The sequence below is a fragment of the Streptomyces sp. NPDC031340 genome (assembly GCF_055569945.1).
In genome coordinates, this window is the sequence record NZ_JBVIIE010000028.1 from 1 (window position 1) to 55,235 (window position 55,235).

The 55,235-nt window shown below is 73.5% G+C and carries 50 protein-coding genes; 22 read left to right on the top strand and 28 right to left on the bottom strand.

Annotated elements, in window-relative coordinates; all coding sequences use genetic code 11:
- Positions 1-265 precede the first annotated feature (265 nt).
- Positions 266-487 carry a hypothetical protein gene (locus tag ACZ5GT_RS22235; protein ID WP_469027856.1) on the top strand — a complete coding sequence of 74 codons (222 nt, stop codon included), beginning with the start codon at positions 266-268 and terminating at the stop codon, positions 485-487.
- A 330-nt stretch (positions 488-817) separates the two neighbouring features.
- Entirely contained in the window at positions 818-1,270 is a 453-nt protein-coding gene (locus ACZ5GT_RS22240) for a cyclic nucleotide-binding domain-containing protein (protein ID WP_469027861.1), read from the top strand.
- Positions 1,271-1,303: 33 nt separating this feature from the next.
- On the opposite strand, the gene ACZ5GT_RS22245 is transcribed toward ACZ5GT_RS22240, so the two are convergent.
- Together ACZ5GT_RS22245 and ACZ5GT_RS22250 are read right to left on the bottom strand one after the other, a co-directional pair.
- Entirely contained in the window at positions 1,304-2,605 is a 1,302-nt protein-coding gene (locus tag ACZ5GT_RS22245) for an MFS transporter (RefSeq protein ID WP_469027867.1), read from the bottom strand.
- 578 nt (positions 2,606-3,183) lie between these two features.
- Positions 3,184-3,798 (bottom strand): LysE/ArgO family amino acid transporter, encoded by a 615-nt coding sequence (locus ACZ5GT_RS22250; RefSeq protein WP_469027871.1) that lies wholly within the window; start codon positions 3,796-3,798, stop codon positions 3,184-3,186.
- Between the two features lie 69 nt (positions 3,799-3,867).
- On the opposite strand from ACZ5GT_RS22250, the gene ACZ5GT_RS22255 reads away from it, so the two are divergent.
- Entirely contained in the window at positions 3,868-4,800 is a 933-nt protein-coding gene (locus ACZ5GT_RS22255; protein ID WP_469028349.1) for a LysR family transcriptional regulator ArgP, read from the top strand.
- A gap of 72 nt (positions 4,801-4,872) precedes the next feature.
- On the opposite strand, the gene ACZ5GT_RS22260 is transcribed toward ACZ5GT_RS22255, so the two are convergent.
- Entirely contained in the window at positions 4,873-5,604 is a 732-nt protein-coding gene (locus ACZ5GT_RS22260) for a TetR/AcrR family transcriptional regulator (RefSeq protein ID WP_469027874.1), read from the bottom strand.
- Positions 5,605-5,738: 134 nt separating this feature from the next.
- On the opposite strand from ACZ5GT_RS22260, the gene ACZ5GT_RS22265 reads away from it, so the two are divergent.
- Together ACZ5GT_RS22265 and ACZ5GT_RS22270 are read left to right on the top strand one after the other, a co-directional pair.
- Complete coding sequence (locus ACZ5GT_RS22265) at positions 5,739-6,953, top strand: saccharopine dehydrogenase family protein (RefSeq protein WP_469027877.1); 1,215 nt, start codon at positions 5,739-5,741, stop codon at positions 6,951-6,953.
- Positions 6,954-7,061: 108 nt separating this feature from the next.
- Positions 7,062-7,316, top strand: coding sequence for a WhiB family transcriptional regulator (locus ACZ5GT_RS22270; protein ID WP_469027880.1), 255 nt, complete (start codon positions 7,062-7,064; stop codon positions 7,314-7,316).
- Between the two features lie 238 nt (positions 7,317-7,554).
- On the opposite strand, the gene ACZ5GT_RS22275 is transcribed toward ACZ5GT_RS22270, so the two are convergent.
- The 3 genes from ACZ5GT_RS22275 to ACZ5GT_RS22285 all read right to left on the bottom strand — a co-directional run bounded on the left by ACZ5GT_RS22275 (position 7,555) and on the right by ACZ5GT_RS22285 (position 11,495).
- A complete protein-coding gene (locus tag ACZ5GT_RS22275; RefSeq protein ID WP_469027884.1) occupies positions 7,555-8,955 on the bottom strand; it encodes a M1 family metallopeptidase in 1,401 nt (466 codons plus the stop codon).
- Between the two features lie 157 nt (positions 8,956-9,112).
- Positions 9,113-10,786, bottom strand: coding sequence for an FAD-binding dehydrogenase (locus tag ACZ5GT_RS22280; RefSeq protein ID WP_469027887.1), 1,674 nt, complete (start codon positions 10,784-10,786; stop codon positions 9,113-9,115).
- A 52-nt stretch (positions 10,787-10,838) separates the two neighbouring features.
- Complete coding sequence (locus ACZ5GT_RS22285) at positions 10,839-11,495, bottom strand: TetR/AcrR family transcriptional regulator (protein ID WP_469027891.1); 657 nt, start codon at positions 11,493-11,495, stop codon at positions 10,839-10,841.
- 124 nt (positions 11,496-11,619) lie between these two features.
- On the opposite strand from ACZ5GT_RS22285, the gene ACZ5GT_RS22290 reads away from it, so the two are divergent.
- The 3 genes from ACZ5GT_RS22290 (at position 11,620) to ACZ5GT_RS22300 (ending at position 14,398) form a co-directional block, all read left to right on the top strand.
- Positions 11,620-12,246, top strand: a complete 627-nt coding sequence (locus ACZ5GT_RS22290) for an alpha-ketoglutarate-dependent dioxygenase AlkB (protein WP_469027894.1) — start codon at positions 11,620-11,622, stop codon at positions 12,244-12,246.
- A gap of 117 nt (positions 12,247-12,363) precedes the next feature.
- A complete protein-coding gene (locus ACZ5GT_RS22295; protein ID WP_469027897.1) occupies positions 12,364-13,116 on the top strand; it encodes an MBL fold metallo-hydrolase in 753 nt (250 codons plus the stop codon).
- Between the two features lie 46 nt (positions 13,117-13,162).
- The gene (locus ACZ5GT_RS22300; RefSeq protein WP_469027901.1) at positions 13,163-14,398 is read left to right on the top strand and encodes a DUF4032 domain-containing protein; all 1,236 of its coding nucleotides are present in this window, start codon (positions 13,163-13,165) and stop codon (positions 14,396-14,398) included.
- Position 14,399: 1 nt separating this feature from the next.
- Here ACZ5GT_RS22300 and ACZ5GT_RS22305 read toward each other — a convergent pair whose 3' ends face one another.
- Positions 14,400-15,272 (bottom strand): universal stress protein, encoded by an 873-nt coding sequence (locus ACZ5GT_RS22305; RefSeq protein WP_469027906.1) that lies wholly within the window; start codon positions 15,270-15,272, stop codon positions 14,400-14,402.
- A gap of 184 nt (positions 15,273-15,456) precedes the next feature.
- On the opposite strand from ACZ5GT_RS22305, the gene ACZ5GT_RS22310 reads away from it, so the two are divergent.
- Genes ACZ5GT_RS22310 through ACZ5GT_RS22325 form a run of 4 tightly spaced genes read left to right on the top strand, consistent with a single transcriptional unit; the run spans position 15,457 to position 22,030 of the window.
- Positions 15,457-17,133 (top strand): NAD(P)/FAD-dependent oxidoreductase, encoded by a 1,677-nt coding sequence (locus ACZ5GT_RS22310; RefSeq protein WP_469027913.1) that lies wholly within the window; start codon positions 15,457-15,459, stop codon positions 17,131-17,133.
- A complete protein-coding gene (locus ACZ5GT_RS22315) occupies positions 17,130-18,590 on the top strand; it encodes an ATP-binding protein (protein ID WP_469027921.1) in 1,461 nt (486 codons plus the stop codon). The genes ACZ5GT_RS22310 and ACZ5GT_RS22315 overlap by 4 nt, the downstream gene beginning before the upstream one ends.
- Complete coding sequence (locus tag ACZ5GT_RS22320) at positions 18,587-18,937, top strand: UBP-type zinc finger domain-containing protein (protein ID WP_469027927.1); 351 nt, start codon at positions 18,587-18,589, stop codon at positions 18,935-18,937. The genes ACZ5GT_RS22315 and ACZ5GT_RS22320 overlap by 4 nt, the downstream gene beginning before the upstream one ends.
- Before the next feature lie 57 nt (positions 18,938-18,994).
- Positions 18,995-22,030: a helix-turn-helix transcriptional regulator gene (locus tag ACZ5GT_RS22325; RefSeq protein WP_469027932.1), complete on the top strand. Its 3,036-nt coding sequence runs from the start codon at positions 18,995-18,997 to the stop codon at positions 22,028-22,030.
- Positions 22,031-22,201: 171 nt separating this feature from the next.
- Here the strand turns inward: ACZ5GT_RS22325 and ACZ5GT_RS22330 are convergent, their stop codons facing one another.
- Positions 22,202-24,001, bottom strand: coding sequence for a M4 family metallopeptidase (locus ACZ5GT_RS22330; RefSeq protein ID WP_469027935.1), 1,800 nt, complete (start codon positions 23,999-24,001; stop codon positions 22,202-22,204).
- Positions 24,002-24,384: 383 nt separating this feature from the next.
- Between ACZ5GT_RS22330 and ACZ5GT_RS22335 the strand changes: the two genes are divergently transcribed.
- The 5 genes from ACZ5GT_RS22335 to ACZ5GT_RS22355 all read left to right on the top strand — a co-directional run bounded on the left by ACZ5GT_RS22335 (position 24,385) and on the right by ACZ5GT_RS22355 (position 30,288).
- Complete coding sequence (locus tag ACZ5GT_RS22335; RefSeq protein WP_469027938.1) at positions 24,385-25,062, top strand: AIM24 family protein; 678 nt, start codon at positions 24,385-24,387, stop codon at positions 25,060-25,062.
- Positions 25,063-25,234: 172 nt separating this feature from the next.
- Positions 25,235-26,275: a tetratricopeptide repeat protein gene (locus tag ACZ5GT_RS22340; RefSeq protein ID WP_469028355.1), complete on the top strand. Its 1,041-nt coding sequence runs from the start codon at positions 25,235-25,237 to the stop codon at positions 26,273-26,275.
- The gene (locus ACZ5GT_RS22345) at positions 26,272-27,369 is read left to right on the top strand and encodes a polyprenyl synthetase family protein (protein WP_469027945.1); all 1,098 of its coding nucleotides are present in this window, start codon (positions 26,272-26,274) and stop codon (positions 27,367-27,369) included. The genes ACZ5GT_RS22340 and ACZ5GT_RS22345 overlap by 4 nt, the downstream gene beginning before the upstream one ends.
- 106 nt (positions 27,370-27,475) lie before the next feature.
- Positions 27,476-28,435 carry a threonine/serine dehydratase gene (locus ACZ5GT_RS22350; RefSeq protein WP_469027948.1) on the top strand — a complete coding sequence of 320 codons (960 nt, stop codon included), beginning with the start codon at positions 27,476-27,478 and terminating at the stop codon, positions 28,433-28,435.
- 173 nt (positions 28,436-28,608) lie between these two features.
- Positions 28,609-30,288, top strand: coding sequence for a serine/threonine protein kinase (locus ACZ5GT_RS22355; RefSeq protein ID WP_469027952.1), 1,680 nt, complete (start codon positions 28,609-28,611; stop codon positions 30,286-30,288).
- Here the strand turns inward: ACZ5GT_RS22355 and ACZ5GT_RS22360 are convergent.
- On the bottom strand, positions 30,280-31,734 hold the full coding sequence (locus ACZ5GT_RS22360; RefSeq protein ID WP_469027959.1) for a serine hydrolase domain-containing protein: 1,455 nt from the start codon (positions 31,732-31,734) through the stop codon (positions 30,280-30,282). The two genes, ACZ5GT_RS22355 and ACZ5GT_RS22360, sit on opposite strands and share 9 nt — an antisense overlap.
- A 134-nt stretch (positions 31,735-31,868) precedes the next feature.
- Here ACZ5GT_RS22360 and ACZ5GT_RS22365 point away from each other — a divergent pair, with 134 nt between their 5' ends.
- Positions 31,869-32,840 (top strand): LLM class F420-dependent oxidoreductase, encoded by a 972-nt coding sequence (locus tag ACZ5GT_RS22365; protein ID WP_469027965.1) that lies wholly within the window; start codon positions 31,869-31,871, stop codon positions 32,838-32,840.
- Positions 32,841-32,972: 132 nt separating this feature from the next.
- Entirely contained in the window at positions 32,973-33,680 is a 708-nt protein-coding gene (locus tag ACZ5GT_RS22370) for a DUF2238 domain-containing protein (RefSeq protein ID WP_469028359.1), read from the top strand.
- Here the strand turns inward: ACZ5GT_RS22370 and ACZ5GT_RS22375 are convergent.
- Positions 33,601-34,104 carry a DUF6328 family protein gene (locus ACZ5GT_RS22375; RefSeq protein WP_469027970.1) on the bottom strand — a complete coding sequence of 168 codons (504 nt, stop codon included), beginning with the start codon at positions 34,102-34,104 and terminating at the stop codon, positions 33,601-33,603. The genes ACZ5GT_RS22370 and ACZ5GT_RS22375 overlap by 80 nt on opposite strands.
- A gap of 157 nt (positions 34,105-34,261) precedes the next feature.
- Between ACZ5GT_RS22375 and ACZ5GT_RS22380 the strand changes: the two genes are divergently transcribed.
- Positions 34,262-34,612: a hypothetical protein gene (locus ACZ5GT_RS22380; protein WP_469027975.1), complete on the top strand. Its 351-nt coding sequence runs from the start codon at positions 34,262-34,264 to the stop codon at positions 34,610-34,612.
- Positions 34,613-34,628: 16 nt separating this feature from the next.
- Here the strand turns inward: ACZ5GT_RS22380 and ACZ5GT_RS22385 are convergent, their stop codons facing one another.
- The 7 genes from ACZ5GT_RS22385 to ACZ5GT_RS22415 all read right to left on the bottom strand — a co-directional run bounded on the left by ACZ5GT_RS22385 (position 34,629) and on the right by ACZ5GT_RS22415 (position 41,278).
- The gene (locus tag ACZ5GT_RS22385) at positions 34,629-35,612 is read right to left on the bottom strand and encodes an aldo/keto reductase (RefSeq protein ID WP_469027982.1); all 984 of its coding nucleotides are present in this window, start codon (positions 35,610-35,612) and stop codon (positions 34,629-34,631) included.
- A gap of 94 nt (positions 35,613-35,706) precedes the next feature.
- Positions 35,707-36,312, bottom strand: a complete 606-nt coding sequence (locus tag ACZ5GT_RS22390; RefSeq protein ID WP_469027989.1) for a TetR/AcrR family transcriptional regulator — start codon at positions 36,310-36,312, stop codon at positions 35,707-35,709.
- Entirely contained in the window at positions 36,309-37,781 is a 1,473-nt protein-coding gene (locus tag ACZ5GT_RS22395; protein WP_469027994.1) for an MFS transporter, read from the bottom strand. The genes ACZ5GT_RS22390 and ACZ5GT_RS22395 overlap by 4 nt, the downstream gene beginning before the upstream one ends.
- A gap of 79 nt (positions 37,782-37,860) precedes the next feature.
- Positions 37,861-39,078 carry an FAD-dependent monooxygenase gene (locus ACZ5GT_RS22400; RefSeq protein WP_469027997.1) on the bottom strand — a complete coding sequence of 406 codons (1,218 nt, stop codon included), beginning with the start codon at positions 39,076-39,078 and terminating at the stop codon, positions 37,861-37,863.
- Positions 39,079-39,315: 237 nt separating this feature from the next.
- On the bottom strand, positions 39,316-39,672 hold the full coding sequence (locus ACZ5GT_RS22405; RefSeq protein WP_469028000.1) for a LuxR C-terminal-related transcriptional regulator: 357 nt from the start codon (positions 39,670-39,672) through the stop codon (positions 39,316-39,318).
- 593 nt (positions 39,673-40,265) lie between these two features.
- A complete protein-coding gene (locus ACZ5GT_RS22410; protein ID WP_469028362.1) occupies positions 40,266-40,580 on the bottom strand; it encodes an AzlD domain-containing protein in 315 nt (104 codons plus the stop codon).
- A gap of 14 nt (positions 40,581-40,594) precedes the next feature.
- The gene (locus ACZ5GT_RS22415) at positions 40,595-41,278 is read right to left on the bottom strand and encodes an AzlC family ABC transporter permease (protein ID WP_469028003.1); all 684 of its coding nucleotides are present in this window, start codon (positions 41,276-41,278) and stop codon (positions 40,595-40,597) included.
- A gap of 46 nt (positions 41,279-41,324) precedes the next feature.
- Here ACZ5GT_RS22415 and ACZ5GT_RS22420 point away from each other — a divergent pair, with 46 nt between their 5' ends.
- Positions 41,325-41,915, top strand: a complete 591-nt coding sequence (locus ACZ5GT_RS22420; protein WP_469028010.1) for a helix-turn-helix domain-containing protein — start codon at positions 41,325-41,327, stop codon at positions 41,913-41,915.
- A gap of 105 nt (positions 41,916-42,020) precedes the next feature.
- Here ACZ5GT_RS22420 and ACZ5GT_RS22425 read toward each other — a convergent pair whose 3' ends face one another.
- The 9 genes from ACZ5GT_RS22425 to ACZ5GT_RS22465 form a co-directional block, all read right to left on the bottom strand.
- On the bottom strand, positions 42,021-42,740 hold the full coding sequence (locus tag ACZ5GT_RS22425; protein ID WP_469028016.1) for a beta-ketoacyl-ACP reductase: 720 nt from the start codon (positions 42,738-42,740) through the stop codon (positions 42,021-42,023).
- A 56-nt stretch (positions 42,741-42,796) separates the two neighbouring features.
- Positions 42,797-43,879: a branched-chain amino acid aminotransferase gene (locus ACZ5GT_RS22430; protein ID WP_469028021.1), complete on the bottom strand. Its 1,083-nt coding sequence runs from the start codon at positions 43,877-43,879 to the stop codon at positions 42,797-42,799.
- A gap of 39 nt (positions 43,880-43,918) precedes the next feature.
- On the bottom strand, positions 43,919-45,526 hold the full coding sequence (locus ACZ5GT_RS22435; protein WP_469028027.1) for an acyl-CoA carboxylase subunit beta: 1,608 nt from the start codon (positions 45,524-45,526) through the stop codon (positions 43,919-43,921).
- A gap of 91 nt (positions 45,527-45,617) precedes the next feature.
- Positions 45,618-46,496, bottom strand: coding sequence for a fumarylacetoacetate hydrolase family protein (locus tag ACZ5GT_RS22440; RefSeq protein ID WP_469028034.1), 879 nt, complete (start codon positions 46,494-46,496; stop codon positions 45,618-45,620).
- Between the two features lies 1 nt (position 46,497).
- Positions 46,498-46,920, bottom strand: coding sequence for an acyl-CoA thioesterase (locus ACZ5GT_RS22445; RefSeq protein ID WP_469028041.1), 423 nt, complete (start codon positions 46,918-46,920; stop codon positions 46,498-46,500).
- A 5-nt stretch (positions 46,921-46,925) separates the two neighbouring features.
- Positions 46,926-48,767, bottom strand: a complete 1,842-nt coding sequence (locus ACZ5GT_RS22450) for an acyl-CoA dehydrogenase family protein (RefSeq protein WP_469028047.1) — start codon at positions 48,765-48,767, stop codon at positions 46,926-46,928.
- A gap of 61 nt (positions 48,768-48,828) precedes the next feature.
- A complete protein-coding gene (locus ACZ5GT_RS22455; protein ID WP_469028054.1) occupies positions 48,829-50,052 on the bottom strand; it encodes a beta-ketoacyl-[acyl-carrier-protein] synthase family protein in 1,224 nt (407 codons plus the stop codon).
- Positions 50,049-50,291 carry an acyl carrier protein gene (locus tag ACZ5GT_RS22460; protein ID WP_469028062.1) on the bottom strand — a complete coding sequence of 81 codons (243 nt, stop codon included), beginning with the start codon at positions 50,289-50,291 and terminating at the stop codon, positions 50,049-50,051. Before ACZ5GT_RS22460 ends, ACZ5GT_RS22455 begins: the two co-directional genes overlap by 4 nt.
- A 277-nt stretch (positions 50,292-50,568) precedes the next feature.
- Positions 50,569-51,588, bottom strand: a complete 1,020-nt coding sequence (locus ACZ5GT_RS22465; RefSeq protein ID WP_469028069.1) for a beta-ketoacyl-ACP synthase III — start codon at positions 51,586-51,588, stop codon at positions 50,569-50,571.
- 167 nt (positions 51,589-51,755) lie between these two features.
- Here ACZ5GT_RS22465 and ACZ5GT_RS22470 point away from each other — a divergent pair, with 167 nt between their 5' ends.
- On the top strand, positions 51,756-53,129 hold the full coding sequence (locus ACZ5GT_RS22470) for an FAD-binding oxidoreductase (RefSeq protein ID WP_469028073.1): 1,374 nt from the start codon (positions 51,756-51,758) through the stop codon (positions 53,127-53,129).
- A 396-nt stretch (positions 53,130-53,525) separates the two neighbouring features.
- Here ACZ5GT_RS22470 and ACZ5GT_RS22475 read toward each other — a convergent pair whose 3' ends face one another.
- Positions 53,526-54,224 carry a ribonuclease H family protein gene (locus ACZ5GT_RS22475; protein ID WP_469028079.1) on the bottom strand — a complete coding sequence of 233 codons (699 nt, stop codon included), beginning with the start codon at positions 54,222-54,224 and terminating at the stop codon, positions 53,526-53,528.
- 52 nt (positions 54,225-54,276) lie between these two features.
- The gene (locus ACZ5GT_RS22480; RefSeq protein WP_469028086.1) at positions 54,277-55,074 is read right to left on the bottom strand and encodes a VOC family protein; all 798 of its coding nucleotides are present in this window, start codon (positions 55,072-55,074) and stop codon (positions 54,277-54,279) included.
- Between the last annotated feature and the right edge of the window lie 161 nt (positions 55,075-55,235).

The window sequence follows — 55,235 nt, forward strand, 5'->3', positions numbered from 1 at the left end:
GGGGGGGGCCCCCTCCCCTTCTCTCCCACCCCCAGCCCCGCTCCCCCCCCCCCCCCCCTCCCCCCCCCCCTCCCCCCCCCCCCCCCCCCCCCCCCCCCGCACCACCCCGCCCGGCCGAGGGCGGCCGCGTCGCACCGCGCGAACCCCGCAGGTCTCTATAACCGGCTGACCTCCGCAAGCCATGCCAAACCTCCCCCTCCCGGACATCCACCACCGGCCGTCCACGCGCGGCCATCGAGCGGCTCACCGGGGGTACGCGGACTGCATGAGCGATGTCGTGCACTCGGACGAACTGCTGAGGCGGCTGCAGCGGGCGCGGGCCTGCGCGCGGGAGGAGCACCGGACGTGGCGGACCCGGAGCGACGATCTGACGACGAGCGACCCGCAGGCGGCGCGCGACGCCGCCGTCCGCACCCTGGCCTACGAGACCGTGCTCCGGGTGCTGGACGAGATCCTGACGCCAGGCAGGCACACCGAGCCGCACTGACCTCCGAGCCGCACCGACCCTTCGGACCGGCCCGAAGGGTCGTCGAAAGTGAAACAGGTCACGTGACCGGCTTTCGAGTACGCATTTTACCGACGGATGGTTTACCGTTCATCCATACGTGGTGACGGAGTCGAACGTACCGTCCTCCGGCGCCACCGCTTACGGCCCTGGCTGGTTTCCCCCGTCCAGCCAGGGCTTTTTCCTGCGTCGGCACCAGGCCGGCGATTTCCGGCGGCAAACTCCGTCCTCCGAGGTGCTCCGGGCCCGCGCAGCGGCTGAAATGGGCTTAGGGAAACACCGGAAACCCACGCCGGCGAGGAGCCCCGCCTCATGACCAAAGCGATCAAGCTGCTGACCTTCCTGCCCCCGCCCCAGCGCCGGCGCCTGATGACCCTCGCGCACGAGGTGTCCTTCCCCGAGGACGCCCGGATCTTCGAGGCCGGGGGCAGGGCCGACCGCTTCTGGGTCATCCGCTCGGGCGCGGTCACCCTGGACCAGCAGGTCAACGCGCTGCAGCGGGTGACCGTGGCGAGCCTCGGCACGGGCGATCTGCTCGGCTGGTCCTGGCTGTTCCCGCCGCACGAATGGGACTTCGGCGCTCAGGCCTTCAGCCCGGTGCGCGCCTACGAGTTCGACGCGGACGCGGTGCTGCGGCTGTGCGAGGAGGATCCGGAGCTCGGGATGCTGCTGGTGCGCGGCGTCGCCGAGATCCTCGCGCACCGGCTGGAGATGACCCGCGTCAAGCTCATGGAGTGCGCGACCCACCGCCGCAGCCCCCTATAGGGGCGCCGCGCCCCGGTGGGCCCCGGTGGGCCCTCAGATCCGGTAGCGGCGCAGCGCCGGCACCGCGGCGGCCAGGCCCAGCATCACGACGACGACCAGCAGGCCGCCGCCCGCGACCGCCGTACGGGTTCCGAGGACCGACCCGGCGGTGCCGTGCAGGACGTCCGCCAGGCGGGGGCCGCCCGCCACGACGACCGTGAAGACGCCCTGCATGCGGCCGCGCATCTCGTCGGTGGCGGCGGACAGCAGGATCGCCCCGCGGAAGACCATCGACACCATGTCGGCCACCCCGGCCGCCGCCAGGAAGACGGCCGCGATCCACAGGTTGCGGCTCAGTCCGAAACCGGCGATCGCCAGGCCCCAGGCGACGACCGCGCCGATCACCATCCAGCCGTGCCGGCGGGCCCGGGAGAACGTCCCGGAGAACAGTCCGCCGAGGACGGCGCCGATGGGGATGGCCGCGAACAGCAGGCCGAGCGCGAGCCCTTCGCCGTAGGAGCCGTAGGTCTGGGCGGCGAGCTGCGGGAACAGGGCGCGGGGCATGCCGAGGACCATCGCGACGATGTCGGCGAGGAAGGACAGCAGCAGCACCTTGTGCAGGGAGATGTAGCGGAACCCCGCCGCGATCTCCCGCACCCCGGCACGACGGGCCGCCGTCCCGGCGAGCGGCGGCAGGGAGGGCAGCCGGTAGACCGCCCACACGGTGACGCACAGCGCGAGGGCGTCGATCAGGTACAGCTCGGGCAGGCCGATGACCGGAATCAGCACGCCGGCCAGGAGCGGGCCGACCACCTGGCCGGTCTGCATGACCGTCGAGCCGAGCGCGTTGGCCGCGGGCAGTTCGTTCTCGGGCACCAGGCGGGCTATGGAGGCGTTGCGGGCCGGGGCGTTCAGGCCCCAGAACGCCTGTTGCAGCGCGAGCAGGATCATCAGCACGGCGACCGAGTCGAGCCCCGAGGCCGCCTGCAGCCAGAACAGCAGTGAGGTGACGGCGATGCCGGTGTTGGTGATCAGCAGGAGCCTGCGGCGGTCCATGCTGTCGGCGACCGCCCCGCCCCACAGCGCGAAGACGATCAGGGGCAGCAGCCCGGCGAGGCTCGCGGCGCCGACCCAGGCCGAGGAGTGCGTGATGTCGTAGATCTGCTTGGGCACGGCGACCGCGGTGAGCTGGCTGCCGACGGCGGTGACGATCGTCGACGACCACAGCCGCCGGTAGGCCGGGATGCGCAGCGGGCGGGTGTCCATGGCCCAGCGGCGCCAGCCGCGCCGGGGCGGAGCGGCGACGGCGTCGGGGGTCGGCGTCTGCGGTTCGGTGCTGCTCTCGCTGGTGTCCACGGGCTTCCTGGTTGCCGGTTACATCTTTCTGGTCCGGGGTTCACTATCGCAGCCCTGTCCAGGGGCCCGGGACGGGGCGGCCGGGAATGCGGTGCCCGGGGCCCGGAACCGGCGGTCGACGAGGCCGGGACTCGGGGCCGGAACCGGCGGTCGGCCAGGCCCGGACACAAGTCCGGAACCGGCGGTCGGTAAGCCGAGGCTCGGACCCCGGACCGGCGGTCGGGGAGGCCAGGGCTCAGACCCGGGGCCCGCGGCCGAGGGGCCGGGACTCAGGTCCGGGAGCGACGGCCGAGGCGGCCGAGGCTCAGGTGCGGGACCGGCGGTCGAGGATGCCGAGGCTCAGACACGGGCCCCGTGGAGGAGGGGGCCGGGGTCAGACCCGGAACCCGTGGACGAGGAGGCCCAGGCTCAGACCGGAACCCGTGGACGAGGAGGCCCAGGCCCAGACCGGAACCCGTGGACGAGGAGGCCCAGGCTCAGACCGGAACCCGTGGACGAGGAGGCCCAGGCTCAGACCGGAACCCGTGGACGAGGAGGCCCAGGCTCAGACCGGGACCCGTGGACGAGGGAGCCGGGGGTCAGGCTCCGGCGGCGAGGGTGGCGCCGAGGACGATCATCGTCGTGGCGACCAGGCCGTCCAGTACCCTCCAGGCGCCGGGCCGGGCGAGAAAGCGGCCGAGCAGCCGGGCGCCGAAGCCCAGCGCGGCGAACCAGCACAGGCTCGCCAGCGCGGCGCCGAGCCCGAACGTCCAGCGCAGCGGGCCGCGGTCGGCGGCGATCGAGCCGAGCAGGAACACCGTGTCCAGGTAGACGTGCGGGTTGAGCCAGGTCATCGCCAGACAGGTGAGCACCGCCCGCCTGCGGGACCCGGCCGCCTCGCCCTCCGTGCTCAGGGCGCCGCCCGGCCGGAACACGCGGCGGGCAGCGAGCACGCCGTAGGCCAGCAGGAAGGCGCCGCCGATCCAGCCCACCGCCCTCAGCGCCCCCGGCCAGGCCACCACGACGGCGCCGACCCCGCCGACGCCGAGCGCGATGAGGACGGCGTCGGACAGGGCGCAGATGCCGACGACGGCGAGGACCGCGTCGCGGCGGACGCCCTGACGCAGCACGAAGGCGTTCTGGGCGCCGATGGCGACGATGAGCGACAGACCGGTGCCGAAGCCGGCGGCCGCGGCGGTGAGAGCTGGGGACACGGCCTCCACGCTAGGCATCCGCCCGCCACGAGTACAGCTAAGGATTCTTACGTACCATTAGTGTTCGTGATGACGGACCTTCCGCTCGACCTGGTGCGGACGCTGCTCGCGGTCGTGGACGAGGGCACGTTCGACGCGGCGGCGGCCGCCCTGCACGTGACGCCGTCCGCGGTCAGCCAGCGCGTCAAGGCGCTGGAGCAGCGCACCGGCCGGGTCCTGCTGCTGCGCACCAAGCCGGTGCGGCCCACCGAGTCCGGCGAGATCGTCGTCCGATTCGCCCGCCAGCTCGCCCGCCTGGAACACGACACGCGGGCCGAGCTGGGCATGAGCGGCGCCGGGGAGCCGACCCGGGTGGCGATCGCGGTGAACGCCGACTCGCTGGCCACCTGGTTCCTGCCGGCGCTGACCCGGGTGCCGCCCGAACCGCCGCTGCGCTTCGAACTGCGCCGCGAGGACGAGACGCGCACCGCGGAGCTGCTGCGGGAGGGCCTGGTGATGGCGGCGGTGACCTCGTCGCCGGACCCGGTGCCGGGCTGCTCGATGCGCGCCCTGGGCACGATGCGCTACACGGCGGCGGCCACCCCGGACTTCGCGGCACGCCATCTGGACGGGCCCCTGCGGCAGACCCTCCCGAACGCCCCAGTGGTCACCTTCGACCGCGCCGACGACCTCCAGGACATGTTCGTCCGGCGGCTGCGGCGCGGCGCGCGGGGCGCGAGCACCGTACGGCACGCCGTGCCCACCTCGGAGGGCTTCCTCGGCGCGGTCGCCGCCGGGCTCGGCTGGGGCATGGTGCCCGAGCTGCACGCCGGGGAGCTGCTGCGCACCGGCCGGCTGGTCCCGCTCGCTCCGCGGCGCCCCCTGGACGTGCCGCTGTACTGGCAGCAATGGAAGCTCGAATCCCCGGCCCTGGCCGCGGTGGCGGACGCGGTGACCGAGGCCGCGGCGGACGCGCTCCGCCCGGGACCGCGACGCCGGGACGGCCCGGACAACGGGGCCTGAACCGCCCGACCGCCGCGCCACGCACCCGGCCTGCCCGTCGTACCGACCGTCCTGCCCGGTCTGGCCGTCGTCCTACCCGTCGTCCTGCCCGGTCTGCCCGGCCTCCAAGGCCGTCAGGCGTGCCGCCGCGCTGTCCAGGAGCATGTCCAGGGCCGTCGGGTAGGCGCTGGTGACCATGCGGGTCGCCAGGAGGGGGGCCGCCTCCGCGATGCGGGGGTGGGTGGCGCGGGGCAGGCGGGCGTAGGTGGACCGCCACATGTCCTCGTCGGCGTGCAGCGCGGCGCTGGGCAGCGCCAGGGAGGCGGCGTCCAGCGCGGCGAAGCCGAGGGTCTGGTCGATGAAGGCGTGGTAGATCCGCACCGTGTCCGGCAGCGGGAACCCGGCGGTCCGCAGGACGTCCAGGACGGCCTCGTCGGCGGCCAGCTCGTTGGCCCGGCCGGTGACCCGGCTCGCCGTCAGCTGGGCCGCCTGCGGATGGGCGACGTACGCGGCGTGGATGCGCAGCCCGATCGCGCGCAGGTCCGCCCGCCACTCCCCCGTCGGCCGCCAGCCGTCCAGCGCCTGCCCGATGAGCGCGTCGCCGATGGCGAGGGTCAGGTCGTCCATGCCGCGGAAGTAGCGGTAGAGGGTGCTCGGGTCGGCGTCCAGGGCCAGGCCGAGACGGCGGGCGGTCAGGCCCGCGCTGCCGTGCTCGCGCAGCATGCGCAGCGCCGTCTCCACGATCAGCCGCTCGGACAGCACGGTCCCGCTCTTGGTGGGCCGGCGCCGGCGGCGCTTGTTCTCCGGCACCACGGGCTTGGGCATCCGGGGCCCTCCTCACCTGTCCGCTTCCCGGTCCGCGGCTTATGCCAACGCCATTGACCTTACGGGAGCGGGCGGCGTTGTATCGGCGCCGGGGCCCCACCGTCCGTAGACCTTCTGCCGAGGGAGTAGTCCTCATGCGTGTCCTGCTCGTGGGAGCCGGCGGTGTCGGCACCGCCGTCACCCGGATCGCGGCCCGCCGCCCGTTCTTCGAGGCGATGGTGGTCGCCGACTACGACCTGGCCCGGGCCGAGGCGGCGGTGGCGGCCGTCGGCGACGACCGGTTCAGCGCCGAGCGCGTCGACGCCGGCGACGAGGCGGCGGTGACCGGACTGCTGCGCCGGCACGACTGCGACGTGCTCCTCAACGCCACCGACCCGCGGTTCGTGATGCCTCTGTTCCGCGCGGCCTTCGCCGCCGGCGCCGGCTATCTCGACATGGCGATGTCGCTGTCGCGCCCGCATCCCGAACGCCCCTACGAGGAGTGCGGCCTCAAACTCGGCGACGACCAGTTCACCCTGGCCGGGGAGTGGGAGAAGGCGGGCGCGCTGGCCGTCGTCGGCATGGGCGTGGAGCCGGGCCTGTCGGACGTCTTCGCGCGCTACGCCGCCGACGAACTCTTCGACGACATCGAGGAGATCGGCATCCGCGACGGCGCGAACCTCACCGTCGACGGCTACGACTTCGCCCCGTCGTTCAGCATCTGGACGACCATCGAGGAGTGCCTGAACCCGCCGGTGGTCTACGAGGCCGGCCGCGGCTGGTTCACCACCGAGCCGTTCAGCGAGCCGGAGGTGTTCGACTTCCCCGAGGGGATCGGCCCCGTCGAGTGCGTGAACGTGGAGCACGAGGAGGTGCTGCTCGTCCCGCGCTGGGTCGACGCGCGCCGCGTCACCTTCAAGTACGGTCTGGGGCGGGAGTTCATCGAGACGCTGCGGACGCTGCACCTGCTGGGCCTGGACCGCACCGACCCGGTGACCGTGCCGGGCGCCGCGGGCCCGGTGGCCGTCTCGCCCCGGGACGTGGTCGCCGCCTGCCTGCCCGACCCGGCGACGCTGGGCGAGCGGATGCACGGCAAGACGTGCGCCGGCACCTGGGTGCGCGGCACGAAGGACGGGGCCGCGCGCGAGGTCTACCTGTACCACGTCGTCGACAACCAGTGGTCCATGACGGAGTACGGCAGCCAGGCCGTGGTGTGGCAGACCGCCGTCAACCCGGTCGTCGCGCTCGAACTCATCGCCACCGGCGCCTGGTCGGGCTCCGGCGTGCTCGGCCCCGAGGCGTTCCCGGCCGGCCCGTTCCTGGATCTGCTGACCGCTTACGGATCCCCGTGGGGCATGCGGGAGCAGTGAAGTCGCCCACATCGGAAGTCGGTTGTTTCGTCCACGCGTCGACAGGTGACCCGAAAGCGAGTAAGCCATCCGCGAGGGCGCGTACGACTTCGATCGCAGGTGACTTGGATGAACGACTGGCGAGACCATGCCGCATGCCGCGACCAGGACCCCGAGCTCTTCTTCCCGATCGGCTCCTCGGGCCCGGCGCTGTTGCAGACGCAGCGGGCGAAGGCGGTGTGCACACGCTGCCCGGTCCAGGAGCAGTGCCTGGAGTGGGCGTTGGAGAACGGAGACATCCTGGGTGTGTGGGGCGGCACCGACGAGACGGAACGGCGCGCGCTGCGGCGCCGACGCGCCGTCGCCCGCAGGCGCGGCGCGTGAGACGTGACAGCGGACAACAGGCCCTGCTCCGGCGTCCGTAGGCCGGAGAACCGCTGACGCCCGTGCCGGTGCCGGTCACGCCGGCCACGACGTCGTCGCCCTCGCGACGCGTGGCCGCCGTGACCGTGCCGGGTACGGGCGGTCGCTGTGCACGCGGCGTGTGCCGTGCCGGCGGGGTCGGACGTTCCGCGGATGTCCCGCTGGGATCCCGTGGAGGTCCCGCGGAACGTCCGGCCGGTTACGCCGTGGCCGGCTTCCCCGGGGCGTACAGCCAGGTCTTCAGCAGGCTGTCGACGTCCTGGCCCGACACGCTGTCGGCCAGCCGCACGAACTGAGCGGTGGTGCCGTGCCCGTAGCGGTGCACGGTCGCCCAGGCGCGCAGGATCCGGAAGAACGCCGGGTCCCCCACGGCGACGCGCAGTTCGTGCAGGGCCATCGCGCCGCGCTCGTAGACCGGAGCGCCGAAGATGTTCGCGCCGCTGCCCGGGTCGCCGGGCGGGAACGCCCACAGTTCGTCGTCCGCCGGGCGGGCGTAGAGGGCGTCGAAGATCTGCTGGGCGGTCTTGCCGCCGTGCTGTTCGCTGTAGAGCCACTCGGCGTAGGTGGCGAACCCCTCGTTGAGCCAGATGTCCTTCCACGTGGTCAGGGAGACGGAGTCGCCGAACCACTGGTGGGCGTTCTCGTGGACCAGGGTGCCCAGGTCGGGCGCGCGGTCGTACAGGGGCCGGGACTGGGTCTCCAGCGCGTACCCGACGTCCGGGGCGTGGTCGACGATCGACCCGGCGGCGCGGAACGGGTAGGGCCCGAACAGCTTGCTCTCCCACTCCAGCACGGACGGCAGCTGCTTCAGCACGGGTGCCGAGGCGGCGGCCTCGCGCGGGTCGACGGCGTTGTAGACGCGGAGGCCGTCGCGGGTGGTGTACTGCTCGACCTGGAACTTCCCGACGGTGGCGGTGGCGAGGTAGGCGGCCATGGGTTCGCTCTGGCGCCAGTGGAAGGTGGTCTGCCCGTGCGCGGTGCGCTGCCCGACGAGGACGCCGTTGGAGACGGCGGTGCGGCCCTCGGGGACGGTGATCGTGATGTCGTACGCCGACTTGTCCTTGGGGTGGTTGTTCGCCGGGAACCAGGTCATGGCGCCCTGCGGCTCCCCGGCGACGAACGCGCCGTCGTCGGTGGGGATCCAGCCGTCCGGCGAGCCGTCGGGGTCGGTGACCGGCCCGGGGGTGCCCTGGTAGGTGACGGTGACCCGGAACTGCCGGCCCTTGCGCAGCGGACGGTACGGCGTGACGACGAGTTCCTGGCCGCTGCGGCGGAAGTCCGCCCTGCTGCGGTCGACGGTGACGCCGGTGACCGTCAGGCCCTTGAGGTCGAGGTCGAAGCGGGTCAGGTCCTGGGTGGCGCGGGCGGTGATCACGGCGGTGCCGTCGAGGTGCCCGGTGTCGGGGTCGTGGCGGAGGGTCAGGTCGTAGTGTCCGACGTGGTAGCCGCCGTTGCCGGCGAGCGGGAAGTACGGGTCACCGACGCCGGGCGCGCCGACGGTGCCCGCCGCCGGGGGCTGGGCGGCGGCGAGCAGGGCCGCGACCACGACGGGCACGGCAGCGGTGACGGCCTTTCGGGTCCGTCTGCGGGACGTCCTCACATGCGCTCCTGGGGGGTGGCGATGATCAGTTCGAGCCCAGGTTAGAGGTACGCCCCGCCGTGACTCCTGCTTCTCCCCGCGTCATTCGGGTTCTTCGGGCCGTCCGGGGTGTTCCCGGATCCAAAGCAGCCGGAGATCTCTTGCACCGGCCGGCCGGTCAGGCCGTCTGCTTCGCCGCCGCCCGGCCGGCCGCCCGGCCGGAGAAGAGGCAGCCGCCGAGGAAGGTGCCCTCCAGGGCGTTGTAGCCGTGGACGCCGCCGCCGCCGAAGCCGGCCACCTCACCGGCCGCGTACAGGCCCTCGATGGGCTGTCCGTCGGGGCCCAGGGCGCGGGAGTCGAGGTCGGTCTGGATGCCGCCGAGGGTCTTGCGGGTCAGCACGTGGAGCTTGACGCCGATGAGCGGTCCGGCGGCCGGGTCGAGGATGCGGTGCGGGGTGGCGACGCGGCCGAGGCGGTCGCCGATGTAGCGGCGGGCGTTGCGGATGCCCTGCACCTGGGCGTCCTTGCTGTACGGGTTGGCCATCTGCAGGTCGCGGGCCTCGATCTGGCGGCGCAGTACGGCGGCGTCGAGGAGCGGCTTGTCGGTCAGCTCGTTCATCTTCGCCACGAGTTGTTCCAGGGTCGGCGCGGTCACGAAGTCGGCGCCCTTGCGCAGGAACGCGTCCACCGGGCCCGGCGCGCCCTTGCCGAGCAGGCGGTCGCGCAGGACCGCGCCCTTGTCCTTGGCGGTGATGTCGGGATTCTGCTCGGAGCCCGACAGCGCGAACTCCTTCTCCACGATCTTCTGGGTGAGGACGAACCAGGAGTGGTCGTAGCCCGCGATGTCCTCGGTGGTGCGCAGGTGTTCGAGGGTGCTCAGGGTGTCGTAGCCGGGCAGGCAGGGCTCGGGCAGGCGGCGGCCGAGGGCGTCGAACCACATCGAGGACGGCCCCGGCAGAATGCGGATGCCGTGCCCCGGCCAGATCGGGTCCCAGTTCCGCAGGCCCTCGGTGTAGTGCCACATGCGGTCGCGGTTGACCAGCCGTACGCCCGCCGCGGCGCTGATGTCGAGCATGCGGCCGTCGACGTACGCGGGCACGCCGGTGACCATCTCGGCGGGCGGGGTGCCGAGGCGCTCGGGCCAGTAGCGGCGGACGATGTCGTGGTTGGCGCCGATGCCGCCGGTGGTGACGACGACGGCCTGGGCGGTGAGTTCGAACTCGCCGGCCGCGTCCCGGTTGGAGGCCACGCCGCGGGGCGAGCGGTCCTCGGCGAGGACCGTGCCGCGCACCCCGCGGACGGCGCCCTCCTCGATGACCAGTTCGTCGACCCGGTGGCGGTGGTGGAAGGTCAGCAGCCCCTCGCGCGCGGCCCGCTCGGCGTACCCGGCGAACGGCTCCACAACGCCGGTGCCGGTGCCCCAGGCGATGTGGAAGCGGGGCACGGAGTTGCCGTGTCCGTCGGCGCGCAGGTCTCCGCGCTCGGCCCAGCCGACCGTGGGCAGCAGCTTGATGCCGTGGCCGTCCAGCCAGGACCGCTTCTCCCCCGCCGCGAACTCCACGTAGGCACGCGCCCAGCGCACCGCCCAGGAGTCCTCGTCGTCGACCCGGTCGAACCGGGCGCTGCCCTGCCAGTCGCTCCAGGCGAGGTCGAAGGAGTCCTTGATGCCGAGGCGGCGCTGCTCGGGGGAGTCGACGAGGAACAGCCCGCCGAAGGACCAGAACGCCTGTCCCCCGAGGTTGGCGGCGTTCTCCTGGTCGACCAGGGCGACCCGGCGGCCCCGGCTGGTGAGTTCGTGCGCGGCGACCAGCCCCGCCAGGCCCGCTCCGACGACGATGACGTCCGCATCCATGGCGACCGTTGCCTTTCTCGAGGGTGTCACTCGGGGGTCTGACCCGGGAGTGTCATTCGGGGGTGCCGCTGCCGTCCGTCAGCAGGGCGGTGAGCAGTTGCTTGAGCCAGCGGCGGGCGCCGTCGACGTCCTCGTCCAGCAGGAGCTGGACGGTGACTCCGTCGTACGCGGCGACCACGGCACGGGCCGCGCCGTCGGCGTCGCCGAGCACGCCGGGCGGCCGGGCGAGGCCGCGGGTGCGGGCGAGCCGGTCGGCGATCGCCTCCCGCAGCCGCGCGCGGTGCGCGAGCAGGGTCCCGGCGACGGCCGGATCGCGGGCGGCGTGCACCAGGAAGTCGGTCTTGACCAGGAGCCAGTCCCGGTCGAGGAGCAGCACCTCGGTGACGCGGTCGACGGCGGCGGGCACCTCGAAGTCGGGGCCGTCGAGGGCCAGCGCCCCGGACACCTGCTCGGCGATCAGGTCGGCGCGCTGCCGGTACAGGGCGAAGAACAGCTCGTCCAGGCTGGCGAAGTTGGAGTAGAAAGCGCCCCGGCTGTAGCCGGCGGCCTCGCAGACCTCCTCGATGGAGACGCGCCCGAAGCCCTTGGCGGCGAACACCGTGAAGGCGGCGTCGAGCAGGTTGGCGCGGGTCCGGACCCGGCGCCGGGTCACCCGCCGCGGCGCCTGCTCCGCCGTCGCCTTCTCCACCGCTGTCGCCTCCGTCGCCATGACCGCCCCTCACTCGATACGAGAATGTATCCGATACACCGATGTATCGAAAGAGCGATGCGGCCACGGAGCGACCCCGGAAATCCACACGAACAGACTTTCGAGTCAGGGGTACGCTGGACGTATGACCAGGCATCTCCAGGGCTCCCTGTTCGACCAGGCCGACCGACTGCGGCTCGGTCCCCTCGACGGGATCCGCCGTACGCCGCTCGGTCACGGCGCCTGGATCGACCTGCTGCCCGGCTGGCTCGAGGGCGCGGACACCCTGTTCGAGCAACTGGCCGCCGAGGTGCCGTGGCGGGCGGAGCGCCGCGCCATGTACGACCACGTCGTCGACGTGCCCCGGCTGCTCGCGTTCTACGGCCCGGATGACGCGCTCCCCCACCCGGTGCTCACCGAGGCCCGGGACGCGCTGTCCGCGCACTACGCCGCGGAACTCGGCGAGCCGTTCGCCACCGCCGGGCTGTGCCACTACCGCGACGGCCGGGACAGCGTGGCCTGGCACGGCGACCGGATCGGACGGGGCGCGCGCGAGGACACGATGGTCGCCATCCTCTCCGTGGGCGCCCCCCGGGACCTGCTGCTGCGCCCGGTGGGCGGCGGCGGGACGGTACGGCGTCCGCTGGGCCACGGCGACCTGATCGTGATGGGCGGCTCCTGCCAGCGGACCTGGGAGCACTGCGTACCGAAGTCCGCACGCGCCGCGGGACCGCGCATCAGCGTGCAGTTCCGCCCACATGGCGTGCGCTGAGCCGGAAGGCCGCCGGCCCGGACCCGCCGACCGGCCCGGACCCGGTGGTCGACGCGGACCGCCGACCGGCCCGGACCCGGTGGTCGCGCGCCCTCCGGGGTCTGCTTTGCTGACGCCATGCGGGCAGACGTACGGCAAGTGGCCGACGGCATCCACCTGGTGCACGGCAGCGACACCAACTGGGTGATCCTCACCGAGGGCGACGAGGTCACCCTCGTCGACACCGGCTATCCCGGGGACCGGCAGCTGCTCCTCGACTCCCTGGCGGCGGTGGGCAGTTCACCGGATGCGGTGACGGCGGTGCTGATCACCCACGCGCACAACGACCACCTGGGCTCCGCCGAGTACCTGCGCGCCGCCCACGGCACGCCCGTCCTCCTCCACCCGGCCGAAGTGCCGCACGCCCGCCGGGAGTTCCTGCACCAGGTGACCGTCGGACAGGTCGTCGCGAACAGCTGGCGGCCGGGCGTCCTGCCCTGGGCGCTGCGCGCCCTGCGCTCCGGCGGCACCGCCCACGTCCCCGTGTCCGCGCCCGAGCCGTTCCCGGTCGCCGCCGGGACCGCCTGGGACCTGCCCGGCCGGCCGGTGCCCGTGCACACCCCCGGTCACACCGACGGGCACGTCGCCTTCCACCTCCCCGACGCGGGCGTGGTGATCGCCGGCGACGCGCTGGTGACCGCCCACCCCACCTCCCGGATCCGGGGCCCGCAACTGCTGCCCGGCATGTTCCACCACGACCGCGACCGCGCGGTGGCCTCGCTGGACGTCCTCGCGGAACTGACCGGCGACCTGCTGCTGCCCGGCCACGGGCCCGCGCACCGCGGTCCGGTGCGTGAAACGGCACTTCAGGCGAAGGAGCGCGCCCTCTAAGGTGAGGTGACGATCAACCGCGAAGCAGGACGAGGTCACCCCGCCCATGGCACTGCAGATCAGCGCGACCAACCCGGAGCACCCCGCGCTCCTGCTGGAACTCCCCTGGCACCTGCCGCTGGAGGAGTGGCCGGAGGAGTACCTGGTTCCGCTGCCGCGCGGCATCTCCCGTCACGTCGTGCGCTACGCCCGCGCCGGCGACGAGGTGATCGCCGTCAAGGAGCTCGCCGAACGGCCGGCGCTGCGCGAGTACGAGCTGCTGCGCGACCTCGACAAGCTCGGCATCCCGGCGGTGGACGCGCTCGGCGTGGTCACCGGCCGCCAGGACGGCGACGACGCCCCGCTGGAGCCGGTGCTGATCACCCGGCACCTGAGCGGATCGCAGTCGTACCGGTCGATGTTCGAGACGACGATGCGCCCGGCCACCATGCACCGTCTCATGGACGCGCTGGCCGTCCTGCTGGTGCGCCTGCATCTCGCCGGGTTCGCGTGGGGCGACTGCTCGCTGTCGAACACCCTCTTCCGGCGCGACGCGGGCGCCTACGCCGCCTACCTCGTCGACGCGGAGACCGGCGAACTGCACCCGCGGCTGAGCCCCGGCCAGCGGGACTACGACCTGGACCTCGCCCGCGTGAACATCAGCGGCGAACTGCTCGACCTGGAGGCGTCCGGGGCGCTGCACCCGTCCGTGGACCCGATCGAGTTCGGCATGGAGATCTGCGCCCGCTACCGCGGCCTGTGGCAGGAGCTGACCCGCACCTCGGTGTACCCGGCGGGCAAGTACCACTACATAGAACGCCGGATACGCCGCCTGAACGACCTCGGTTTCGACGTGGCCGAGATGCAGATCGAGAGCGCCTCCAACGGCGACACGGTCACCTTCGTGCCCAAGGTCGTCGACGCCGGCCACCACCAGCGCCAGTTGCTGCGCCTGACCGGCCTGGACGCCGAGGAGAACCAGGCGCGGCGGCTGCTGACCGACCTGGAGAGCTGGATGGCCACCCAGGACGACTACGCCCCGGGTGACCCCCTCGCAGCCCGCCCTGAGGTGCTCGCGCACCGCTGGGTGCGGGACGTGTTCCGGCCCACGGTCCGGGCCGTGCCCCTCGAACTGCGCGGGGCGATGGACCCGGCCGAGATCTACCACGAGCTGCTCGAACACCGCTGGTACCTGTCCGAGCGTGCCCAGCACGACATCGGGCTGGACACGGCCGTCGAGGACTACATCAAGAACATCCTGCCCAAGGCCCGGGAGACGCTGCAGCCCACCGCGGCCGAGTGACTCACCCGTGCGGGACCACGGCCACCGGGCAGCCGGCGTGGTGCAGCACCCCGTGCGCCACCGAGCCGATCCGGGCGCCGACCGCCGTGCGGTGCGCGCGCCGGCCGACGACCATCAGCTGGGCCCGCGCGGCCACCGACAGCAGCACCTGGCCGGCGCTGCCCATCTCGACGTGCTCGACCACGGGGACGCCGGGGAAGCGCTCCCGCCACGGCTCGAGCGCCGCGGCGAGCGCCTTCTTCTCGTACGGCTCCAGTCCCCCGGCCTCGTCGAGGAGCTCCAGCGAGCCGGGGCTGTAGGCGAACACCGGAGGCAGCGTCCAGGCCCGTACCGCGCGGACGGTGGCGCCGCGGGCGGCCGCCGTCTCGAACGCGAAGCGCAGCGTCTCGGCGCTGTCCTCCGGATCGCCCTGCTGGCCGACGACGACCTCGCGGCCCGCCGCCTCCCCCGTCGGCTGGTCGCCGGCGCGCACCAGCACCACCGGCCGCTTCGCCGCGGCGATCACCTGCTGGCCCACGGAGCCCAGCAGGAAGCCGACGACCGGGCCGTGCCCGCGCGAGCCCAGCACCAGCATCTCGGCGTCCGCCGCGGCGGCGACCAGGGTGTCGACCGCCGGGCCCTCGACGACGTCGGTGCTCACCTCGAGTTCCGGATGGCGTGCGGTGACCGCCCGCACGGCCTCGTCGACCGCGTCGCGCACCCACCCGGCCTGGGTCTCCGCGTCGGCCGCGTCGAGCCCCTCGTACGGCTGGAACCGCCAGGCGTGCACCACCCGCAGCGCCCGCCCGCGCCGGATCGCCTCCCTGGCCGCCCAGCCCAGCGCGGCGACGCTCTCCTCGGTTCCGTCGACCCCTGCGGTGATCGGGCCCGTCATGCGGCTGCCTCCTGTGTCGTTCCCACTTCCGTAGGGGCCAGTCTTCACCACGCCACCAGCGGGACCTCGAAGCGGGAGGGGCACAGCGGGCCGATCGAACATACGATGAGCTGGAGCCGGCGCGGCGACCGTCTCTGCGACGGACCGCGCCGTGCCGTGAATCCGGCCTCGGGGTGGGAGACCTATGGCACAGGCGTCCGACGCGGCGCGGACCGTCATCATGACCGTGGACGACGATCCGGGAGTCTCCCGCGCCGTCGCCCGGGACCTCCGGCGGCGCTACGGCGAGTCGTACCGGATCGTGCGCGCGGAGTCCGGCGAGTCCGCGCTCGAGGCGCTGCGCGAGCTGAAGCTGCGCGGCGACCTGGTGGCGGTGATCCTGGCCGACTACCGCATGCCGCAGATGAACGGCATCGAGTTCCTGGAGCAGGCCCTCGACGTGTACCCGGGCGCGCGGCGCGTGCTGCTGACCGCGTACGCGGACACCAACGCGGCGATCGACGCGATCAACGTCGTCGACCTGGACCACTACCTCCTCAAGCCGTGGGATCCGCCCGAGGAGAAGCTGTACCCGGTCGTGGACGACCTGCTGCGGGCCTGGCGGTCAAGCGACTTCAGGCCGGTGCCCAGCACGAAGGTGGTCGGGCACCGCTGGTCGGCGCGCTCCTCCGAGGTGCGGGAGTTCCTGGCCCGCAACCAGGTCCCGTACCGCTGGTACTCGGCGGACGAGCCGGAGGGTCAGAGGCTGCTGAAGGCGGCCGGGCAGGACGGGCGGCGACTGCCGCTGGTGATCACCGCGGACGGGACGCCGCTGGTGGAGCCGGAGGCGCCCGAGCTGGCCGAGCGGGTGGGGCTGGCGACGACGCCGGCCGCGGAGTTCTACGACCTCGTGGTCGTCGGCGGCGGACCGGCCGGACTCGGCGCCGCGGTGTACGGCGCCTCCGAGGGCCTGCGGACGGTGCTGGTGGAGCGGTCGGCGACCGGCGGACAGGCCGGGCAGAGCTCCCGGATCGAGAACTACCTCGGCTTCCCCGACGGCGTGTCGGGGGCGCAGCTGACCGATCGGGCCAGGCGGCAGGCGTCGAAGTTCGGCGCGGAGATCCTCACCGCGCGGGAGGTGACGGGGCTGGAGGTCAACGGCTCCGCGCGCACCGTGCGGTTCTCGGACGGCTCGGCGGTGACCGCGCACAGCGTGATCCTGGCCACCGGCGTGTCCTACCGGCAGCTGGACGCGCCGGGCTGCACCGACCTGACCGGCTGCGGGGTGTTCTACGGCTCGGCGCTGACCGAGGCGGCCTCCTGCCAGGAGCACGATGTGTACATCGTCGGCGGCGCCAACTCGGCCGGGCAGGCGGCGATGTACCTGTCGCGGGTCGCCAAGTCGGTGACGCTGCTGGTGCGCGGCCCGGACCTGTCGGCGTCGATGTCGCACTATCTGATCCAGCAGATCGCCGAGGTGCCCAACATCTCGGTGCGCACCCGCACGGTCGTCGAGGCCGCGCACGGCTCCGGTCACCTGGAACAGCTCACCCTGCGGGACGTCGACACCGGGCGGACCGAACTCGTCGACGCGCAGTGGATGTTCGTGTTCATCGGCGCGGCGCCGCGGACCGACTGGCTGGACGGGACGGTGGAGCGGGACGAGCACGGGTTCATCCTCGCCGGGCCGGACCTCACCCCGGACGGGCGGCCGCCGGCCGGCTGGGAGCTGGACCGGCCGCCGTACCACCTGGAGACCAACGTCCCCGGCGTGTTCGTCGCGGGCGACGCGCGCGCGGAGTCCGCCAAGCGCGTGGCGTCCGCCGTCGGAGAGGGAGCCATGGCCGTGATGCTCGTCCACCGCTACCTGGAGCAGTCGTGAGCGGGCAGGTGATGCCGTGCAGCGCGCGGGAGATCGGCTCGCTGTTCCTGTTCGAGAAGCTCACGCCGGAGCAGCTCGGCCGGCTGTGCGCCGAGGGCCGGGTGGAGCGGTTCGAGCCGGGCCCGGTCTACACCGAGGGCGAGCCGGCCACCTGCTTCTACGTCATGCTCGAGGGCACGGTCGTGCTGTACCGGCGGGTGGGCGGCGACGACGTGGAGGTGAGCCGCACCTCGCAGCGGGGGGTGTACGCCGGGGCCATGCAGGCCTACCTCGGCGACCGCGTCCCGCAGGTCTACAACAACTCCATGCGGGTCACCGAGCCGACGCGGTTCTTCGTGCTGCCCGCGGACACCTTCGCGGACATCATGCGGGAGTGGTTCCCGATGGCGGCGCATCTGCTGGAGGGCCTGTTCTTCGGGTCCAAGAGCACGCAGCGGGCCATCGGACAGCGCGAACGGCTGCTGGCGCTGGGCTCGTTGTCCGCCGGGCTCACGCACGAGCTGAACAACCCCGCGGCGGCGGCCGTGCGGGCCACGGCGGCGCTGCGCGAGCGGGTGGCGAAGATGCGGCACAAGCTGCGCGTGATCTCCGCGGGCCCGTACACCCGGGAGGCGCTGGCGAACCTGGTCGAGATCCAGGAGCGCACCGCCGAACGCGTCGCGAAGGCGCCCGCGCTCAGCCCGCTGGAGGCTTCGGACCGGGAGGACGCCGTCGCGGACTGGCTCGACGACCACGGCATCCCGGACGGCTGGCGGCTCGCGCCCGTGTTCGTGCAGGCCGGGCTGGACCCCGACTGGCTGGAGCAGGTCGCCGCGGAGGTGGGCCCGGATGTCCTGCCGGGCGCCATCGGGTGGCTCAACTACACGGTCGAGACCGAGCTGTTGATGGACGAGATCGAGGACTCCACCACCCGCGTCTCCACCCTCGTCGACGCCGCCAAGCAGTACTCCCAGCTCGACCGGGCCCCCTTCCGCCACGCCGACGTGCACGAACTCCTCGACAGCACCCTGCTGATGCTGTCCGGGAAGATCGGCCCGCGGATCGAGGTCGTCAAGGACTACGACCGCACGCTGCCGAAGATCCCCGCCTACCCGGCGGAGCTGAACCAGGTGTGGACCAACCTCATCGACAACGCGGTCTCCGCCATCGGCGGCGCCGGCGGCGAGGGCACGCTGACCGTGCGGACCGCACGCGAACACGACCGGCTGCTGGTGGAGTTCCGCGACACCGGCCCCGGCGTGCCGCAGGAGATCCGCGGCCGCATCTTCGACCCGTTCTTCACCACCAAGCCGGTGGGCGAGGGCACCGGGCTCGGGCTGGACATCTCCTGGCGGATCGTGGTGAACAAGCACCACGGCACCCTCCAGGTCGAGTCCGAACCCGGCGACACCCGCTTCCAGGTCCTGCTGCCGCTCACCGCGGCGGACGACGAACCACCACCCGAGGAGACCGCATGACCGACCTCGACGGAATCGACCCCGCCGTCCCGCCGAGCGGCACCGGGTGCGTGGAGTGCGAGGCGGCCGGCGGCTGGTGGTTCCACCTGCGGCGCTGCGCGCAGTGCGGGCACATCGGCTGCTGCGACGACTCCCCCGCCCGGCACGCCACCGCGCACTACCACGAGACCGGCCATCCGGTGATCCGCAGTTTCGAGCCGGGCGAGAGCTGGTTCTGGGACTTCGCCGGCTCACGGCTGCTGGAGTCGGGGCCCGACCTCGCTCCGCCCGTCAGCCGCCCCGCGGACCAGCCGGCGCCGGGCCCGGCCGGGCGGGTGCCGGCGAACTGGGCCGAGACGCTGCGCTGAGCCCCCAAGGCCCGTGGCCGGCGGACCGCGCCGGCGGCGCCGTGCCAGGATGGATCCGTGCCGCAGAGCTTGATCACCACGCCACTGATCGGCCGGGAGGACGAAGTCGCCCGTCTCTCCCGGGTGTTGGAACGCGCCCGCGGCGGCGAGCCACGCGGTGTGCTGCTCGCCGGTGACGCCGGCGTGGGCAAGACCCGGCTGCTGGACGAGGTGGCGGACCGGGCGGCGCGGGCGGGGACCACCGTGCTGACCGGTCACTGCGTGGACCTCGGCGACGTGGGCCTGCCGTACCTGCCGTTCACCGAGATCCTGGGCGTACTGGCGGCCGACGCGCGGTTCGCCGACGTGCCGGCCGCGCACCCGGTGGTCGACCGGCTGCTGGGGACGCGGGCCGGCGCCGGGCACGACGACGTGGGCGCCGCCGCGCGCTCCGGCGGCGAGGGAGGGCGGCTGCGGCTGTTCGAGGGCATGGCGGGCCTGCTGGCCGACCTGTCGGACATCGCTCCCCTGCTGCTGGTCCTGGAGGACCTGCACTGGGCCGACCAGTCCTCCCGTGACCTGCTGCGCTTCCTGCTCAGCCGGGGCGTCCTGCAGCTCCCCCGCTCCCGGCTCCGGCCGAACGGGGGGAACCACGCGGCGGGCGGCCCGCCCACCCACCGGCTGGCGGTGTTCGCCTCCTACCGCGCCGACGACCTGCACCGGCGCCACCCGCTGCGGCCCCTGCTGGCGGAGCTGGTGCGGCTGCCGTCCGTCGAGCGGCTGGAGCTGCGGCCGATGGCCGACGGGGAGGTGACCCGGCTGGTGCGCGCGCTGCAGGACCGCCCGCTGCCGGAGGCCACGGTGCGCGGGATCGTCGAGCGCGCCGAGGGCAACGCCTTCTACGCGCAGGAGCTGCTCGCGGCGACGGACACGGCGGCGGACGGGGAGGCGGACGGGGTGCCCAGCGGTCTGGCCGACGTCCTGCTGATCCGCTTCGAGCAGTTGACGGAGACCGCGCAGCAGGTGCTGCGGACCGCCGCGGTCGCCGGGCGCCGGGTGGAGCACCATCTGCTGCGGGACGCCGTGGGGCTGCCCGAGGAGGAGCTGGAGTCGGCGCTGCGGGAGGCCGTCGGACGGCAGCTGCTGGTGGCCGGTGAGGGCGGCACGTACGCCTTCCGGCACGCCCTGGCCCGCGAGGCGGTGTACGCCGACCTGCTGCCGGGCGAACGGGCGCGGCTGCACGGCGCGTTCGCGAAGCTGCTGGCGGCCGGCCGGGGCGACCCGGCGGAGACCGCGGCCGAGCGCGCCCACCACTACCGCGCGAGCCACGACCTGGCCCAGGCGCTCGCGGCCTCGCTGGAGGCGGCCGATCACGCCCAGCTCCTCGGCGCGCCCGCCGAGGAGCTGCGGCACCTGGAGGCGGCGCTGGACCTGTGGTCGGCGGTGGACCCGGCGGTACGGCCCGCGGGCGAGCGCGGCGACCGGGTGACGCTCACGCTGCGGGCCTCGGCGGCGGCCGCGCACGCCGGGGAGCTGCACCGCGCGGTGTCGCTGACCCGGGCGGCGCTGGCGGGCATCGGCCAGGACGCGGACTCCGAGCTCGCCGCGCGGGTCCGCTACACGCTCGCCGGGAACCTGCTCAGCGTCGACAGCCTGAGCGCGGCCTTCGCCTACAGCAGCGAGGCGCTCGCCCTGATCCCGGCCGACCCGCCGTCGCGGACCTGGGTGTGGGCGGCGGCCACCCACGTGGTGGCGGCCCGTCAGGTCGGAGAGAACGACACCGCGCTCGAGGTCGCCCGCCGGGCCCTCGCCGTCGCCGAGCGGCTGGGCCTGACCGACGCCCGGGCGGACCTGCTGATCTCGCTGTCCTGCATGGAGGGCGGCGGGCGCCGCACGCCGGAGGGCCGGGCGAAGCTGCGGACGGCCCGTGAGCTGGCGCGCGGATCGGGCAACGCGCCGGTGGAGATGCGGGCGCTGTTCAACCTCGCCGTCGGCTGCTTCGAGTCGGGCGAGCTGGAGGAGTGCCTGCCCTGGATCGGCGAGGGGCTGGACCGCGCCCGCCGGGCGGGCCTGCTGTCGTCGCCGTATCCGACGGAGATGCGGTATCTGCAGCTGCTGGTGCTGTACACGCTGGGACGCTGGGACGAGTGCCTGCGCGCCGCGGAGTCCGACGCCGAGGTGCTGTCCCCGGCGGTCGGGTACGCGGCCGCTCCCGCGCTGTACGTGAGCCTGGCGCGCGGCGACCGGCACGCCGTCGAGCGGGCCCGGGCGCTGCCTGCCGGGCGCTTCGACTGGATGGCGACGCTCGCCGCGGGCATCGCGCTGACCGACGCCGCCGCGCTGCGGGGCGATCCGGAGGCCGCGGTGGCGTGCGTGCGGGAGACGGTGGCCGCGCTGACGGACGAGGCGGGCACGCTTCCCGACGTCACCGTCCGGCTCGCCGCGCTCGCACTGTCGGCGGTCGCCGACCGGGCCGCGGAGCTGCGTCTGACGGGCGACACCGCCGGGGCGCGGCACTGGGCGGACGTGGCGGGGGAACTGGTGCGGTCCGCGCGGGCGTCGGCCGGGCGGGACAGGAACGGGGTGCCGCAGGGGCCGGAGGGCATGGCGTGGCTGGCGCGCGCGGAGGCGGAGTGGACGCGGGCGGTGTCCGGACCGGACGCGGCCGCTTGGGCAGCGGCGGTGGCCGCGTTCGGCTTCGGGGACGTGTACGAGCTGGCCCGTTGCCGGTTCCGGTACGCGGAGGCGCTGCTCGCGGCCGACCGCCGGGAGGAGGCGGCCGCCGAGGCGGTCGCGGCGCGCGAGACGGCCGGGCGGCTCGGGGCGACGCCGCTGGCCGAGCGGCTGGACGGGCTGATACGCCGCGGCCGGCTGTCCGCGGGTGCGGCGCGGCCTCCCTCACCGCTGACCGCCCGTGAGCAGGACGTGCTGCGGCTGCTCGCCCGGGGCCGCAGCAACCGGCAGATCGGCGAGGAGCTGTTCATCAGCGGCAAGACGGCGAGCGTCCACGTCTCCAACATCCTGGCCAAGCTCGGCGCCGCCAGCCGCACGGAGGCGGTGGCGATCGCCTACCGGCGGGGTCTGGTCACCGCCGAGCCGACGGCCTCGGGCTGACGGCCCCGACTGACAGCCTCCGGCTGACGGCCTCTGGTCGGCCTCGGACTGACGGCTCGGGCTGCGGGCGACCGACTGACGGCGGTCAGTTGACGGCGGCCGGCTCGGCGGAAGCCGGTGAGCCGGCCGCCCCGACAATGTGCAGGGGGCCGGCTCACCGGTGCCGGGTCGTCAGTTCCGTGCGGCCGGGGTGTTGGCCTTGGTGACGTTGACCGCGGCCCAGGCCTTGTTCACGGTCAGGTACTCCGGGCTGTTGAGCCCGTACAGGTCCTTGGCCGCCTTCAGCGTCGCGGTGCGCGCGTCGTGGAAGTCGGTGGTGGAGACCATGTAGCGGGTCAGGGCACGGTAGAAGATCGCCGTGGCCTTGGTGCGGCCGATGCCGGTGACCGTCGAGCCGTCGAAGGTCGGCGAGTCGTAGGCGACGCCGTTGATCGTCTTGGCGCCGCTGCCCTCGGCGAGCAGGTAGTACGCGTGGGAGGAGACGCCGGAGCCGGCGTGCACCTCGGCGTCGTACGTGGTCGGGTCCCAGTAGTCGATCGTGCCCTCGAGCTTGTCCAGCGACGGGTGGTCGAGGCGGCGCAGGAACTTCTGGGCCAGCCCGAGCTTCTCGCCGACGAGGTAGTCGGGCTTGTCCTTCACGTTGTTGGCGAAGAACTCGACGTTCGAGCCGAAGATGTCCGCGAGGGACTCGTTCAGCGAGCCCGGCTCACCGTACTGGTTGCCGTACTCGTCGACATAGGTGGGCTCCAGCGCGGCGGTCGCGTCCACCACGCCGTGGGTGAGCTCGTGGCCGGAGACGTCGAGGACGACCAGCGGCTTCTTGAACATGTCGCCGTCGCCGTCGCCGTACAGCATGCAGTCGCAGGTCGGGTCCCAGAACGCGTTGGCGACCTTGTTCCCGAAGTGGACCATGGCGCGGGCGCCCTTGCTGTTGTTCTCGATGCCCTTGCGCCCGAAGGTCTTCTTGTAGAAGTCCAGGGTCTTGGTGATGCCGTACTGGGCGTCGACTGCGGCACTGGTCCGGCTGGAGACGGCGCCGTTGCCCCAGATGTTGGTGGTGCTGGTGAACTTCTTGCCCCGGCTGAAGTTCTCCAGCTCCAGGCCCTTGGCGTCCCGGGTCTCGGTGCCCCAGCGGGTGGGGTCCTTCAGCAGGAAGCTGGTGGCGGCCGTCTGAGTGGTGGTCAGCGGCACGCTGCCGACGAAGAGGGACTTGCCGGTGCCCTTCGCCGTCCGGGGGTAGGTGGTGGCGCCGGACACGGGTGACGCGGTCAGCGCCGCGGCGCGGGAGGCGATGCCCGTCGCGGGGTCGAGCGTCTCGCCGCGCTTGCGCAGGGTGTCGAGGAGCTTCGGCGAGAGGAACTCGTCGTTGTCGGGCGTGTTGCTGCGGACCTTGCCGGTGACGGCGTCGATGACGACCGTCCGGGAGCCGCCGGCCTGCGCGGTGTCGCTGTCGCTGACCGTCACCCGGTAGGCCAGCGCGGCCGCGCCGTCGCGGGCGTCGACGACGAGTTCGGCGCTGCCGGCGTCGCCCTTGGCGACCTGGGCGGCCTTCCGCTCGGCCTGCGCGGGCGACACCGCGGCGTCGTCGGCGGCGAGGCGGACGGTGCGGTCGGCGGCCCGGGTGACGCCGGTGTAGGCCAGCCGCGCGGAAAGGTGGACGACGAGGTCGCCGCCGAGGACCGGCATGCCCTGGTGGGCGCGGGTGAACCGGACGTGCCGGGCACCCTCCGGGTCGATCATGACGTCCACGGCCCGCAGTTCGTCGCCCTGGGAGACCCCCGTCTGCGAGGCGTGGGCGAAGGCTGCGGTGCGGGCGGCCGCCACCACGGAGGCGGCCGAGGTGTGGGCGGCGGCTGCCGCGTGGCTCGTCGTCCCCGTGGCCGGGCCCGCGAAGGCGGTGCCGGCGAGACCCGTGGCGGCCGTCGTCACGACGACGGCGACCGCCACGCTGCGTATGTGCGGTCTACGCACTGATGAGGGTTCCTTCCTGGCAAGGCGGCCGGGGTCACCGACTGCCTTGGGACATGGCGCTGTTGTGCGACATGGGGGCTGGTCGGGCCCCGAGGCGAAACCCTTACGGATCAGTCATGCTCATGTAAAGAGTAAATCGCCTGATTCGGTGCGACATATGGCAATACTTTGCAAAACCGCACCACCCAGTGATCAACAAGTGACCAACTGTGCTTCGCATGGGGAGATGTGACGGGCCGGAAGAAAGTTGCACCGAGTAAATGTGACTCATCTCGCACACAGTGCGGCCGTCCTGATCCGCCCCGCCCCGCGCACGGCACCGGAGTTGCCGCCGGGGGATCGCCGTCCTGGCGGAGGGAGATCTTCCGGGACAGGATGCCCGCATGAAGGGTGACCTCTTTTCCAGCGAGCACATGGTCCGGCCGGCCGCCGCGCCCGGCATGACGGTCGAGAACGCCAAGTGCATCAAGTACGCGGTGAACGGCGAGATGCTCGCCCGCCAGGGCGCGATGATCGCCTACCGCGGCAACCTGCAGTTCGAGCGCAAGGGCCAGGGCGTGGGCGGCATGCTCAAGCGCGCGGTCACCGGTGAGGGCCTGCCGTTGATGGCGGTGCGCGGACAGGGCGAAGCCTGGTTCGCGCACGAGGCGCAGAACTGTTTCGTCGTCGACGTCGACCCGGGCGACGAGTTCACCGTCAACGGCCGCAACGTCCTGTGTTTCGACGCCTCCCTGTCGTACCGGATCGCCACCGTGAAGGGCGCGGGCATCGCCGGCGGCGGCCTGTTCAACAGCGTCTTCACCGGACAGGGCAGGCTGGGCCTGGTGTGCGAGGGCAATCCCCTGGTCATCCCGGTCTCGCCGGAGTACCCGGTGTACGTCGACACGGACGCCGTGGTCGGCTGGACGGCCGGTCTGCGCACCTCGCTGCACCGCTCGCAATCCATCGGCTCGATGCTGCGCGGCGGCTCCGGCGAGGCCGTGCAGCTGATGCTGCAGGGCGAGGGTCACGTCGTCGTACGGCCGAGCGAGGCGACACCGCAGCGGGCCCAGCAGCACTGAGCCCGGCCGAGTGATCCACGCCTCACGGGCAACCCCCTCCGCTTCCCCGGCGTCTTGACCGGCGACAGACGACGCCCCGGCCCGACCGGGCCGGGGCGGAATTTCGACGCACTATACGCACCGCGTATACACAATATGTATACGCGGGGTGCATATGACCCGGAAGGCATCGATGTACGGCAAGGCATTCGCCCCGGAGTACCAGGGCGCCCTCACCACCCTGTCCGTCAACTCCTCACTGACGGAGGTGCTCGCGGCCGGCACCGAGCAGCTCAGAGCGGCCGAGCGGGCCGGGCAGCACGGCGAGGCGGCGCGCTCCGGGCTCGCGGTCGCGGAGGCACACCGCCGGCTGGGGCAGATCGCCGAGGCCGACCGGGCGTGGAAGGCCAGCTACCGCGCCGCCCGCGCGGCCGGGGACACCGCGGCGATGGCCTGGGCCCTGTGGAGCGGCGGCACGCTGGCCCGGCAGCGCGGCGCGTTCCCGCTCGCCCGGAAGCTGCTGGAGCTCGCCGCCGAACTCGGCGAGCTCGGCGGCGACGTCGTCGTACGCGGTTACTCGCTCGCCGGACTCGCCGAGACCGGGCGCATCCAGGGGGACTACGAGGCCGTCCGCAGGCTGCACGAGCAGTTGCTGGCCGAGGCGCGGCGGCGCGGCGAGGCACGGCACACGGTGTGGGCGCTGGAGGGCATCGCGCAGATCCACCGCCAGACCGGGTCGTACGACACCGCCCACGCCCTGTTCGAGGAGGCGGCGGAGATAGCGGAGCGCGCCGACGACCGGCGCGGCCATGCCTGGGCGCTGCGCGGGCTCGCCGACGTGGTGTCCGTGCGGGACGGTGACACCGAGCGGGCGCTGGAGCTGCTGTCGCGGGCGGAGACGACGTGCCGGGCGATGAACCTCTCCAGCGCGCTGGCCTACAACCACAAGATGCGCGGCAACGTGCTGTACCGCGCCGGGCGTCACGCCGAGGCGCGGGAGCTGTACGCGCGGGCGCTGGCGGAGTTCACCGCGATGAGCGAGCCGCGCGGGCAGGCGCTGGCCCGGCTGGGGCTGGCCAAGTCGCTGGCCCGGCTGGGCCGCGACCGCTCCGAGACCGCTGCCGAACTGGCCGAGCTGGCAAGCGAGTTGGAGCGGCTCGGGCTGCGGCACGCGCGGGAGATGGTGGCGCGCGCCGAGGACGAACTCGGCGTCCGGGCGGAGGTCGTGCGATGACGGCGGTTCGCGCGGCGCTCGGTGCGCCCACTGACGCGCACGCGCACGGGCACGCGCAGGCGCAGGCGCAGGCGCAGGCGCAGGCGCAGGCGATCCTCGACCGCTGCCGTGAGCTGACGCGGCCCGCCCTCGCGGAGGCCGTCGGCCGGATGCACCCGTGGGTGGGCGAGATGGCCGCGTACTCCTTCGGCTGGTGCGAGGTGGGCGGGGCGCCCGCCGCAGCGTCCGGCGGCAAGGGAGTGCGGCAGGCGCTGGCCGTGCTCGGCGCCGAAGCGGCGGGGGCGGCCGGACGGGCCGGTGTGCCGGCGGCCGTCGCGGTGGAGCTGGTGCACACCTTCTCCCTGCTGCACGACGACATCATGGACGGCGACCAGGCCCGGCGGCGCCGGCCGACGGTGTGGAGGGCGTACGGCACGGGCCCCGCGGTGCTGGCGGGTGACGCGCTGTTCGCGCTGGCCGTGGAGGTGCTGGCCGCGGCGCCGGCGGGGCCGCGGGCGGTGCGGACGCTGTCGGCGGCGCTGGGCGACCTGGTGCGCGGCCAGGCCGACGACCTGCTGTTCGCCGCCCGGCCCTGGAGGGGGCCGCGGCGGGTGCGGCCCGAGGAGTACCGGGCGATGGCCGAGCACAAGACGGGCGCGCTGCTGGGCTGCGCGGGCGCGCTCGGCGCGCTGCTCGGCGGCGCGGACCCCGCGACGGTCGCCGCCCTCGACCGGGCCGGGCGGCATCTCGGGGTCGCCTTCCAGATCGCCGACGACGTGCTGGGGATCTGGGGTGATCCCGCCGTCACCGGCAAGCCGGTCCACGGCGACCTGCGGGAAGGCAAGAAGACCTACCCCGTCCTGGCCGTGCTGGAGGGCCCGGAGGCGCCGGCCCGCCGCCTCGCCGCGCTCCTGGAGGCTCCGGCCCCGTCGCCGCAGCGGTGGCAGGAGGCGGCCGCGCTGATCGACGCGTCGGGCGGCCGGTCGGCGGCGCTGGCCGAGGCGCGGCGGCACCTGGCGGCCGTGGAGGACGCCCTCGCGGACGCCTCCCTGCGGCCGCCCGCGGTGCGGGAGCTGCGGTCGCTGCTGGAGTTCCTGGTGCGTCGTGATCTGTGAGGCGGCGCTCGCGGCGGCGAGTTGACCTGGGCCGCGCCGGGGCGTCAGAGTCGTGGCGGCGCGCCCCCGCCTCCCCCGCGCCGGAAGGTCGGCCGTCATGACCGTCATGACCGAAATCTCGGAGATCGAAGCCACGGCCGAGCGGATCGCCGGGCACGTGGTGCGCACGCCCACGCTGCCGAGCCCGGGCCTCACCGCCCTGCTCGGCGCCCCGGTCACCGTGAAGCTCGAAGTCCTCCAGCGCACCGGCTCGTTCAAGGCGCGCGGCGCGGCGGCGAAGCTGCTGGCGCTGAGCGGGGCCGAGCGCGCCGCGGGCGTGGTGGCGGTCAGCGGCGGGAACCACGGGATCGCCCTCGCGGTCATGGCGGCCGGCCTGCACATCAAGGCCACGGTCGTCATGCCGCGCTCCGCGCCCGCGCGCAGTGTCGAGACCGTCGAGAAGGCCGGGGCGTCGGTACGCCTGACCGACAGCATGGACGAGGCCTTCGAGCTGGCCCACCGCCTGCGGGACGAGGGCCTGACCCTGGTCCACCCGTTCGACGACCCGGTCCTGATCGCCGGACAGGGCACCGTCGGGCTGGAGCTGGCCGCGGACGCCGGCGACCTCACCGACGTGCTCGTCAGCATCGGGGGCGGCGCGCTGATCTCGGGCGTGGCGGCGGCGCTGCGGGCCCGCCGGCCCGGTGTGCGGATCTGGGGCGTGGAGACCGAGGGCGCCGAGGCCATGTCGCGGGCGCTGGCGGCGGGCGGTCCGGTACCGGTCGCCCTGTCCTCCCTCGTGTCCACGCTCAGCGCGCCGTCCGTGTCGCGGCTGACCTACGACCATGTCTCGGCGCTGGTCGACGAGGTGCTCGTGGTGCCGGACCGGGAGGCGGTGCGGGGCACGCTCGACTTCGCCGAGCACGCCAAGGTGTGGGCCGAGCCCGCCGCCGGCTGCCTGCTGCCGGCGGCCCGGCGGGTCCTCGGACGGGTCGGTGACGGGGCGCGGCTCGGTCTGGTGGTCTGCGGCGGGAACGCCACCACCGGCGACGTGGCGGCCTGGGCGGAGCGTTTCGGCCTGCGCTGAATTCGGGGCGCCGTTCCGCTGAATTCTCGTCAACAACAGCCGGCTTCGCGACGAACGCCGGTCCGACGGTGACCGAATTCCAGAAAACACCGCTTGATCGCGGATTCTTTGAACGCTGCCGGTGGCACCCCCCGTACCTCTGGGGGAAAGGTGAGCCAGGGGTTCGGCGAGGGATGACCATGGTCAAGGCGCATGTCTTCACGCACGAGTTGGTCGCTGGAAAGTACCAACTCGTCGATATAGTCCATCGCGAAACGAACAGAATCTGCTGGTACGCCAAGGACGTCGGCACCCAGCGCCCCTGCCTGATCACCCAGATCGTCCTGCCGACGGATCCTGACGGCGAGGCCGGGCCCCGGGCCGCCGCCCGCATCGTCAGCATGTCCGAGACCATGGGGCAACTGTGCCCCGGCCGGGTCGCCACGGTCGTCGAGGCCGTGGCGGAGCACGGCGTGCTGTGGACGGTCGCCGAGTGGATCGACGGCACCCCCCTGGGCGAACTCCTCCGGAAGGACACGTTCGACCAGGCGCGGGCGGCCCGCATCGCCTGGGAGCTGCTCGACGTCCTGGAGGCCGCGCACGGCCAGGGCATCACGCACGGCGAACTCAGCCCCGGTCAGGTGTTCGTGCCCGACCGGGGGCCGGTCGTGGTCGCCGGGTTCGGGCTGGCCGGCACCACCCTCAGCCCCCGGCTGACCGCGCCCTCGTACGCCTCCCCCGAGCAGGCCCGCGACGAACGGATCGGACCGGCGGCGGACCTGTGGGCCCTCGGAGCCATGCTCTACGCGATGCTGGAGGGGCGCCCGCCGTTCCGGGACCGCGGCCGCCCGGAGTCCACGCTGCGCGCCGTGGACCGGCTCCCGCTGCGCACACCGGTGCGGTCGGGACCGCTCACCCGGACCGTGCAGGGGCTGCTGCGCAAGGACTCCCGCGAGCGGCTCACCCGCCCCGCGCTCCGGCAGGCCCTCACCCCCGTCCTCACCGAGGAGCCCGGGGCGGCCACGCCGGTACCGGCCGGGCACCGGGTGCGCGCTCTGGTCACCGCCGCCGCGCAGGCCGCCCCGGGCTGGAGCGGACGCGCCATGACGGCCGGCACCGCCCTGGCCGTCGTCACCGTCGTGGTCGCCGTCCTCGCCGCGACCCGGCAGCTGCCCGGCCTGGACAGCACCGGCACCAGCGCGGCGCCCCACGGGTCCGCCACCGCGACCGCCCACGCGACCACGCCCCAGGCCGGATCCGGCCGGCGCGCCGAGGGCCACGCCTCCGCCCCCGTCACCACCGCGCCGGCCACCCGGCCCCCTTCCGCGTCCGCGTCGCCGCCGGTGTCACCCTCCGCCTCGGCCTCGGCCTCCGCGTCGGCGTCGGCGTCGACGTCGGCCACCGCCCTCCCGCCCGGCTTCCACCGGTACACCGCCCCCGAGGGCTTCTCCGTCGCCCTCCCGGACGGCTGGAAGCGGCTGCGGACCGACCGCCAGTCCGGCGTGGCCTACCGCGTCACCTTCGGCGCGCACGGCGACCCGCGCACCCTCGCGGTCACCTACAGCAAGCGGGTGGGCCCGGACCCCGTCGCGGTGTGGCGCGACGACGTGGAGCCCCAGCTGGAGCGCTACCCCGGTTTCCGGCGTATCGGCGAGATCCGGGCGACGACCTACCAGGGCCACAGCGCCGCCGACATGGAGTGGCTGTCCCGGGTGGGCGGCACGCAGGTGCGCACCTTCGGCCGGGGCGTGGTGCTCGGCGGCGGGCGCGGCTTCTCGCTGCGCTGGACGGCGCCGGCCGCCCACTGGGACGACGCCGCCGACCGGCAGGCGCTCAGCACCGTCCTGCGGACCTTCCGGATGCCGTCAGCCTGAGTACACCGGCGCGCGCAGCGCCCGCAGCCCCGGACCGTGCAGCGGCGTCGTGCGCCAGGACGCCGTGAACGTCCCGTCCGGCAGCGAGCACGTCACCGTCAGCCGGTGCGGCGTCTCCAGGAACACGATGTCCACGGCGAGGGTGGCGGCGTCCGCCCACCCCCCGCTGACCGCGGTCGGCAGCGGCTCGTCAGCGGCCCGCCAGCCGCTCCGCCCGATCCGGAAGGGGAGGCGGTGGCCGTCCTCGGTGAGCGTCAGCGTCCAGCCGTCCGGGTCCGCCGTCACCGCGGCCTCGGTCAGCTTCGGCAGCCCCGCGCACCGGCCGCCCCGCGGGGTGAACACGGCGCCGGACCACGCCGAGGGCCGGCCCGCCCCTTCCGGCGGGGCGGGCCGGCCCTCGGCGGGCGGCAGGGCCAGCCGGGCGAGCCGGTCCCGCAGCGCGGCGTCCTGGTCCGCCCGGCCCGGCAGCGGTCCGGGGCGGAAGGCCGGCAACAGATGCGTCCAGACCAGGTCCAGGAGTCGCTGCATCTCCACGGTCGCCGCCGTGGTCGCGACCACGGCGGCGTGTTCGGGCAGCACCAGGCAGAACTGACCGTACGCCCCGTCGCCCCGGTAACCGTGCCGGGAGCGCCAGAACTGCAGGCCGTAGCCCTGCTGCCAGTCCGACAGCGCCCCCTCGGGCGTGCCGTCGGCGGTGTCGATGTGCACGCGTGACGCCTCGGCCGCCCAGCCTTCCGGCAGCAGCCGCTCGCCCTCCCACACCCCGTCGCGCAGATACAGCTCGCCGAGCCGGGCGATCGCGTCGGTGGTGGCGTGCAGCCCGCTGAAACCCAGTTCACGGCCGGCCCGGTCGCGCAGCCAGGCGATCTCCCCGATCCCGAGCGGATCGAGCAGCCGGGGCCGCAGGTAGGCGCTCAGCGGCTGACCGGTGACGCGCTGGACGATCGCGGCGAGGGTGTACGTGGTGGGCTGGTTGTAGGCGAACACGGTGCCCGGGTCGCCGTCCGGCGGGATCCGCAGGAAGCCGCGCACCAGTTCCCCGCGGTCCGCCGCGCGCGCCCGTTCGAGCGTCTCGGTCAGGTGGCCGCTGGCCATGGACGCCACGTGCCGCACCAGCATCGCCCGGCTGCGCGGGTCGGTGACGTCGGCCGCGAACTCCGGGAAGTAGGAGATCACCGGCGCGTCGAGGTCCAGCAGCCCCTCGGCGGCGGCGAGCCCGGCGGCCGTCGCGGTGAAGCTCTTGCTGAGCGAGTACAGCAGGTGCGGGCGTCCGGCCGTGTACGGCGCCCACCAGCCGGACGCCACGAGACGGCCGTGCCTGACGACCATCACACTGTGCGGCTCGATGTCCGGGGCGGCTTCGACGGCGTCGAGGAACGCGTGGACGCCGGACGGGTCGACGCCTTGGTCGGAGGGGCTGCCGAGGGGCAGCGGGCGAGCGGTCATGACGGCATCCTGCCCCGCGGGCCGCCGCGTGACCGCTCTGTCGGGCCGTCGGCGCTGTCAGGGCTGCTGGTCGGAGGCTGCCGGGGGCGGCCGGGCCGTCGTTTCCGGCCGGGCGCGCAGGGGACCCGTCGCCCATGGTGCAGATCGGATACACGATGATGACGGAGCAGGCCGGCCCCCGTGAGCTCGTCGACCATGTGGTGCGGGCCGAGGAGGCGGGCTTCGACTTCTCGGTGACGTCGGACCACTACTTCCCCTGGCTGCGCGCGCAGGGCCACTCGCCGTACGCCTGGAGCGTGCTGGGCGCGGCCGCGCAGGCGACCTCGCGCATCCCGCTGATGACGTACGTGACGTGCCCGACCGTCCGCTACCACCCGGCGGTGGTGGCGCAGAAGGCGGCGACCGTTCAACTGCTCTCCGAGGGCAGGTTCCGGCTCGGGCTGGGCTCCGGCGAGAACCTCAACGAGCACGTGGTGGGCGGCGGCTGGCCGTCGGTGGACGTGCGCCACGAGATGCTCGAGGAAGCCGTGGGGATCATCCGGGCGCTGTTCGGGGGCAGCCACGTCACCCGGCGCGGCAAGCACTTCGACGTGGAGTCGGCGCGGCTGTGGGACCTGCCGGACGAGCCGCCGCCCATCGGCATCGCCGTCTCGGGCGAACGGTCCTGCGCGCTGGCCGGGCGGCTGGCGGACCTGGTCATCGCCACCGAGCCGGAGCGGGGCCTGCTGCAGTCCTTCGACCGGCACGGCGGCGCGGGCAAGCCGCGGGTGGGCCAGCTGCCGGTCTGCTACGACCCCGACCGGGACACGGCCGTCAAACGCGCGCACGCCCAGTTCCGCTGGTTCGGCAGCGGCTGGAAGGTCAACTCCGAGCTGCCGCACCCGGATTCGTTCGAGGCGGCCACGCAGTTCGTGACGCCGGACGACGTCGCCGCCGCGATCCCGTGCGGTGACGACCCGGAGGCCTTCGTCGAGGCGGTGCGGCCGTTCGCCGACGCCGGGTTCGACGAGGTCGCGCTGGTGCAGATCGGCGGGGAGACCCAGCCGGAGTTCATCGACTGGGCGTCGAAGACGCTGCTGCCCGCGCTGCGCGACGCGCTCGGCTGAGGACCCCCGCCCACGCTTCCCCGGCCCGCCCCGCGGTGCTGCCCAGGCGGCGGTGAGTAGCCGTACTCATGCCGCGGCCCGCCCGCCGCGGCCACGATGGGGGCTCGACGAGGAGGAGCCCCCATGACCACCATGACCGCCGCACGTCCCGCCCCGCCCCGACGCCGGCTGCCCGCGCTGCTCGCCGCCGTCGTCGTCGCGGGACTGGCCGTCTCCGCCTGGGCGCCGCACGACCGCACCACCTGGTTCCTGGAGACGGTGTGGGTGCTGATCGGGCTGCCGCTGGCGGTGCTGACCCGGCGGCGCTTCCCGCTGACGGACCTGCTGTGCTGCCTGCTGGCCGCGCACGCGCTCGTCCTGGCGGTGGGCGGGCACTACACCTACGCCGAGGTGCCCGCCGGCGACTGGGTGCGCGACACCTTCGGGCTGGACCGCAATCCCTACGACCGCTTCGGGCACCTCATGCAGGGATTCGTGCCGGCGGTGCTGGTGCGGGAGCTGCTCAGCCGTACCTCGCCGCTGCGCGGCAGCCGCTGGCTGGCTCCGCTGACCGTGTGCGCCTGCCTCGCCTTCAGCGCGGTGTTCGAGATGCTGGAGTGGCTGGCCGCCGTGGTCGGCGGCCAGGCGGCGGACGCGTTCCTCGCCACGCAGGGCGATGTGTGGGACACCCAGTGGGACATGTTCTGCGCGCTGGTCGGCGCGACCGTGTCGGTGCTGCTGCTCGGCCGCCTGCACGACCGGCAGCTGGCGGCGCCGGGCCTCACCTCGTCGTATGACGGCGCCGGGTCCACAGCGGCACCCCGAACCAGCACAGCAGGTACCACGCGACGACGCCGGTGACGATCCAGGTGACGGCCCCGTTGTGGGTCGCCACCCGCAGGATGAGCACGAGCGAGCTGGTCATGGTGGCCAGCAGCAGCACCAGGCCGGCGAAGGTCATCCGGGAGGCCCACTCCACCGCCTGCGGTTTGATCCGCCGCCCGGACACCAGACGGTGCAGCGACACCGGCCCGATCAGCGCCCCGGTGGTGGCGGCGCCGAGGACGACGGTGACGATGTAGATGGTCTTGTCGGTCTGTTCCAGCTGACCGTACTTCGGGGTGAACACGACGGTCAGCAGGAAACCGAACAGGATCTGCACCCCGGTCTGGGCGACCCTGACCTCCTGGATGAGCTCGGTCCACTTCCGGTCGGCCCGCTCCTCCTCGGTCTCGTGCCGTCCCCAGTCGTTCACCGGGTCCGTACCGTGCTCCCTGTCGGCCAACGCTTTCCTCCCGGCTCGTCCGGCCCTTGTCGCCTCTCCGGGCCGTGTTCCCGGTTCGGCCGGGTTGACCGGTCCGGACGGCGGACTGTTTGGCCGATCACCGGACGGTTACACGAAGCGCATGGCTCACGACGACCAGCCGAGGAGTGCGTCGACGATGTCCGCTACCGAGCTCACCCTCACCCTCAGCGGCGGCAGCGCCGCCGACGCACGGGCCGTGGTGCGGGCCCTGGAACCGGCCTTCGGGTCGGCGCGGGAACTGCCCGCCGACGAACGGGCCACGATCCACACGGCAACGTTCGAACACGACACCGCCGGCCCGTCGGGGGACGGCGGCGCGGCCGGCACCGCCGGCCGGCTGTCCGGGGCGGTGACGGTCACCGTGCAGGGCGCCCCCGAGGCGGTGGCGAAGGCGCGCGAGACGCTGAACCACGCCTTCACCGCGCAGGACCAGGGGTCGGTCTCCGGCGACCAGGAGCAGGAGTGGCAGCTGCTCCTGGAGCCGTGAGCGTGCCGGCCCGGTCCTACCAGCGGTGCTCGACCTGGTCCTTGACGCGGCGGTCGTAGAGGTCGCGGATCGCGTCGAGGGTCTCGGCGCCGAGTTCGGGCAGGGCGGCGGCGGCCGCGTTGGCGCGGGCCTGCTCCGGTGAGCGGGCGCCGGGGATCACGGTGGTCACGCCGGGCTGCTGGACGATCCAGCGCAGGGCCAGCTGCGCCGGGGTGTACCCCTCGGGCGCGAGGGCGGCGAACTCGGCGGCCGCCTCCACGCCGGTGTCGTAGTCGACGCCGGAGAACGTCTCACCGACGTCGAAGGCCTCGCCGTGGCGGTTGTAGTTGCGGTGGTCGTCCGCGGCGAAGACGGTGTCCTTGGTGTACTTGCCCGACAGCAGGCCGGAGGCGAGCGGCACGCGCGCGATGACGCCGACGCCCGCCTCCCGTGCCGCGGGCAGCACCTCGCGCAGCGGCTTCATGCGGAACGGGTTGAGGATGATCTGCACGCTCGCCACGTTCGGGCGGGCGATCGCGGTGAGCGCCTCCGCGCAGGTCTCCACGCTGACGCCGTAGGCGGCGACCCGCTCCTCCTCGACCAGGGTGTCGAGGGCGTCGAAGACCTCGTCGGTGGAGTAGACGGGGGTGGGCGGGCAGTGCAGCTGCACCAGGTCGATGCGGTCGACGCCGAGGTTGCGCCGTGAACGGTCGTTCCAGGCGCGGAAGTTGTCCAGTACGTAGTTCTCCGGGAGCTGCTCGACGCGGCGGCCCATCTTGGTGGCGACCAGTACGCGCAGGTCCGGCCTGCCGCGCAGGAAGGCGGCGATGGTCTGCTCGCTGCGCCCGTCGCCGTACACGTCGGCGGTGTCGAAGAAGGTCACCCCCGACTCGGCCGCGGCCTCCAGCACCGCGTGGGCGTCCTTGTCGTCGACCTCACCCCAGTCGGCGCCCAGCTGCCATGTCCCGAGCCCGACGACGGAAGCGTGCCGGCCGGACCTGTCGAATACGCGCTCTTCCATGCCGTCAGTCTGTCACCCGCCCCGCCCACCCCCGGAACCGGCCGCTCTGCTTCCGCCCCCCACCGGCCCCACCGCGTACCGCCGGAGTGGGCGGTCAGGACGGCTGGGTTCCCGCGCCGGGGGTGAGGTGGGCCTGGAGGGCGGGGGCGTAGCGGTCCACCACGTCGTCCGGCGGGGTCTCGCGCAGGTGGGCGCCGCGCGCGATGCCGTACATCACGCCCAGGCCGAGGAGCATGCCGACGGCGAGTTCCGCGCGCAGGCCCGCGTCGGGGCCGGTGAGGCGGGCGGCGAGGCGTTCGGTGACCTGGGTGCGGAAGTTGGCGCGCAGGATGTCGCCCTGTTCGCCGTGCAGCGGGGCGAACACGATCCGCAGCAGCGGGTCGGCGCCCTGCCGGGACTGGCTGACCAGGACGTGCCGGACCATGTGCCGGCCGAGCGCGTCCAGCGGCGCGTCGAGCAGGGCGTCGGCGTCCGTCTCGAAGGACATCACCCGGGCGAACAGGGCGTCCTTGTTGCCGAAGTACTTCAGGACCAACGGCGGGCTGACACCGGCCCGTTCGGCCACGGCCTTGAGGGTGATGTCGGCGTGGGCGTGCCGGGCCAGCAGGTGGCGGGCGGCCTTGAGGATGGCCGCCTTGGTCGCCTCGGCGTCCCGGCGGGCGGGTGCGGGTGAGGGAGGTGGAGTGCTCACGGCGCTCATGTTCCCTCCAGCGCCTCGTCGCGGGTGTCCCGGACCCCGCCGCGGGCCCGGCGGGTGTCCTCGGGCCCGCCGTCGCGGGGGATGGAGAGGGCCGCGGCGCAGGCTGCCAGCGCGACGGCGCCGGCGATCGCGAAGGCGAGCAGGTACCCGTGCAGGGTCGGCAGGGGGGCTCCGCCGACCGGCCTGGTGTGGTGCACCAGCACCGCGGCGACCGCGGCGCTGGAGGTGGCCTGGCCGATGGTGCGCATCAGCACGTTGACGCCGTTGGCGGAGGCGGTCTGCCCGGCCGGGACGGCGCGCAGGATCAGGGTGGGCAGGGCGGAGTAGGCGAGGGTGGTGCCGGTCGCCACCACGGTCGCACCCAGGATGATCATCCACAGGTCACGGCTGTCGGCGATCCGCACGGCGTAACCGCAGGCGATGACGGCCGCGCCGAGGGCCAGTGTGACGCGCGGGCCGCGGACCGCGGAGATCCGGGCGGACAGCGGCGAGAACAGGAGCATGGTGACCCCGCCCGGCAGCAGGCACAGGCCGGTGGCCACGATCGACAGGCCGAGCCCGTACCCGGTGGCCTTCGGCGCCTGCACCAGCTGGGCCGTCACCAGGGAGTTGGCGTAGAACGCGAACCCGGTGAGCAGCGCCGCCACGTGCGACAGGCCCACCCGCGGCCGGGTGACCAGCCGCAGGTCGACCAGCGGCCGTTCGGTGCGCAGCTGCTGCACCCACCACAGCGCCAGGACGGCGGCGGCGACGGCGAACAGGCCCAGGACGCGTGCGCTGCCCCAGCCCCACTGCCCGCCCTGGGACACGCCCAGCAGCAGGCACACCAGTCCGGCGGCCAGTCCCAGCGCGCCCAGCACGTCGAACCGGCCGGGCCGGCGCACCGGGGACTCGCGCACCGCCCACCACACGGCCGTCACGCCCAGCGCGCCGAGGGCGGCGGTCAGCCAGAACATGGTGTGCCAGTCGGCGTACTGCACCACCAGCGCGGCCAGCGGCAGGCCGAGGGCGGCGCCGATGCCGACGGTGGAGCTCATCAGCGCCACCGCGGAGCCGCGCCGTTCGGGCGGCAGTTCGTCGCGCAGGATGCTGATCGACAGCGGTACCACGGAGGCGGCGGCGCCCTGCAGGGCACGGGCCGTGATGAGCACGGCGATGTCGGAGGACACGGCGCACATCACCGCGCCGACCGTCATCAGCGTCAGCGCCGCCATCAGCACCCGCCGCTTGCCGTACATGTCCCCCGCCCGGCCGAGCACCGGGGTGAGGACGGCGCCCGACAGGAGCGTGGCGGTGACCGTCCAGGAGACCGCGCCCGCCGAGGCCCCGGTCAGCCGCGGCAGGTCGGGCAGCAGCGGGACGACCACGGTCTGCATGACCGCCATGAGGATGCCGCCGAACGCCAGCGCGGGGATGGTGAACCGGTTCCGCGGGGCGTCCGGACTCGGTATCGGGGCGGGTTGCTCCATGAGGACTCCAGCGGGCGGAAGACGAGAAAACCGGTGAATGGCCATTCACCATAGCGGGTGAATGGCCATTCACCCAGCCCTATCCGCGGGAGGCCGGCGTCCGCGTGTGCACGGTGCGCGCGATCCGCGGGCCCAGCCAGCGCTTGAGGCGGCGCAGCGCCTCCGACCGACCGGCGGCGTGGTCGATCCGGTAGTACAGCTGCGGCGGGACGTACGGCAGCAGCGGCGAGTGGCGCTGGCCGAGCAGCGCGAACATCCGCTCCGGGGGCAGGTGGATGTAGCGCTCCAGGTTCTCGTACCACTGGGCGCTGTAACGGGCCGCGCTCTGCGCGGGCAGCAGGGCCTTCTTGCGTTCGCGCTCGTAGCGGGCGAGGGCGTACGGCAGCGGGGCGGGCTCGCGCAGCGCGCCGGCCAGCGCGATGGCGTCCTCCAGGGCGAGGGTGGTCCCGGCGCCGATGGAGTAGTGCGTGGTGTGCGCGGCATCGCCGACGAGCACCAGGTTGCCCCGGTGCCAGGTGCGGTTGGTGAGGGTGCGGAAGGTGAGCCACTGGGCGCCGGGGCCGGCACCGGCGGAGGGGCGGCAGATGAGCGGGTGGCCGTCCAGGATGCCGGCGAACAGTTTCTCCAGCAGCGCCAGCCGCTCCGCCTCGCTCCCCCGGTCGAGACCGAGTCCGGTGCGGGTCTCGGGCGCGCACTCGATGACGCAGGTGCTGCGGTCGGCGCCGTAGGGATAGCCGTAGCACCAGATCCAGCCGTGGCCGGTCTCCACGAAGGCGAAGGTGAAGGAGTCGAACACCTTGGTGGTGCCGAGCCAGATGTAGGTGTTGCGCCCGTTGCTGATCCGGGTGCCGAAGTACCCGGCGTGCCGGGTGCGCAGGGCGCTGCCGGCGCCGTCGCCCGCGACGACGAGGTCGGCGTCCGGCAGGCCGTCCGGGGTGATCTCACGCTCGAACTCCAGGCGCACGCCGAGGGAGCGGGCCCGGTCGGCGAGGATCTCCAGGAAGCGGTGGCGGCCGATGCCGTGGCCCTCGTCGCCGGGGCGGCGGGTCGTCAGGTCGCGTACGTGGGCGATCCCCTGGTTCCAGCGGACCGAGTTCTCGCGGACGGCGCGGGCCGACTCGGGGTCGTGTTCGTGGAGCCGGTCGAGCAGTTCCCGCCAGTAGGTCACGCCCCAGCCGTAGGTCGAGCCCTCCGGATCGCGTTCGTGGACGGTGATGTCGTGGGACGGGTCCTGCCGCTTCAGCAGGATCGAGAGATACAGGCCCGCAGGCCCGCCTCCGACACAGGCGACCTTCACACACACCCCTTGAAATTACCCAAAACGGACAATTGATGACGCAGGGTAGCAGGGTGGGCGTGACTACTCGGGGGTTCGCCCCGCAGGCCGTGGGCACCTGCGGGGACGACCGGGTGAACGGAGCAGGGCCGGGAGACCGGCCGGCGGCGCGGGCACGGCACGCCCGGTGTTCACCGCCTGAATCGAATGGCGGGCGGAGGCTTACGAGCCCTCACACGTACCCGCGCGGCGAATTGGTCACCGTGGCGCGTTATGGCCTGCCCTGGCGATCTCCCAGGCGAAGCCGGCGATTCCGGCCTGGAGCCGCGATTCCACGCCTAATTTGGCCAGTATCTGGGCGACATGGGCCTTGGTCGTGCGTTCGGTAATGCCGAGGCGGGTCGCGATGGTCCTGTTCGACGCCCCTTTCCCCAGGAGCCGGAAGACATCGAGTTCACGCTCGGACAACAGCGGCACGCGTGCCATCGCGTCCCGGACGCCGTCGTCCCGGACATCGTCGTGGAGCAGGGTCAGCTGTGGATCGGCGGCGCGGGACTGCTGATCGGTGGCCAGGCTGGCCCGGGGTCTCGGACTCTCCGTCTTCGTGATGTTCATGCCGTTCTGTCAGCGCTCCTTGGGCGTGTGTCCGTGGGGTGCCGCGGATGCGGCGTCGACGTCTGCCACGATCCGGCCCCACGGTGGTGCGCGGGGGAACTCCTGTGAAGCTCCGTCGACAGCCGGCCCGAGAAGGCCGGATCGAACGCCGCTCAGGATCGCTCCGGGCAGTCGGCGACATCGTCCTGCACGCATCTCAGCAGATCCTTTACGGACATCCGAAGGAGTGCTCCGAGAATGGAGCAGCCATCCTGGACCACTACGGGTACGAGGCGCACACCAGCTGGACAATTTCTGCGGCGTTGTCCACTTCGCACCGAGGGTACTCGACTGCTTTCGGAGCGAACAACAGGGCGTCCACACTGCGAGAAGGCCGGGCGACGAGAATGCGTCAAACTCGGCGCGGAGGTTTGTACGGCTCTTTTTCGCGCCGCGGGTGATTCCATGACCCGGATGTCGGCCGCACGTTCAAAAGAGAACGCCCGCCGAGGAACCCGGCGGGCGCGAGCGTGGGTGTGAGCGTGGGGCTGGGCGTGGGTGTCAGCCTGGGGTTGGGCGTGGGTGTGAGCCTGGGCGTGGAACGTCCGGCCGGGTCAGGGAATCCCCGCCAGCCGCAGCAGCGCGGCCGTGCCCGCCGCCGTCAGCACGACGACCAGGAACGGCGCCTTGCGCAGGGCGAGCACTCCGCCCACCAGGACCCCGACCGGCCGGGCGACGCCGGCGAAGCCGTGCCCCTCGGTCAGCGCCGAAGTGGCCGTCAGCGCGGCGAGCAGGACCACCGCCGAGACCTCCAGCAGCTTCTCGGCCCGCTTCGGGAAGGTGACCCTGGCGCGCAGGGCCGGCCCCGACAGGCGCAGCAGGAAGGTGCCGGCCGCCAGGCCCAGCATCGCCGCCAGCGTCGGCATCATCGGGATGGACCCGCTCACCGCACCGCTCCTTCGCGGGACTTGACGGTGCACAGCGGCAGCGCGGCCAGGGCGATCAGCACCGGCAGCCCGACCGGTACGAACGCGGTGACGGCCAGCGCCAGCGCGGCACCGGCCAGCGCGGTCCGCCGTACCGCCCGTTCCTTCATCGCGGGCAGGATCAGCGCCAGGATGACCGCGGGGAACATGGCGTCCAGGCCCAGCGCCGCGGTGTCCCTGACGACCGTGCCGAGCAACGCACCCAGCGCGGCACCGGCGGGCCAGCAGGCGAGAATGCCCAGGCCGCAGGCCCAGTACGCGGCCCGCTTGCGGTGCATCCCCTCCTGGGCGAGGGCGAAGACGACCGTCTCGTCGTTCATCAGATGGGTGCCGAGCAGTCCCCGCCAGCCGCGCCCGAGCACGTCGGGTACCGCGAGCCCGAAGGGCAGGTGACGGGCGTTGACCAGGAGCCCGGCGAACAGCGCGGCGATCGGACTGCCGCCGGCGGCCACGATCCCGATGAACAGGAACTCCGAGGACGCGGCCAGCACGAGCGTCCCCATCAGCACCGGGAACCACCAGGCGAATCCGGACGTGGTCGCGACGGCGCCGTAGGACACGCCGATGACCCCGACGGCCAGGCAGACCAGCGCTATGTCGCGCAGCGGCCCGGAGCCGAGGGTTTTCCATAACGAACGCATGGCTTTTATACTGAACGCACCCGAAGACGTTCGTCAAGGCGAACGAATGGCCATTGGAGCGAACGTGATGCCCGACGCCGATCCCGCGCTCAAGCCCCCGCTCGACGTGATCGCAGCGTCGCTGCGCGCGGAACGCTCCCGGACGCGGCTCTCGCTGACGGAGGTGGCCCGCCGGGCCGGAATCGCCAAGTCCACCCTGTCCCAGCTCGAGTCCGGCACCGGAAACCCCAGCCTGGAGACGCTGTGGGCACTGTGCGTGGTGCTGGAGATCCCCTTCTCCCGGCTGCTGGCCGTGCCCCGTGCGCAGGTACAGGTGATCCGGGCCGGGGAGGGGCCGGCCGTCGGAGCCGCCGAGAGCCACTACCGGGCCACCCTCCTCGCCTCCTGCCCGCCCGGGGCCCGGCGCGACGTCTACAGCATCGACGCCGAGCCCGGCCCGCAGCGCTCCTCCGCCCCGCACCTGCCCGGCGTGGTGGAGCACGTGGTGATCAGCGCGGGCCGGGCCCTGGTGGGGACCGCCGAGGATCCGGTGGAACTGCACCCGGGCGACTACATCTGCTATCCGGCCGACGTTCCCCACGTCTTCCAGGCGCTGGAGCCCGCCACCCGCGCCGTACTCGTCTCGGAACACCGCTGAGCGCCGGGCCCGCGTGCCCGCGTCGCGCCCGTCGCCCGGCCGGCAGGGCCGCCCCACTCCGCGCCGGGCCCGCACGCCTGCGGTGCGCACGGCTCCGGCGCCGCCTCAGTGCCCCATGCCCAGTCCGCCGTCCACCGGCAGGACGGCTCCGGTGACGTAGGCGGCGTCCTCGGACGCGAGGAACCGCACCGCCGCCGCCACCTCGTCCGCCTGTGCGCCGCGCCTCAGAGGCACCTTGCCCAGCATGGCCGAGCGCTGCCGGCCGTCGAGCGCGGCGGTCATGTCCGTCTCGACGAATCCCGGCGCCACCACGTTGCAGGTGATCCCCCGCGGACCGAGTTCGCGGGCCACCGACCGGGCGAAGCCGATCAAACCCGCCTTGGATGCGGCGTAGTTGGCCTGTCCGGCCGCGCCGAGCAGGCCGATCGTCGAGGAGATCACCACGATCCGCCCCCAGCGAGCGTCAATCATCTCCTCTGCGGCCCGCTTGACCACCCGGAAGACCCCCGTCAGGTTCGTGTCCAGCACGTCCGTGAAGTCCTTCTCCGCCATCCGCAGCACCAGCCGGTCGCGGGTGATGCCGGCGTTCGCCACCAGCACCTCCACCGGGCCGTGCGCCGCCTCCACCTCCTTGTACGCCCGCTCCACCTGCCCGGCGTCGGTGACGTCGCAGGTGACGGCCAGGCAGCCGAGGCGGGTCGCCGTCCGGGGCGGCTCGCCCGACCGGTGGGTCAGCGCGACCCTGTCACCCGCCTGCGCGAAGGCACGGGCGACGGCCAGGCCGATCCCCCGGTTGCCTCCCGTCACGAGGACCGAACGACTCATGATTCCCACACACCCCTCACTGTGCAGCGGCCAGGGACCGGACGACGGCCCGTCCGTCAGGCGATCTTGTGGACCCAGTTGAACGGGTCCGGCCTCGTGCCGGCCTGGATCCCCGTCAGCTCCTCGCGCAGCCGGGCGGTGACCGGGCCGGTCTCCCCGCCCCCGATCGTCCAGTCGCCGTCCGCGCTCCTGACGAACCCCACGGGTGTGATCATCGATGAGGTGCCGCAGGAGAACACCTCGGTCAGCGCCCCCGACTCCGCGTCGGCACGCCACTGCTCCACGCTGATCCGCCCCTCCTCGGCCCGGAAGCCGAGTTCCGCCGCCAGCGCCAGCACCGAGTCCCGGGTGACGCCCGCCAGCAGCGTCCCCGACAGCTCCGGCGTGACCAGCCGCGTGCCGTGCACGAAGAACAGGTTGCTGGTGCCCATCTCGTCCACCCAGCGGCGTTCCACGGCGTCCAGCCACACCACCTGGTCGCAGCCCTTCTCCCGGGCCTGCTCCTGGGCCACCAGCGTGCCCGCGTAGTTGCCGCCGCACTTGGCCTCGCCGGTGCCGCCTGGAGCCGCCCGGGTGTAGTCCCGCGACAGCCACACCGTCAGCGGTTTGGCGTCGGCCCGGAAGTAGGACGCCGCGGGCGACGCGATCACCATGAACCGGAAGGCGGCGGACGGCCCGTAGAAACCGATCGTGTGCTGCGTGGCGATCATGAACGGACGCAGGTAGAGGCTGTGCCCGGGCCGGTCCGGGACCCAGTCGCGGTCGGCGCCCACCAGCAGCTCCAGCGCCTCCACGAACGTCTCCTCGGGCAGTTGCGGCATCGCCATCCGCGCGCAGGAGCGGTTGAAGCGGGCCGCGTTGGCGTACGGACGGAAGGTCACCACCGTGCCGTCGGGGCGCCGGTAGGCCTTCATGCCCTCGAACACCTCCTGGCCGTAGTGGAAGACCTGGGCCGACGGATCCAGCGTCAGCGGCCCGTACGGGTGCAGCCGGGCGTCGTGCCAGCCACGCTCCCGGTCCCAGTCGATGCTGATCATGTGGTCGGTGAACACCTCGCCGAAGGCGGGTGCCTCCAGCAGCGCTGCCCGCTGCGCGGCGGGCAGCCCGGCGGCCGGTTCGGTGGTGAACGCAAGGGTCATGGATACGCTCCGGAACAGAGGGCTGGGTGGGCTTGCGGGTCACAGGGGGTTGTTGGCGTGCTTGCGCGAGGGCTGCTCCGCGTGCTTGGTCCGCAGCGCCCGGAAGGCGCGGATCAGCACCGCCCGGGTCTCCGCGGGATCGATCACGTCGTCGACGAGGCCGCGTTCGGCCGCGTAGTACGGGTGCATCAGCTCCGACCGGTACTCCTTGACCTTGCGGGCCCGTTCGGCCTCCGGGTCGGCGGCCTCCGCGATCTGCTTGCGGAAGATGACGTTCGAGGCGCCTTCCGCGCCCATCACCGCGATCTCGTTGGTCGGCCAGGCGTAGGACAGATCGGTGCCGATCGAGCGGGAGTCCATCACGATGTACGCCCCGCCGTACGCCTTGCGCAGGATGAGCTGGACGCGCGGCACGGTGGCCTCGCAGTAGGCGTACAGCAGTTTCGCTCCGTGCCGGATCACCCCGCCGTGTTCCTGGTCCACTCCCGGCAGGAATCCCGGCACGTCCACCAGCGACAGCAGGGGGATGTTGAACGCGTCGCACATCCGCACGAAGCGGGCGGCCTTCTCGCTGGCCCTGATGTCGAGCACCCCGGCGAGGGCGATCGGCTGGTTGGCCACGATGCCGACCACCTCGCCGCCGAGCCGGGCCAGCCCGCACAGGACGTTGGGCGCCCACCACTCGTGGACCTCCAGGAAGTCGGCGTGGTCGACGATCTCCTCGATCACCCGCCGCATGTCGTACGGCAGCCTGCCCTCGGCCGGGACCAGCCCGAGCAGCGCCTCGCCGCACCGGTCGGCCGGGTCCGTGCAGGGCGCGGCGGGCGGGTTCTGCTGGTTGTTGGACGGCAGCAGGGACAGCAGGTACCGCACCTCGCTCAGGCAGGTCCGCTCGTCCTCGTACACGAAGTGCGCCACTCCCGACTGCTTCGCGTGTGCGTCGGCCCCGCCGAGCCGCTCCTGGGTGACATCCTCTCCGGTGACCGCCTTCACCACGTCCGGGCCGGTGACGAACATCTGCGAGATGCCGCGCACCATGAACACGAAGTCGGTCAGCGCGGGAGAGTATGCCGCACCGCCCGCGCACGGGCCGAGAATCACCGAGATCTGCGGGATCACCCCGGAGGCCCGCACATGCCGGCGGAAGATCCCGCCGTAGCCGGCGAGGGCCGAGACGCCCTCCTGGATGCGGGCGCCGGCTCCGTCGTTGAGCGACACCAGCGGCGCACCGGCCGAGACGGCCATGTCCATGATCTTGTGGATCTTCTCGGCGTGCGCCTCGCCGAGCGCCCCGCCGAAGACGCGGAAGTCGTGCGCGTAGACGAACACGGTACGGCCCTCGACCGTGCCCCAGCCGGTGATCACGCCGTCCGTGTACGGCCGGCGCTCCTCGATCCCGAAGCCCACCGCCCGGTGCCGGCGCAATTGCTCCACCTCGGCGAACGATCCCTCGTCCAGGAGCAGTTCGATGCGCTCGCGCGCGGTGAGCTTGCCCTTGGCGTGCTGCGCCCGGGTCGCGCGGTCGCCCGGCCCGAGGCGGGCCGACTCCTTGTTCGCGCGCAGTTCCGCGCGCAGTTCCGCCGCCGACGCCCGGGTGTCGGCGGGCAGGTACGGAACCTGGCCGGTGCGTTCCTCCTGGACGGTCATCGCTCTCGCTCTCCTTCCCGGGCCGGTGCGACGGCCGTCACGGCCGCCGGGCAGGACGGCCGTGACGACGTCTGCGGACGGGCCCCGCCGCTCACCGCCGGCTCTCCGCGAGGGCCGTCGCGCGGCAGCGCTGCCGGTGCGCGCCCAGCCCGGCCACCTCTGCCTCCACCACGTCACCGGCCCGCAGGAACGGCTGGTCCGGGCGGCCGAGCGCGACCCCGCCGGGCGTCCCCGTCAGAACCACGTCACCGGGGTGCAGCACCATGAACTGGCTCAGGTACCAGACCAGGTGGTCCACCCCGAAGACCATGTCGGCCGTGGACCCGTCCTGCATCAGCCGCCCGTTGACCCGGCAGGTCAGCCGCAGCCGCTGCGGGTCGCCGGCCTCGTCCGGGGTGACCAGGAAGGGGCCGAGCGGACTGAACGACTCGAACGACTTGCCCTTCACCCACTGCCCGCCGCGCTCCAGCAGCCAACTGCGCTCGGACACGTCGTTGGCCGTGGCGAACCCCGCGATGTGCGCCCGCGCGACGGCGCGGTCCGGCAGGTACTGGGCACGCCGCCCGATCACCACCGCCAGTTCGACCTCCCAGTCGGTCTTCTCCCCGCCCGGCGGTATCAGCAGGTCGTCGTGCGGCCCGACCAGGGTGGAGGGCGCCTTGCTGGAGACGACCGGCTCCGTGGACAGCGCCATGCCCGCCTCGGCGGCGTGGGCGCGGTAGTTGAGCCCGATCGACAGCAGGTGCCCGCCCGGACGGACGGGCGGCCCGATCCGCTCGGCCGCCGGGTCGACCGCGGGCAGCCCCGCGGCCTCCCGGGTCAGCCGCGCCGCCAGTTCCCGCAGCGCCTCCGGGTCCAGGGCCGTACCCGTCCAGTCCGGCACCCACGCCGACACGTCGCGTACGACACCACCGGGTCCGACGGCGCACGGCCGCTCCCCGCCCGGCCGGCCGATCCGCAGCAGTCGCATGTCAGCCCGCCCTCAGGGGGGCTTCGACGTACTTCTCGAAGAAGCGGGTCTCCTCGTCGGTCAGCCTGCGGGGCCGGCCCGACCGGTAGTCGAACGGCGCCATCACGGTCGAGGCGGTGGCGTACACGGTGTCGCCGTCCTTCACCACGTAGTCGACGGCCACCGTCGCCGACTGCAGGTCGGAGACCCACATCTCGATCTCGACGGGCTCGTGCCGGTGCACCAGTTGCCGCCGGTAACGGATCCGGTGCTCCACCACCACCGAGCCGTCCCGGAAGAACGCGTCGCCCTCGGTCGGCGCCATCCGGAAGATGAAGTCGACCCGGGCCTCCTCCAGGTAGCGCAGGTAGGCGACGTTGTTGACGATCCCGTAGACGTCCATGTCGGCCCAGCGGATCGGGCAGAGGTAACTGTGCCGCGCCATCGCGTTCAGCCTCCTTCGGCCGTACGCGCGGCGGCCGGACCGAACGCGCCGGTCCGCTGCTGGAAGGCGGCCACGTAGTCGGGAGCGGCGATCGGCGCCCGCAGCAGTTCCGGGGACAGGTTGAACCCGTCGATCAGCGTGTCGGCGTACGGCTGGATCCGCGCGCACAGCGCGTCTGCCTCCCGCGGCAGCCGCTCCACCTGATCGGCCGTCAGCGCGCCGCGGGCCAGGAACCAGCCCGCGTCCCGCCGGATCTCGGTCAGCCCGTACAGCGCGGCCAGCAGCCCGAGCGCCGTGCGCGCAGTCTCGTCCCGCGCCGTGTCCACCGCGGCCGTCAGGCACTCCAGCGCGGTCCGCACTCCGCGGGCCCGGGCCATCTCCAGGCCGCCGTTGACGGTGTCGTTCCACGCCTCGAAGTACGTCCGGTCCCGGGAGTCGTCCGCCATGGCCGCCCGGGCCTCCCGCAGCAGTTCCCGCTCCCGGTGGCGCAGCGCCGCCAGCAGGAACCCCGGGTCGTCGAGGCTGCGGCCCCGCGGGTCGGGGGCGGGGGCCGGCTCCTCGTCGCCGTCGTCCTCCGCGATGATCTGCCCGGCGGTGGTCGCCAGCAGCACCTGGTTGTCGCCCTCCGCGGTGACCAGGCCCTGCAGCAGCGAACCGTAGTCCGCGATCCGGTTGACGCTGAAGATGCCCTGGGCTCCGCAGCGCTCCCGGCAGACGGCGATGACCTCGGTCATCTCCCAGGTGGACAGCGCCTTGGTGATCGACACCAGATGGTTCAGCCCGGCGGGCGCCCCTTCCGGCGGCGCCGCCGTGAACTCCCGCTTGGCGTGGTTGAGCAGCAGGGTCATCGCGTACGTCTTGGCCAGCGCGGTGAACAGGGCGAGCTGGTGGCTGCGGTACTCGATGACCGGCAGGTCGTTGCGGCCCGGTGCGTTCGTGAGGCGCTGCGCCGCGTACCGCAGGGCGATGTACACGGCGGCGCGGCCGGCGCCGGTGGCCGCGCTGGAGACGCACAGCCGCCCGGGCAGGATGCGGCTCATGGCGCGCAGGAACCGCTTGCGCCGGTTGCCGGGGGCCGGGCGGAAGACGCCGCTGTCGTCGAACCGGCCCATGTCGCCGTGCAGCAGGTTGCGGCGCGGGACGCGCACGTGGTCGAACCAGGTCAGGCCGTTGTCGAGGCCCTGGACGGGCTTCTCGGGGCACGGTGCCGCGTGCACCCCTTCGCACAGCCGCTTCCCGTCGCTGATGCGCACCAGGAACGGGAACACGCCGTGGTCGGTGCCGTCCGCCTTCAGCCGGGCCATCACCACGGCCAGCTTGGGAATGTCCTGGAACCCGCTGTACGACATGTACTTCTGGGCGAGCGCGTCGGGGGTGTCGAGCACGAACGTCTCGGTGGCTGCGTCGTAAACGGCTTCGGTGCGCAGGGCGGCGACGTTGTTGCCGTAGCCCAGTTCGGTGGCCATGTACGGGCTGAACGAGTCCAGGCGGTCCAGTTCGTCGAACAGGTCCTTCAGGTCGTCCCGCGCGCCGTGCTCCACGACCGTGCCGAAGGCGAGGTTGTAGTGCACCATCAGCAGCGAGAACACCGAGACGTCCACCAGCGAGGGCCACTCGGCCAGGGCGAACAGCCGCCAGGGGTCCGCGAGGATCTCGCGGGGGCGCTCCAGCCCGGCGTGCACGGCCCTCGACCGCTCGTAGGCGAGCTTCCCGGCCTCGGTCATGGTCAGCCCCTGGCGGGGGTCGAACACGGGGTCCAGCAGCAGTTCGTGGAGGTCCTGGTGGGTCTGCTCGTACCTGCCGTCGAACAGGAGCCGGGACAGGTCGGCGCGGGCCGACGAGGTCATCTGTGAGTCCTTTCCTGCGGGGCGGTTCGTGGAGTCCGGCGCGGGAGGCGGGCGGCCGCGGTCAGGCGGAGGCGATCAGCAGCGCGGCGTTCTGGCCGCCGAACCCGAAGGAGTTGCTCAGGGCCACGTCCACGCGTCCGCTGCGGGCCGTTCCGTGCACGACGTCCACCTCGATCCTCGGGTCGACCTCGGTGGTGCTCGCGGTCGGCGGGACCACGCCGTGGTGCACGGTGAGCGCCGCGAACGCGGCCTCGATGGACCCGGCCGCGCCCAGGGGGTGCCCGGTGACTCCCTTGGTGGAGCTGACCTGCGCGTGCGCGCCGACGACCCGGCGGATCACTCCGGCCTCGACGACGTCGTTGAGCGGAGTGGAGGTGCCGTGGGCGTTGACGTACTCCACGTCCCGCCCGGTGAGACCGGCGTCCCGGAGGGCCGCGCGGACCGCGAGTTCGGCGCCCCGGCCCTCGGGGTGCGGGGAGGTCACGTGGTGCGCGTCCGCGGAGGCGCCGTAGCCGATCACCCGGGCCAGCGGCCGCACGCCGCGGGCCCGCGCGTGCTCCTCGGACTCCAGGACGACCACGCCGGCGCCCTCGCCGAGCACGAACCCGTCACGGTTCGCGTCGAACGGGCGGGAGGCGGTCAGCGGGTCGTCCAGCCGCCGTGACAGCGCCCGCATCCTGGCGAACGAGGACACGTACAGCGGTGTCACCGGCGCCTCGGCGCCGCCGGCCACGACGATGTCCGCCAGTCCCGACCGGATCAGCTCCCGGCCGAGGCCGATCGCGCTGGCCCCGGCGGCGCACGCGGTGCAGGGCGCCATGCACGGCCCGTTGGCGCCGATGTCGATCGCCACCTGGCCCGCCGCCATGTTCAGCAGACCCATCGGCAGGGTCATCGAGGAGACCTCCGACGGACCCTCCTCGATCAGGACCCGGTGCTGCTCCTCCAGGGTCGCGGTGCCGCCGGCGCCCGAGCCGAGGATGACGGCCACCCGTGCGCTGTCCGCCCAGGCGCCGGGACGCAGCCCGGCCTGGTCCAGGGCCTCCCGCGCGGCGGCGACGGCGAACTGGGAGTAACGGTCCCACTGCCAGGCTCCCCGCAGGCCGAGGGCGGCCGGGTCGAAACCGGGCACTCGGCACGCCATGGTCACCGGCAGGCCGTCCAGATCGGCGTGGTGGGCGGCCGTGGGGGCGCCCTCCGTCACGCGGTGCCAGTTCTCCTTGGTCCCGATGCCGGCGGGCGTGACCAGTCCGATCCCGGTGATGGCGGCGGCGAAGCCGGTCATCGGACGGTGGCGGTCTTCTGCTCGACCGCGGCGACCACGTCCGCGACGGCGGACATCTCGGACAGCTCCTCGTCGGGGATCACCACGCCCAGCCGCTTCTTCAGGGCGGTGGCCAGCTCTATCTGCGAGAGCGAGTCCAGTCCGAGGTCGTCGAAGGTGGCCTCGGGCACCACCGTCTCGGCGTCGAGACCGAAGCGGGCGACGATGACCTCGACGACGGATTCGTATGCGGAGCTCATGGGTTCCTCCTGAGACGGGAACGGGCGAACTGACACGGGGGGGAAGGGGCGAAGACGAGGGAGGTACGGACACGACAGAGGTACGGACACGGCGGAGCTACGGAGCCGACGAAGAGACGGACACGACGGGAGACGGACACGACGGGGGACGGACACGACGAGGGACGGACACGACGGGACAGCGCGGCAACGGGGAACGGCCGCGTTCCACCGGCGGCGAGGCCGGGCGGTGCCCCGGCGGGGGGGGCCGGGCGGTGTGGGACGCCCGTCACCCCCGTCAGTCGACGGGCTCGGCCTTGATGTCGGGCCAGACCAGCGTGGACGAGCCCCAGGACAGACCGGCGCCGAACGCGGACAGCAGGACGCGGTGCCCTGCGCGCAGGTCGCCGCGGGCGGCGTAGTCGTTCAGCAGCAGCGGCACCGACGCGGCCAGCGTGTTGCCGACGCGGTCGATGTTGACCGCGACCCGCTCGTCGGGCAGCCGCATCTCCTCCGCGACCGCCCGCACGATGCGGATGTTGGCCTGGTGGCCGGCGAACCAGTCGACGTCCGCCACCGCCCAGGCGGCGCGTTCCAGGGCGGTCCGCGCCGACTGGGTCATCCGCTCGACGGCCTGCGTGTAGAGCGGACGGCCCTGCATCCGCAGGTACCAGTCGTCCGTCGGCACGGTGCCGTGCCCGAGCCCGCCGTCGGCGGAACGCTGCCGCGATCCGCCGGCCGGGATGGCCAGCAGGTCGGCGAGCGCCCCGTCGCTGCCCAGGTCGAACGGTCCGAGCGCGCCGGGCTCGTCCGCCTCGCCGCGGCGCAGCACCACCGCGCCTGCTCCGTCGCCGAAGATCGGTGCGGTGGTCCGGTCCGTCTGGTTGACGAGGGTGGTGAACGCCTCCGCGCCGATGAACAGGACGGTGTCGGCGGTGCCGGACGCGATGAGACCGCCCGCGGTGGCGAGCCCGTACAGGAACCCGCTGCACGCCGAGGTCAGGTCGAACGCGGCGATCGTGCCCAGGCCCAGCCGGGAGGCGACCTCCGGCGCCACCGCCGGGCACAGCCGCTCGGGCGAGGTGGTCGCCACGACGACGGCGTCCACCGCGCTCACACCTGCCGAGTCCAGGGCCCGGGCGCCGGCCTCCACGGCCAGTTCACCCGTCGACAGACCGTCGGCGACCATCCGGCGCTCCCGGATCCCGGTCCTGGTGCGGATCCAGTCGTCGGTGGTGTCCAGTGTGCGTGCGAGGTCGTCGTTCGTGACCGCCCCGGGCGGGAGGAACCCTCCGATTCCCATGAGTACCGCCGCCATCGACTCACCCTCCTCATGGCCGCTTGCACGGCCTGACCTGGCCTGGCATCAGGCTTGCCGATGGCCGGACAGGCGGGCAATTGGCCCTTGGTACACCCACGGCGAGGCGTGTACCAAGGGCCAATTGACCCCCTCACGCGCCGGTTGCGACTCTCCATGAGATGACCATGACTCCCACTGCTCTCGCAGCGCTCCTGCCGGCCGGACGGGTGATCGACGACCCGGCACGGCTCGCCTCCTTCGCGCACGACGAGGCCGCCGGCGCGCCCTATGCCCTGCCGGCGGCCGTGGTACAGCCCCGCGACACGGCCGAGGTCGCGGCCGTCGTGGCGTACTGCGCCGAGCGGGGCGTGCCCGTGGTGGCTCGCGGCGCGGGAACCGGTCTGTCCGGCGGCGCCAACGCGACCGCCGGCTGCGTGGTGGTCTCCTTCGCCGGGATGGACCGCATCCTGCGTATCGACCCGGACGAGCGCCTCGCCGTGGTGCAGCCCGGTGTGGTGAACGACGACCTGCGGGCGGCCTGCGCCGCCGAGGGCCTGTGGTACCCGCCGGATCCGGCCAGCGCACCGTGGTCCACCATCGGCGGGAACGTCGCCACCAACGCGGGCGGGGTGTGCTGTGTGAAGTACGGGGTGACCCGCGACTACGTGCTCGGGGTGGAGGCGGTCACCGGCCGTGGCGAGGTGGTCCGGCTGGGCCGCCGGACCACCAAGAGCTCCGCCGGGTTCGAGCTGGCCGGGCTGCTGGTGGGTTCGGAGGGCACCCTGGGGCTGGTCACCGAGGTCACCCTGCGGCTGCGCGGCGAGCGTGCCCAGGAGCACGCCGTGGTGGGGTTCTTCGACGACCTGCCGGGCGCGGGCCGGGCCGTCGCCCGCGTGGTGGCCTCCGGCGTGGTGCCCAGCGCCCTGGAACTCGTCGACCGCTACTGCCTGCGCGCCGTCGACGAGTGGAAGAACATGGGGCTCGCGGACGGCGGCAACGTACTGCTGCTGGCCCGGTGCGACGCGCCCGGAGCGGCCGGCGCCGAGGAGGCCGACACGGTGCTGGCCTGCTTCGAGGCGGCCGGCGCCGCCTGGAGTGCCCGCTCCGGCGACCCGGCCGAGGCGGATGCCCTGTTCGCCGCCCGCCGCCTGGTCTACCCGGCGCTGGAGCGGCTGGGCATGGTGCTCAGCGAGGACATCTGTGTCCCGCGCACCCTCGTCGCCGACATGCTGGCCCGCATCGAGGGCACCGCCGAGCGGCACGGCGTCCGCATCGCCGGACTCGCGCACGCCGGGGACGGCAATCTGCATCCGATGCTGGTCGTCCCGCGCGGCGACGAGCGTGAGCTGGCCCGGGGCAGGGAGGTGCTGGAGGAGGTCGTCGACCAGGCCCTCGAATTGGGCGGTACGGTGACCGGCGAGCACGGTGTGGGCCTGCTGAAGATGCGCGGTCTGACCAGGGAACTCGGTCCGGCCGTGCTGGAGTTGCACCGGGGCATCAAGCAGGTGTGGGATCCGGCGGGCATCCTCAACCCGGGGAAGGTCTTCACCGACGCCTGAGCGCTCCCGCCGGAACGGCTTCGGACGCCGCCGACGGACCAGCGCGCGGCCCGGGCGCGGTGTCACACCGGCGTGTCACACGGGGCCCCCGGAACGGGCGGCGGTACCGGCCGTGGTCCCAGCCGCGGCCGGCCACCGGCACCGACGACGGACCGTGCGCGAGCACCGCCGTGGTGGCAGCCGCGGCCGGCCGACGGCGCCGAAGACGAACCGGGCCGACCGCCACCGTGCCGACGGCCACCGCGAGTACCGTCGCGGTCGCGGTCGTGGCCGGCCGGCGCCGACGGCGGACCGTGCCGACGATCGCCGCGAGCACCGCCGTGGTGGCAGCCGCGGCCGGCCGACGGCGCCGGCTGCGGATCGTGCCGGCGGTCGCCGCGAGCGGCCTCGCGGGGTTCAGCCGGCCTCCGCCGTGCGGCATTCCGGGTGGCCCCAGCCCTGGGGGTTCTTGGCGATGGCCTCGCCGGCCGCGTAGGAGCGGCCGCACGGGCAGCGGCCGGGGAACTTGGCCTTGATGGTGCGCGACGGGGCGCCCCCGCTCCGCTTGGCCGCCGCGGGCCGGCGGCGCGGGGCCTTGGGCTGCGCGGCGCCGGACGAGGGCGGCGGCGCGGGCGAGCCGAGCGCGCTGCCCGCCGCCTCCTGCGCGGTCGCCGCCTGGCTCGCGGCCCGGTCCGCGAAGTCGTTGAGCGGATCGCCGTCGACCTGGTGGGCGGGCACGTATCGGAAGTCGACCGAGCGGCCGTCGAGGAGTTCGTCGATGCGCACGACCAGGTCCTGGTTGGCGACCGGCTTTCCGGCGGCCGTCTTCCAGCCGTTGCGCTTCCAGCCGGGCAGCCAGGTGGTGACGGCCTTCATCGCGTACTGCGAGTCCATCCGGACCTCGAGCTCCACGCCCGGGTCCGTCGCCGCCAGCAGCCGTTCCAGGGCGGTGAGTTCGGCGACGTTGTTGGTGGCCCTGCCCAGCGGGCCGGCCTCCCAGCGCACCGGGATCCCCCCGTCGTCGGAGACCACCCACGCCCAGCCCGCCGGACCCGGATTTCCCTTCGAAGCCCCGTCGCACGCGGCCACCACACGTTCACGCATGGCCTCGATCATGCCACGGCCGCACCCGGCCCTCGACCGGCCCCGGGGCGCCCCGGGAACGACCTCAGGAGACGTCCCTCAGCTGCGGCGGCTCGCCCTCGGTCCGAGCGATGTCGATCACCGAGAACTGCGCGCCCTGCGGGTCGGCGAGCGCCGCGAACCGGCCGTAGGGGCTGTCCACCGGCCCGAACCGCAGCGCGCCGCCGAGCTTGGCCGCCCTGGCCACGGCGTCGTCGCAGTCGGGGACGACGAAGTAGACGTTGATGTAGGACGGCACCTCGGGCGGGAAGTCGTCCGTCATCCTCATCCGGCCCAGGACGATGTCGTCGCCGAGACTGAACAGGCGGAAGTCGACCGCGTCGTCCTCCATCTGCCGGGCCTTGTAGGAGAAGACCGCCGTGAAGAACGCGTCCGTGCGCTCGGGGGCCCGGGTGAACACCTCGGCCCAGCCGTAGGCGCCCGGCACGGCCGTCGCCTCGAAGCCCTCGTGGACGCCCGGCTGCCAGACGCCGAACACCGCGCCGCCGGGCTCGCGGGCCAGGCACATGGTGCCGAAGTCGCCGACCCGCATCGGCTCCATCAGGACCTCGCCGCCGTTGTCGCGGACGCGTGCGGCGGTCGCGGCGGCGTCCCGCGACGCGAAGTACAGGCACCACTGCGACTGGCCGTCCTGGCCGGGCATCGGCGGGACGACGGCGGCCACCGCCCTGCCGTCCGCGTAGGCCTGGGTGTAGTTGCCGTACTCCGACGACGTCTCGCCGAAGGTCCAGCCGAGGACGTCGCCGTAGAAGCGCTTCGCGCCTTCGAGGTCGCCGAACATCGCGTCGGCCCAGCAGGGGGTTCCCTCAGGTCGTACGGCCATGGTCGTGGCCCTCTCCCGAATCGGCGATGGGTCCGTCCACTCACGCTAGCCATCCCCGCACCGGACCGCGCGCCGAACGGTCGGGCCCGCTCCAGACTGGAAAGTACGGGACGGCCGGGGCCGGTCTTCGACGGGACGAGGTGCGGACATGGCGGACGACG

What these genes read in the sequence shown, in the direction of transcription:
- ACZ5GT_RS22290 (WP_469027894.1), top strand. Translation starts at nt 11,620, where the DNA reads ATGACCAGGCATCTCCAGGGCTCCCTGTTCGACCAGGCCGACCGACTG.
- ACZ5GT_RS22335 (WP_469027938.1), top strand. Translation starts at nt 24,385, where the DNA reads ATGAAGGGTGACCTCTTTTCCAGCGAGCACATGGTCCGGCCGGCCGCC.
- ACZ5GT_RS22430 (WP_469028021.1), bottom strand. Translation starts at nt 43,879, where the DNA reads ATGACCCTTGCGTTCACCACCGAACCGGCCGCCGGGCTGCCCGCCGCG.
- ACZ5GT_RS22360 (WP_469027959.1), bottom strand. Translation starts at nt 31,734, where the DNA reads ATGACCGCTCGCCCGCTGCCCCTCGGCAGCCCCTCCGACCAAGGCGTC.
- ACZ5GT_RS22300 (WP_469027901.1), top strand. Translation starts at nt 13,163, where the DNA reads ATGGCACTGCAGATCAGCGCGACCAACCCGGAGCACCCCGCGCTCCTG.
- ACZ5GT_RS22405 (WP_469028000.1), bottom strand. Translation starts at nt 39,672, where the DNA reads ATGAACATCACGAAGACGGAGAGTCCGAGACCCCGGGCCAGCCTGGCC.
- ACZ5GT_RS22385 (WP_469027982.1), bottom strand. Translation starts at nt 35,612, where the DNA reads ATGGAAGAGCGCGTATTCGACAGGTCCGGCCGGCACGCTTCCGTCGTC.
- ACZ5GT_RS22455 (WP_469028054.1), bottom strand. Translation starts at nt 50,052, where the DNA reads ATGACCGGCTTCGCCGCCGCCATCACCGGGATCGGACTGGTCACGCCC.
- ACZ5GT_RS22345 (WP_469027945.1), top strand. Translation starts at nt 26,272, where the DNA reads ATGACGGCGGTTCGCGCGGCGCTCGGTGCGCCCACTGACGCGCACGCG.
- ACZ5GT_RS22445 (WP_469028041.1), bottom strand. Translation starts at nt 46,920, where the DNA reads ATGGCGCGGCACAGTTACCTCTGCCCGATCCGCTGGGCCGACATGGAC.
- ACZ5GT_RS22420 (WP_469028010.1), top strand. Translation starts at nt 41,325, where the DNA reads ATGGCCATTGGAGCGAACGTGATGCCCGACGCCGATCCCGCGCTCAAG.
- ACZ5GT_RS22390 (WP_469027989.1), bottom strand. Translation starts at nt 36,312, where the DNA reads ATGAGCGCCGTGAGCACTCCACCTCCCTCACCCGCACCCGCCCGCCGG.
- ACZ5GT_RS22235 (WP_469027856.1), top strand. Translation starts at nt 266, where the DNA reads ATGAGCGATGTCGTGCACTCGGACGAACTGCTGAGGCGGCTGCAGCGG.
- ACZ5GT_RS22470 (WP_469028073.1), top strand. Translation starts at nt 51,756, where the DNA reads ATGACTCCCACTGCTCTCGCAGCGCTCCTGCCGGCCGGACGGGTGATC.
- ACZ5GT_RS22380 (WP_469027975.1), top strand. Translation starts at nt 34,262, where the DNA reads ATGTCCGCTACCGAGCTCACCCTCACCCTCAGCGGCGGCAGCGCCGCC.
- ACZ5GT_RS22350 (WP_469027948.1), top strand. Translation starts at nt 27,476, where the DNA reads ATGACCGAAATCTCGGAGATCGAAGCCACGGCCGAGCGGATCGCCGGG.
- ACZ5GT_RS22435 (WP_469028027.1), bottom strand. Translation starts at nt 45,526, where the DNA reads ATGACCGTCCAGGAGGAACGCACCGGCCAGGTTCCGTACCTGCCCGCC.
- ACZ5GT_RS22480 (WP_469028086.1), bottom strand. Translation starts at nt 55,074, where the DNA reads ATGGCCGTACGACCTGAGGGAACCCCCTGCTGGGCCGACGCGATGTTC.
- ACZ5GT_RS22260 (WP_469027874.1), bottom strand. Translation starts at nt 5,604, where the DNA reads ATGCCCAAGCCCGTGGTGCCGGAGAACAAGCGCCGCCGGCGCCGGCCC.
- ACZ5GT_RS22460 (WP_469028062.1), bottom strand. Translation starts at nt 50,291, where the DNA reads ATGAGCTCCGCATACGAATCCGTCGTCGAGGTCATCGTCGCCCGCTTC.
- ACZ5GT_RS22355 (WP_469027952.1), top strand. Translation starts at nt 28,609, where the DNA reads ATGACCATGGTCAAGGCGCATGTCTTCACGCACGAGTTGGTCGCTGGA.
- ACZ5GT_RS22415 (WP_469028003.1), bottom strand. Translation starts at nt 41,278, where the DNA reads ATGCGTTCGTTATGGAAAACCCTCGGCTCCGGGCCGCTGCGCGACATA.
- ACZ5GT_RS22450 (WP_469028047.1), bottom strand. Translation starts at nt 48,767, where the DNA reads ATGACCTCGTCGGCCCGCGCCGACCTGTCCCGGCTCCTGTTCGACGGC.
- ACZ5GT_RS22465 (WP_469028069.1), bottom strand. Translation starts at nt 51,588, where the DNA reads ATGGCGGCGGTACTCATGGGAATCGGAGGGTTCCTCCCGCCCGGGGCG.
- ACZ5GT_RS22365 (WP_469027965.1), top strand. Translation starts at nt 31,869, where the DNA reads ATGGTGCAGATCGGATACACGATGATGACGGAGCAGGCCGGCCCCCGT.
- ACZ5GT_RS22425 (WP_469028016.1), bottom strand. Translation starts at nt 42,740, where the DNA reads ATGAGTCGTTCGGTCCTCGTGACGGGAGGCAACCGGGGGATCGGCCTG.
- ACZ5GT_RS22285 (WP_469027891.1), bottom strand. Translation starts at nt 11,495, where the DNA reads ATGGCGACGGAGGCGACAGCGGTGGAGAAGGCGACGGCGGAGCAGGCG.
- ACZ5GT_RS22240 (WP_469027861.1), top strand. Translation starts at nt 818, where the DNA reads ATGACCAAAGCGATCAAGCTGCTGACCTTCCTGCCCCCGCCCCAGCGC.
- ACZ5GT_RS22280 (WP_469027887.1), bottom strand. Translation starts at nt 10,786, where the DNA reads ATGGATGCGGACGTCATCGTCGTCGGAGCGGGCCTGGCGGGGCTGGTC.
- ACZ5GT_RS22255 (WP_469028349.1), top strand. Translation starts at nt 3,868, where the DNA reads ATGACGGACCTTCCGCTCGACCTGGTGCGGACGCTGCTCGCGGTCGTG.
- ACZ5GT_RS22370 (WP_469028359.1), top strand. Translation starts at nt 32,973, where the DNA reads ATGACCGCCGCACGTCCCGCCCCGCCCCGACGCCGGCTGCCCGCGCTG.
- ACZ5GT_RS22410 (WP_469028362.1), bottom strand. Translation starts at nt 40,580, where the DNA reads ATGATGCCGACGCTGGCGGCGATGCTGGGCCTGGCGGCCGGCACCTTC.
- ACZ5GT_RS22310 (WP_469027913.1), top strand. Translation starts at nt 15,457, where the DNA reads ATGGCACAGGCGTCCGACGCGGCGCGGACCGTCATCATGACCGTGGAC.
- ACZ5GT_RS22320 (WP_469027927.1), top strand. Translation starts at nt 18,587, where the DNA reads ATGACCGACCTCGACGGAATCGACCCCGCCGTCCCGCCGAGCGGCACC.
- ACZ5GT_RS22440 (WP_469028034.1), bottom strand. Translation starts at nt 46,496, where the DNA reads ATGCGACTGCTGCGGATCGGCCGGCCGGGCGGGGAGCGGCCGTGCGCC.
- ACZ5GT_RS22270 (WP_469027880.1), top strand. Translation starts at nt 7,062, where the DNA reads ATGAACGACTGGCGAGACCATGCCGCATGCCGCGACCAGGACCCCGAG.
- ACZ5GT_RS22340 (WP_469028355.1), top strand. Translation starts at nt 25,235, where the DNA reads ATGTACGGCAAGGCATTCGCCCCGGAGTACCAGGGCGCCCTCACCACC.
- ACZ5GT_RS22475 (WP_469028079.1), bottom strand. Translation starts at nt 54,224, where the DNA reads ATGATCGAGGCCATGCGTGAACGTGTGGTGGCCGCGTGCGACGGGGCT.
- ACZ5GT_RS22395 (WP_469027994.1), bottom strand. Translation starts at nt 37,781, where the DNA reads ATGGAGCAACCCGCCCCGATACCGAGTCCGGACGCCCCGCGGAACCGG.
- ACZ5GT_RS22265 (WP_469027877.1), top strand. Translation starts at nt 5,739, where the DNA reads ATGCGTGTCCTGCTCGTGGGAGCCGGCGGTGTCGGCACCGCCGTCACC.
- ACZ5GT_RS22295 (WP_469027897.1), top strand. Translation starts at nt 12,364, where the DNA reads ATGCGGGCAGACGTACGGCAAGTGGCCGACGGCATCCACCTGGTGCAC.
- ACZ5GT_RS22305 (WP_469027906.1), bottom strand. Translation starts at nt 15,272, where the DNA reads ATGACGGGCCCGATCACCGCAGGGGTCGACGGAACCGAGGAGAGCGTC.